This is a genomic window from Limnobacter sp. (assembly GCF_043511195.1).
Lineage (GTDB): Bacteria > Pseudomonadota > Gammaproteobacteria > Burkholderiales > Burkholderiaceae_B > Limnobacter.
The window spans coordinates 515,876-573,546 of the sequence record NZ_CP121330.1; the positions used below are offsets into that span (position 1 = coordinate 515,876).

Below are 57,671 nucleotides of genomic sequence, written 5' to 3' on the forward strand. Positions count from 1 at the left end.
ACAAATCCCTTTGGCGACGCATTTCTTGAATTTTTGATGCTTAGTTACGCCATGCAAGTGGATATCAAACAACTGATGTCTCAAGTACTTGAAACGCAGGTGGAGCTGGGAATAAGCGCCGCAGAAGAGCGCTTGAAAGGTGCCACCGTACAGTTCGCATGCGCGATGTTGTCTGCAGTGATTACAGCTGGCTTGGGCGCGGCCAACGCCACCATTGCCAAAAACAGCAAAACTGGCCATGGCAATCAATGGGTAGGCCCAATCGGCGCCAGCCTGATCACGGCACCAATCAATGCAAGTGGCGAGTATGGCAACGCCAACTATCAATATGAAGGTGCAAAAGACGACATCAAGGCACAAGAAGCAAATGCGTTGTATCAGCAACTTGTCAGTTTGTACCAAACCACCACGGAAACAGAAAAAGAACAAACGCGTGGCACGTAAAAATTATTTTTAAAATTGAGAATCTTACTTCGGGAATGAAAAAATATGACAACCATTAGCCCAGGTTACCATGGTGAAGACGTGGCAGCAGCGGATGCTCCAGGCATCAATGAGCAGCCCGATGGTCAGTTCACTTACCGCATCAAAGACATCATCATTTCCGCTTCCTCCGAAGAAGAACTGCAAGAAATCCTGAACTTTCTGGCTTTAAAAAATAACAAGCCCGTCGAAGAACTGAAGGTTCGCGACATCACCCTAACCTTGGACTACGATTACTTTAACTACAAAAGAAATCTTGGCGAAGATGGAATCACCCACACCTTCACGCTAACAACAGAAGGGCAAGGTCTCGTTCAGAACTACAACGACACTGCCTTCTTCGGCGATGAAATTCCTTTCTTTCCAAGCGGCAGTGCAACTTACCTAAACTCCGGATTTAATACCGAGGCCACCGGCTCAGCCATGAGCGCACAACTGGGCGGCCTGATGGGTGCGGCGCAATACATTTACAACGCCAATTACTCTGCAGAGTCTGATCAGCTTGGTCCGATACAAGACAGCGATCTTGATCCGAACACCCTGACTCTGCTCGAGAACATGTTTGGACCCAACACGGAATTCAATCAGGGGCACTTGAACACACTGAAAATGATGGGGCTGCTTCAGGGAGACGCCAGCCAGGCGCCTGGCACCTGGACGCCCAACGAGAATGGCACCACGGTGGTGGAGGCGTTTGCCAACAATACTTTGGCGTTGATACCCAGCATGGGGCTGTTAACCATGACACAAACACTGATGAACACCGCCAGTGAAGTGCCTGGCTATTTCACTGCCACCGGGTACGCACCGAATTACGGTTCGGGGCAAGTAGAAAAAGATGCCAAGGCGATTCTTGAAGGCATGGCGGAAGTGCCGGATGAAACATTGCCACCGGGACTGGCGCCAGACGAAGAAACGCGCAAAATGCTGAATTTTTTATTTGGCCTGCCGGCAGACAATACCAACTTCACCACCAACCAGCTCAACACTGCAATTTCAATGGGACTTGTTTCTTACAACCCCGCCGAGAACACAATTGCCATGACAACAAATGGCGGTATTTATCTTGCAGACAAAAATGCTGCGGTGGCAGCAGCAGAAGCGGCAGCCGCAGAGGCCGAAGAAGTTGCCAAGCGCGATGCATTCAAGGCAATTATCACCACATTGTCCGATCCGAAAGCGGTTGACATGATGGATTACCTTGAATGGCGTTACAAGAACAGCGCCGCAGTCAAAGACAACGATCGATTCGGCACACAAGGCATGCGGCTTCTGTCAGAACTGAGCGAAACAGACCCTCTTTGGGACCAGATGGGTATACCACCTGAAAATCGGGCGGCCTTTATTGAAGCTGCAAAAGCTGCACTATCCAGTGAGAATCATTCAATGCTCCTCGAAATTTGCGGCGACGATCAAATCTTTGAAAAGAACGACATGTCGACTTGGCTAAACAGCAATTAATTTCTAAATTGGAGGAATGAAAAAACATGACGACCATCAGCCCAGGTTACCGTGGTGAAGACGTCGCAGCAGCGGATGCTCCAGGCATCAATGAGCAGCCCGATGGTCAGTTCACTTACCGCATCAAAGACATCATCATTTCCGCTTCCTCCGAAGAAGAACTGCAAGAAATCCTGAACTTTCTGGCTTTAAAAAATAACAAGCCCGTCGAAGAACTGAAGGTTCGCGACATCACCCTAACCTTGGACTACGATTACTTTAACTACAAAAGAAATCTTGGCGAAGATGGAATCACCCACACCTTCACGCTAACAACAGAAGGGCAAGGTCTCGTTCAGAACTACAACGACACTGCCTTCTTCGGCGATGAAATTCCTTTCTTTCCAAGCGGCAGTGCAACTTACCTAAACTCCGGATTTAATACCGAGGCCACCGGCTCAGCCATGAGCGCACAACTGGGCGGCCTGATGGGTGCGGCGCAATACATTTACAACGCCAATTACTCTGCAGAGTCTGATCAGCTTGGTCCGATACAAGACAGCGATCTTGATCCGAACACCCTGACTCTGCTCGAGAACATGTTTGGACCCAACACGGAATTCAATCAGGGGCACTTGAACACACTGAAAATGATGGGGCTGCTTCAGGGAGACGCCAGCCAGGCGCCTGGCACCTGGACGCCCAACGAGAATGGCACCACGGTGGTGGAGGCATTTGCCAACAATACTTTGGCGTTGATACCCAGCATGGGGCTGTTAACCATGACACAAACCCTGATGAACACCGCCAGTGAAGTGCCTGGCTATTTCACTGCCACCGGATACGCACCGAATTACGGTTCGGAGCAAGTAGAAAAAGATGCCAAGGCGATTCTTGAAGGCATGGCGGAAGTGCCGGAGGAAACATTGCCACCGGGACTGGCGCCAGACGAAGAAACGCGCAAAATGCTGAATTTTTTATTCGGCCTGCCGGCAGACAACACCAACTTCACCACCAACCAGCTCAACACTGCAATTTCAATGGGACTTGTTTCTTACAACCCCGCAGAGAACACAATTGCCATGACAACAAATGGCGGCATTTATCTTGCAGACAAAAATGCTGCGGTGGCAGCCGCAGAAGCCACTAACAACAAAGACCCAAATACCAACCCAAGAATAAAAGAACTGAATGACCTGATCTGGGCATTGAATATCATGGATGCAAACTGGGCAACATTTGATCAAGGGGCTGGCAAAGGTGGCTTGGACAACGTTGTATCGGTCGAAGACCTCGAAGGAATAATCCGACGATATGGGGCGGACAGTGACCAGGGCAAGGCAGCTCAAATTATTCTGAACGCAAGGAATTCAGGGAATATTGACTCTCTATTTCGTGGAAATGTAAACAAAACAGACAGCAAATTCAGTCGAGGTGATTTCGATCAGTTTCGGGCAGGTTTGAATGACATTAAAACAAATCTGTTGACCACAAACGAAGCTGCCGGCCAAGACGGGTACCCGCCTCTGAACACAACCCGTACAGAACAAGTTTTGAATGCTTTGAAGTTCTTGAAAAGCAACTGGGGAGAGTTTGAGTCTGCCAAGAATGGAGATCAAGACAATAAACTCTCCAGGGATGATCTGGAAGCAATCAGGAATTCCTCGAGCAGCACGCCCGCGATGAAAGAGACAGCTGAAGTCTTGCTCCGAGAATTGGATTCCGGCGGTAATGAATGGCTAAACGAATTGCTTTTTATTGGTGATGGTAAGAACAGCGGGGGTGACCTGGATGCCCTAATCAAGCTGATGGAGCATTACATTCCAAAATCCACCAACTAAGTCTAAGCGCAAGGGGTTGGTAAAAAAATCAATGACTGACTCCCTTATCCTGATCAGACGCCATTTCCATGACAGCCCGGAATACCTGGGCTGCAAGCTCCAGGTGTTCTTTCTGAATGTATTCATCTTCTTCGCAGTCCTGATATAGCATTCTGGCCAACTTCACATTCACGATAATCGGAATTCCGTTTTTCTTGGCAAACTCACGAATTCTTAATGCTTCGTCGTCTGTTCCCATGGCGAGAATGTAAGGCAAGTCGTGTTTGCCCGGTTCATAATCCAAAGCCACAGAAATATGCGTGGGATTGGCCACGACCGCCTTTGCGCCAGCAACCCGGGTAAGTGATGAATTGAGAATGCTACGGTGCTCTCTTTTCATTCGCTGCTTTAGTTGTGGATTTCCCATGGACTGCTTTCGTTCATCAGCAATATCTTGGTGGCTCATCCGTAGATTTTTGATGTGATGCATGTACTCCACAGACCAGTCGATCGCAGCGATGACCATAAAAATGATCAGCGACACAAAAATGATTGCCTTCAACACATGAACCAGCACGTCAAAAAACTGAGTCAACCCAGCGCGATAGCTGTAGATCATGTCTCCCATATTGTCTTTGAATACAAGATACCCAACCACAGACAAAATCAGTACTTTGACGATGGACAACAGCAACTGCACCAAAGATTTTTTCGAGAACATGTTCTTGATATTGGATACGGCATCGAACTTCTTGAATGAAGGCGTTAACGCTTCTGGCGAAACGAGAAATCCGATTTGAGCCCAGGTAATCAGGGTGGCGGCTATCGCACAAACAGCGACCAAGGGCACAGTGATTGCCACGAAAACATCAAAGAACATTGAAAAGATGCTTTCTGAGAAAGTCCACGGCTGCTTGAACCCGGCAGTCACGATCAAGTCAAGTAATTCAGAGAAACGTGCCGCATAGTCTTGCGAAAGCCAAAAGAAAAACATGTAAAACATCAGGAGTTTAAACAGTATCTGGGCGTCTTTGCTGACACTGACCTGCCCCTTCTTCCTGGCATCGTCTAATTTTTTCTGGGTGGGTTTTTCAGTTTTTTCGCCGCTCACTGAACATCTCCGAGAAGCAAATTCAAGCTTTCACTGTATTGCCAGAACATTGTCAGTATTTCCTGCTCCGCAAAGAACATGAGTGTGATGAGTGCGGCAATGCCAAACACGCTTCGGAGTCCGAACTCAAGGCTGTAAACTTGAAGTTGCTGGGTAAACGCCGATATGATTTCGACCACGAGTTCTACAGCCAAGATTGCGATTAATACCGGCCCACTCAACAAGACTGCAAAGGTGATGTGGTCGGCGGCCATGCGCAGCATGGTGGTCAGCCAACTGTCCAGACTAAGTAGGGTCAAGGTACCTGGTGGCATAATCAAATAACTGTTGAGTAAATGCACCGAGACTGCATGCAAACCCGGCCCGGCAAAAATCAGTGCTGCAAAAAGCAGACCAAACAATTGCTCAATGGGTAGCTCTTCCCCGCTATCACTACCTGTCGCCTGTGCGGCGAACGTTGCGCCTCTGTAAACATCGACTAAAGCGCCGAATGCTTTGAACGCGTAGTAGGGAAATGCAATGGTCAGCCCCAGTAGTGCACCCAAAACCACCTCACTGAGAAAGGTAATCAAGGTGAAAGTCGGTGGGTTCATTGACGAAAAATACAGGGTGGTTGACGCAAATGCCGGGTAGAGAACCAAAACAGAGCCGACCGACATCTTGATCAGACTGCTGGAAAGACCTTTCGAGAGCAAAGGGAAAAACACCATAAAACTGACAGTTCTGGGTAAATAATACGAGAGCACCGCAAGAAACTGCCGCAGTTGCTCGCCGGTGTCGGTCAGTGGCTCTACCATTTAGAACGATGCGGAACCGAGATTAAATCAAACATGGTTTGCGTAAACTGAACCAACATTTGAGATTGCCAGGAACCCAAGGCAAACAGGATAAGTACAACCCCCATTAACTTGATACCAAAAGGCAAGGCTTGATCCTGCAACTGAACAATAGCCTGCAGGAAACCAAGCAATAACCCCAAAACCATTGTGACAACCACCACAGGGGCGGCAACAAGCAATGAAATCCACAATGCCTGATTGACGTAATAAATCAGCATGATTTACACCAAGTAAGAATTGACCAGACCCTGGAGTACCTTTGCCCATCCCTCGACTGCGACGAACAAAACAATTTTTGCGGGAACGGTGAGTGACATGGGTGACACCATCATCATGCCCAAGGCCATCAGGGCGCTTGAAACGGCCAGATCAATGATCACGAAAGGCAGGTAAAGATACAATCCGATTCTGAAAGCCTCAGCAAGTTCGGAGGCAACAAAAGCCGGAAGCACAACAAACAGATCTGTTTTCTCGACTTCAGGTGCATCGTATTTTTTCTGGAATTTTTGTGCCGTTTCATGAAAGCTGTTGAGGTAACCCGGATTGACATTGGCCAACATGAACTTTTTAAAGGGCGGCACACTGGCATTAATCGACTCGAGCACTTCGGTTCCGCTGACCGGCATTTTGCCGTCTGGTGCGAAACGTTGGCCAGCCTCAGTCAATATAGAGCCCATCACCAACAGGGTCATCACCATGGAAATTCCGTACAGCACCATGTTTGACGGCACTTGCTGCACACCAATTGCATTGCACAATATGAGCAACACCGCCGATATTTTCAGGAATGAAGTGGCCGTTACCGCCACCAATGGCAATACGGATAGCGAGGCTATCGTGACAATCAGACCAATTGGATTGATGCTTTGATCCATGTTGAGATTCTCTTAGTCGAGTCTTTTTGTGACTTGAACCATCAATTGGTCCTGAAAGTGCACCAGCTCGCCCTCAAGTATTGGCGAACCCATTACACACAAGGTCACCATTGGCAAGGCATGCTCTCTTAATTCAATCAAGGTGCCTTCTTGGACGCTGCACAACTCATTAAAAAGAATCTTGGTTTTACCCGCATGAATCTCTAGTTCGATTTGCTCGTGTGGTGGAAGATTCTCTTCATCAAGACCTGATGTGTCAGAAAGATCGTCGCTACCAAAGTGGAGTCGTGTGTCGTCTTCGTTCATTTCGATGAATACCTCATAGTTTCTTTTTGAAAATTTATCGCCTTTAAATCGCAGTGAACCGCGTATTGATCGAGACGATGCATTGACCCTAAAATTTTGCAGTGCAACCAAATCACCCTGTTCAAGTTCTGCGAGTTCGGTACTCAACCACTTTCTTTTTGTTGGATACAAATAAACACTCAACTCGAAAAATACTTTCTTTCCCATGGACTCGTAGTCATTCCAGTAGCGCAGGCAATAGTTCCGTGCCTTTGCTTCAAGCAGCTTCAATGTTTGCTTGTCTGACAAAAGAATGAGTTTGTTTTGGCGCTTGTAATCCACGGCCAGGTAGTCGCTGGGGTTTGAGGTGGGCATTTGATGTGCCGGCAAAAAGTCCTCGACATGAAGCCCGAGAATTGACTCGAGTTCGTTCAGGACGGCACTGACGATATCAATTAGCGGAACGATGCCCTCACCACCCCAATCCACGGTTTGGGGTGTAATCAAACTGCCAGTTTGCTCAAAAATATAAGCTGAATCCAGACCAATCTGAATCTCGTTTCCCTCAGGGAAATTGGCACTGACCCAAATCAGGTCGCTGATCGTACTTTTGTGGGGTAATCCAGTTGTGCGCCGAATCACCAGATCAGAATGCCTGTCGGTATCAAAGTAATAAATGCGCTGAGACATTGATCTTGATCGGGCAAAAATTGTGAAACTGGTCGCGTCGTAACGCACTGTTCGAAGTCGATCCAGTGCCCAAACCTGCGCCACTTCTTGCTCATTGATGTGTTCAGCTATTTCCATAATTTCTGTAGAAGTACTTCTTCTATTCCCAATAATTTTTTCTCGGCCTGATTCACTTTCAAGCAACTTTCCTGGTACGCAAGCTGTGCTGACTCGTACTGTTGATGAGATTGATCGATGGACTGCTGGATGTTTTTTATTTTTTTGATGCCCTGTTGCTGAAGCTTTGTGAAGCTGAGCAGCTGATCCACTTTGACAAAGTTGCCATTGGTCAAACGTTGCAGGGTTTCTACTTCTATTTGAATGAGCCTTTGCTCCATTTGCTCAAAATGCGCCTGGGTACTTTCAATGGTTCGCGCGGCCTGATCTTGCTCAAGCGCTTTGAGTTTCTGTTTACGGCGCGATGAATCCACCCGTAGCTTCCGGATCGCCATGATTTGCTGGAGGTCTTTGGTGAAGGTGTTCACGCTTTCGCCTCTTGAACCAGTCGCTCAAACCCGACAATCAGCGTACCGAGACGCGACAATGCCACAGTAGGTGACTCGGGTTCAGACCGGGACTGTTTGCACCATTCATCGAGGCTGGCCTTGATGTTCACTACTTCATCAACCAATGGATCGGTACCTGGCTGGTATTCATTAAGCCGAATCAACAGCTCAACTTCCTGATAAAGCGAATAGGCGCGCCTGACCAGTGACGCCAGTTCCTGGGTTTTGGCGCTGCTGACTGAACCCATGACACGAGACAGACTTTTTAAGGGATCAATTGCGGGGAAATGACTTCGTTCGACCAGTTTGGTGCTGAGTACAATGTGCCCATCGAGAAGGCTTTTGGCCTCGCTGGCAATTGGATCATCTTCAATCCGCTCGCCTTCCATGAGTACTGTGAAAACGGCCGTAATATCCCCTTGTTCCGTTCGACCTGAACGTTCGATCAATTCAGGCAAAATTGAATACACAGAAGGCGTGAATCCCGCCTGTGTGGCAGGCTCCCCGGCCATCAACCCCAGTTCACGCTGCGCGCGGGCAAGACGCGTTAACGAATCCACAACCAACAAAACAGACTTTCCCTGGTCCCTTAGATATTCGGCAATGGATGTGGCGGTAAACGCAGCACGAACACGCTCGATTGCCGATCGGTCAGAAGTAGCGCACACAAAAAAACTTTTTTTGCGAATTTCATCCGTGATTTCTTTTTCGATGAACTCCCTCAACTCACGACCGCGTTCGCCCACAAGACCAAACACCACAGCATCCACATTCGCACCGCGAACAATTTGGGCCATCAAGGTGCTTTTGCCACAACCAGGGGGTGCAAAAATACCCACCCTTTGGCCAATACCAAGGGTAAGCAGTCCATCAATGACCCGCACTTTCGTGACGAGCGGCTCGCTAACGGGTGGTCTTTTACTGGCTGGAGGTGCCACCTGAATGACGGGTCGTGCATCGGAATCGACCGACAAGACGCCGGATCGACGGTCATACGGGTGATCCAGATTGCGGCCCATTCCATCGAGGAGCGATGAAAGCAAGTGATCTGACGCCTTAATGCTGTGCGCTCGGCCCAAGGGCAACACTCGGGAACCCAAAGCGACTCCGGCGACAGATTCAAGACACGAGATGGTGACAATATTTTCAGAGAACGCGATAACCTCGCCAAGGATTTTATGCCCGCCAGACGTTTCAATTTCACACAACTCACCTTGCACCACATCGGGCAAAATCGCCTTGACTGTAGAAACAATAATTTCACTGACATAACCAACACGTTTCACGGGGTTGATCTGCCCAATCCTGGCTTGAAGCTGATTGACGATTGCAGGTGCCAACAGAGCCGTGGCGCTGCGCATCAGAGGACAACCTCATAAACGGTTTCGCCCTGAAAAACTACTTTTCGGGAATCGACGCTGAGCAAATTAACACCTTGATACCGCCCGCCGACGTACAGCCTTGCCCCGTCTCGCAGGATAACGACAGGGCGACTACCAAGAACAACCTGCTCAATGGCGATTTCATCGATACGGCGTTGCTCTTCAGTCAACGCCAGGCGGGCACGGATATCCACTTTCTCACCGTAATCGATGACCAGGCGATTCAAGAGTTTTTCAAACCCGATGGACTGCGCCCTCGACAACTCCGCGTCGATATCCACACGGTCATCATCCACCTTTACCGAGAGCTGGTTCGTGGAGGCTCTGATTGCAAAATCATTGATCTCGTTTGCCACGTTCTCTGCCATGCGACTCTCAAGGGTAGAAAGCGGTTTCAATTTGTAGGTGTTGTTCAAGTTTGGTTTCTTGATAACGCTGGCCTCTGACTTGACAACACCCGCCGTGCCGAAGAACAAAACGACTGTGGTCAACAACAAGCCGATAATGAATAGTAAGGCGACGATTGCCCTGGCTCCTATGCCCCGTAAGAGTTGCACCAATTGATGGAGAGTTCTGGCGAACCCGTCATTCAATGACGACATCAGCCCACTGGTGCCGTTGACGATCTGCAACTCGATTTGTATGTGCTTGAAATCAAGCGTGAGCAGTTGCGAGGGGAAAAGCGTGTTGTCTACCTTTTTTTGATCAGGTGCGGTTAACCTGGCCTCTGAATGCAGGGTCTCGATGTTGAACCGACGCCCGCTTTTTCTGAGTGTGATCAAGGTATCCGGAATTTCAGGATCGCACAGGAATACATCTGACTGAGAGTTTGCGCCCAGGCTGACCAGCGAGTTGTCCAGTCGCCAGACCGCACCGGCATGCAATCCTGACTTGGCCTTAACCTGAATGTGGATCATGATGTGACTCCGTCAGCAAATGGATTATTTCTCGCTTGAAGATTTAGATTGATGTTGCCTAACACTTGAATTTCCATGTTTGAAGAAATTTCTTGATGAGAAAGAACCGGAATGATGAACAATGAGTCTTGAATAATTTGGCGGAAAAACACCCGACAATCCATTGAACACACAATGGCGGGCACATAGTTTCCAACCAGATGCGGCCTGCACTGCTCCTCGACAATTTCGATTAGTTCATTGAGGGAGCTGGAATCAATGTCAACAAATGATCCATTGCCGTCACTTCGACTCGACTCTCGTATCAACTGCTCAAATTCCACGCCCAACATGAAGACTTTAAGTTTTCGCTCGTGGGTATGTTGATGGCATATTTGCTCGAACAAGCCACGGCGTACCTGCTCGGCGATAACCATGGGGTCTCGCTCGCGTTGCCCCCATTCAATTAATGAATTCAAAATTGAACGCATGTTTTTGATTGAAACTGATTCGCCAAGCAAGCGTTGCAACACCTCCACCACTTTGGTAACGGGTAACACGCGCTCAAGTTCCTTGAGTTGTTCTGTGTACTTGTCACCCAGAGTGGTCATATGTCTTTGATATTCATTCAAGGTGAATAGCTGGTCGACCTTCTGGACCAACAACGCTTCAATTTGCGATACCAATCTTGTTTCGAATGTCAGGTATTCCAGCTTGTGCTGATCGAGAAGTGTTTTCTGAAGGGGGTCGCACAGCATGTCGTATTTACCGGTAACAACATCTTTCTCAATCACGAATTCAATACCGGGCACGGCCTGCACCAGTGACTGATCGCTGCGAATGCTGAGCCGCTTTTCGGAGATATGAATGGACATGGCCGGTACGCCGTACACATAGAACTCGACAAAACTCTCGGTGTGATTGGTGAACTCGAACAACGGAAACAGAATGCCCAAATGTTCTACTCGCCGGTTTCTCGCAATTCTGCAAATATTCTGAATTTGATTGGCTGCAGTGGGCTCGATGTCTAGAGGCAGCCGCACTTCAAGCGGTGCGAACGTGTTGGTGTGCAAGATGTCGTCCATCTTGACGCTTTTACCGCTGGCAGACAGCATGTCGCTGAACTGCGTGGACACATCGACGTCTGCGGCTTTGTCAGTTTTTCTCGAAATGAAGTACCAACCGCACAGCAGCGTTGCCGAAGTGGCGAGGAACACATAACTGGGCATGCCAGGAACGAATGCGAACAGAAAACAGAAAATGCCGCTGATTTGAAGTGCGTTTGAATTTCGGCTGAGGTCTTTCAACATGTCTTGCGCAGTGTTGGATCCGTCAGCCTCGCCTTTGGTAACACGCGTCACAATCAAACCGGCCGCGATGGAAACCATCAACGATGGAATGATGGCGACCAGTCCGTCGCCTACTGACAAAATGGTGTACACCGACCCCGCTTCAGAAAAGGTCATTCCCTTCTGAATCATGCCCACCGTTAAGCCACCCAGCAGGTTAACCACCGTGATAACGAGCCCGGCAATTGCATCATTTTTTACAAACTTGATCGCACCGTCCATTGCACCAAATAACTGCGACTCTTTTTCAAGGTCGGAACGGCGTTGTTTCGCAACTGTTTGAGTAATTAACCCGGCACGCAGATCGCTGTCGATGGACATTTGCTTTCCGGGCATGCCGTCGAGTGAGAAACGCGCAGCCACTTCAGCAACACGCTCGGAACCTTTGGGAAGCACCAGAAAATTAACAACAGAAATAATGAGGAAAATCGTTAAACCAACGGCCACATTGCCGCCCACGACGAACTCGCCGAAGGTTTGGACAATATGTCCGGCATCACCCTCTAGTAGAATTTGTCGTGTAGTGGAAATGGTGAGAGACAACCGAAACAAGGTTGTCATCAAAAGAAGCGCAGGAAATGAAGAAAATGCCAGCGGGGTTTCAATGAGTACGGCACTGATTACAAGCACGACCGACACAGAAATATTGATGGCCAGGAGTACATCGAGAATGCCCGGGCCCATGGGTATCACCATCATGACGATCATGAGGATGATGAGAGATGCACCAACCACCTCGGACCGTGCAGAAGCCAGCCTTGCAAACCTGTTTAACACTTCGATCATCGCGAGTCCTCAGCCAACAAACCTTGAATTCGGTTTTCTAGTGCTTACTAGGTGGCGTTCAAACTCAACAAAGTTCGTCTTTTCTGGACAAAAATTGCGATGAATCGATTTCGACTACACAGCGCCGGGTGGGGCGACGCTGTGGATGCTCGACATGTCAGGTCAGGTTGGTGCTCAATGCCCTTTTCAAATCTTCTTCACTTCGACCCGAGTACTCCAGCAGGGCTCTGAATTGATCTTGCCCAACCGTACCCACATTGAAGTAATCACTTTCGGGATTGGCGAAGTAGAAGCCTGAAACACTTGCAGCCGGGTTCATGGCCAGACTTTCCGTCAAGGTCATGCCGATTTCTTCACACTGCATTACTTCAAACATATTGCGCTTGATGGTGTGTTCCGGGCAGGCGGGGTAACCCGGTGCGGGGCGAATGCCTTGGTACTTCTCGGCAATCAGCTCTTCGTTGCTGAGTGTTTCATCGGCGACATACCCCCAAAGGTCTTTGCGCACACGGTGGTGCAGGCATTCGGCAAAGGCTTCGGCCAAGCGGTCGGCAATGGCCTTGAACATGATGGAGGAGTAGTCATCATGCTCGGCCTGGAATTGCGCTTCCTTTTTTTCCACACCCAAACCGGCTGTTACCGCGAACATGCCGATGTAGTCTTCGCCTGCGCCTTTCGGTGCAATGAAGTCGGCCAGTGATTTGTTGGGTATGCCTTCGCGCTTTTCGCCTTGCTGGCGCAAAGGGCTGTAGGTAAACAGCACTTGGCTGCGGCTTTCATCGGCATACACTTCAATGTGATCATCATCCACGGTGTTGGCGGGGTAGAAGGCGATTGCCGCATTGGCTTGCAACCAGCGGCCTTCGATGCATTTTTTCAGCATGGCCTGGCCGTCTTCAAACACTTTGCGGGCGGCTTCACCCACCAGGTCGTCTTGCAATACGCGGGGGTAACCGCCGTGCAAATCCCAGGTTTGGAAGAAAGGGGTCCAGTCGATGTACTGCGCAATGTCGGCCAGGTCGTAGTTCTTGAAGTAACGCTTGCCAATGAACTTGGGCTTGGGTGGTGTGTAGGCAGCCCAGTCAATTTTTTGTTTGTTGGCGCGTGCAGCTTCAATGCTGATCAGCGGTTGTGCCTTTTTGTTGGCGTGCTGTTCACGAACGCGTTCGTATTCAGTTTTTAAATCAGACTTGAATGTGTCGGCCGACTCATCGGACAACAAATTGGAGGCCACGCCCACAGAACGGCTCGCATCCGACACATACACTGTGGGGCCTTCATAATGCGGGGCAATTTTCACGGCGGTGTGCACGCGGCTGGTGGTGGCGCCACCGATCAACAAGGGAATACCACGGTCGCGGAAGTAGGGGTCGCGTTGCATTTCACTTGCCACGTAAGCCATTTCTTCAAGCGACGGCGTAATAAGACCCGACAAGCCAATGATGTCGGCATTGATTTCTTTGGCCTTGGCGAGAATTTGCTCAGCGGGCACCATCACGCCCATGTTTTCAACTTCAAAGTTGTTGCACTGAAGCACCACGGTGACAATGTTTTTGCCAATGTCGTGCACATCGCCTTTCACGGTGGCAATCAGGATTTTGCCTTTGGCTTTGGCATCGCCACCGGCAGCCACCAATTGCTTTTTCTCTTCTTCAATGTAGGGAATCAGGTGGGCCACCGCCTGCTTCATGACGCGGGCACTTTTTACCACTTGCGGCAGGAACATTTTGCCGGCACCGAACAGATCGCCGACCACGTTCATGCCGTCCATCAGGGGGCCTTCAATCACATTGATTGGACGCCCGCCATTGGCTGCAATTTCAGCCCGGCATTCTTCAGTGTCTTCAACAATGAAGTTGGTGATGCCGTGCACCAAGGCGTGGGCCAGGCGTTTCTGCACTGGCTGGTTGCGCCACTCCAGGTTTTCTTCCAGCTTTTTGCCACCGGCTTTCAAGGTGCCTGCGAATTCGATCATTCGCTCGGTGGCGGTTTTACCGAAATCGGGGTCGTTCTCGGCCAGCTTGGGTTGACGATTCAGCACAATGTCTTCCACGCGGGCTTTGAGTTCGGGCTCCAGGTCGTCGTACACGCCCATCATGCCGGCATTCACAATGCCCATGGTCATGCCATTCTTGATGGCGTGGTACAGGAACACGGTGTGAATGGCTTCGCGTGCGGGTTCGTTGCCACGGAAACTGAAGGACACGTTGGACACACCACCGGAAATTTTGGCGTGCGGCAGATTTTTCTTGATCCAGCCGGTGGCCTCGATGAAGTCGTTGCCGTAGTTGTCGTGTTCCTCGATGCCGGTGGCAATCGCGAAAATATTCGGGTCGAAAATAATGTCTTCAGCAGGGAAGCCGACTTCGTTCACGAGGATGTTGTAGGCACGTTCACAAATTTCAGTTTTGCGGGCGTAGGTGTCGGCCTGACCTTTTTCGTCAAAGGCCATGACGATAACGGCTGCGCCGTAGCGCTTGCACAATTTGGCCTGGCGTTTGAATTCGTCGACGCCTTCCTTCATGGAAATGGAGTTGACCACCGCCTTGCCTTGCACGCACTTCAGGCCAGCCTCAATCACTTCCCATTTGGAAGAATCGATCATCACCGGCACGCGTGAAATATCAGGTTCAGACGCCATCAGGTTCAGGAACTTCACCATGGCGGCTTTGGAGTCGAGCATGGCTTCGTCCATGTTCACGTCGACAATTTGTGCGCCGTTTTCAACTTGCTGACGGGCCACGCTGAGCGCTTCGTCGTACTGCTCGTTCAAAATCATGCGGGCAAACGCTTTGGAACCCGTTACGTTGGTGCGCTCGCCCACGTTGATGAACAGGCTGGAATCGTCAATGTTCAGTGGCTCAAGGCCGGACAAGCGGCACTTGGGTTCCACGGTGGGAATGGCACGCGGCTTCTGGTTCTCCAAAGCTTTGGCAATGGCGGCAATGTGATCGGGCGTGGTACCGCAGCAACCACCGGCCACGTTCAGGAAGCCAGCTTGCGCAAATTCTTTCACCAGGCTCGAGGTAATTTCCGGTGTTTCGTCAAAGCCGGTGTCGCTCATGGGGTTGGGCAAACCGGCGTTGGGGTACACGCAAATGGGAACGTCGCAAATTTTGCTGAGTTCGGCCACGTAGGGGCGCATGAGGGATGCACCCTGTGCACAGTTCAAACCAATGGTGATGGGCTTGGCGTGGCGAACCGAGTTCCAGAAGGCTTCCACGGTTTGACCTGACAACACGCGGCCAGAGGCATCGGTCACCGTGCCGGAAATCATGATGGGCAACTTGTTGCCGGAATCTTCGAAATACTGGTCGATCGCGAACAGCGCAGCTTTGGCGTTCAGCGTGTCGAATATGGTTTCGACCAACAACAAGTCAACACCGCCCTCGACCAGGCCCTTGGTTTGCTGGTAGTAGGTTTCAACAAGTTGGTCGAATGTGATGTTGCGCGCGCCGGGGTCGTTGACATCGGGGCTGATCGACGCGGTTTTGGGTGTGGGGCCCAGGGCACCCGCTGCAAAACGGGGTTTATCCGGTGTGGAATATTTCACACAGGCTGCTTTGCACAGGCGGGCGGCTTCGCGGTTCATTTCGTCCACGAGGTGTTCCATCTCGTAGTCGGCCTGCGCCACAGTGGTGGCTCCAAAGGTATTGGTTTCCAGAATGTCGGCACCGGCAGCCAGGTATTGCTCATGAATTTCGGTCATGATGGCGGGCTGGGTCAGCACCAACAACTCGTTGTTGCCCTTGATGTCGCGGTGAAAATCAGCGAAACGCTCGCCCCGGTACTGGGCTTCCGTGAGCTTGTACTGCTGGATCATGGTGCCGGTTGCACCGTCCAGAATCAGGATGCGTTTTTGGAGTAATTCACGGAGTTGGGCTTCGACTGCGGCGCCGTTGACAACAAGGCTGTTGTGCTCGGCAGGCGAAGAAGCGGGGCGCGTGTTCATCGCGGGGCCTCTATATGATGCAAGGGTTTGAAAACAGGCTGCATTTTAGCAGGGAAATGCTAAGAAGCGTTGCACTCTGGACATACGGTGAAGCCAGTGTGCTGCGCAATCTTGCCTAAGCAATGCTTCTGATTCCGGCTTGATGCTTCTGGCTTGGGGCATGCGAAACGCTTTGGCGTCTTCGCATCGGTTCCTGTCGGAACCGCCCCGCGCTGCGAATCCGCCGGGAAGCCTTGCAAAGCCGGCAAAACAGCACAGCACACTTGCTTCCCCCCGCATCCTTGAATTTCCCGCTTTTCCCCATTTCACGGCACCACGGTGGCCCCGCGCAAACGGTACAGACCATACAGGTTCGCCACCGTAATCACGATCATGGTCAGGCACAACTCCCAGGAATCAAACAGATAGCCATGCACTGCCCACAACGCATTGGTGGCCAATGTGGCTTTGCGCATGCCCACATTGCCCATCATGAACAAGGCCCAAGTGCCCAACAAGGTAGCAAAAAGAGGCAACGAGCTGGCCAGCCAGCCTTGCCAGGTGAATGCGGCAATGCCCACCGCCACACTGGAAAAGCCAACAACCAATGCCATGCGCAAGCGACGACTCATGACATTTGAATAGATGGTGACAGCCTGCCGCACCCCGGTCAGCAACATGATCAGAAAACCAGTGTGAACACCCAACAGATAATATTGAAATCCCCAGGCCATTGAAGAAATTGCGAACAACAGCTTGGTGCCACGTTCAGAGATCACGCAAAAACCCGCAATGCTCAGACCAAAGGCCAAAATACCAACTGCTCTGGTCAACAGATCCCAAGAGTCCAATTCGAAAGATTCCGCTCAGTGTTCAAGTTAGAGCGACATACTACCTTTGAATTGTTAACAGGCTCGTACAAAGCAGAAATCAAATTGAGTTGATTCAATCCCTTGATCTACAACATAAATTGATCCTGTTTAACGATTGAGCCTTGTCGTGTGGTGAGTTACAGTGACCCATCCACAATTTACATACATTCAGCTTCATGCTTAATTCCAATATTCGGGCAAGCTTCACCAGCCGCCTGATCGCAGGTAGCTTGATCGCCCTGTTCCTGCTGTCAATTCCTGTGGCCTTTACGGCCCACTGGATTTTGCGCAACAACACCATCAATCAGGCTGGCGTGAATGCCACGGCGCAAACCGAGCAAGTCGCTCAGTCTGTTGACCGCCACCTAAAGGCACACTTGCGCGACCTGGTCTACACCAGCCGGATCGAGCAGTCTTTCGGAAACTACTCGCCGGAGGAACAAACCAGGCTGCTGCAAATTATGCGTGACCACACGCCGGGATACTTGTGGATTGGTGTGGCTGCGCCAGATGGCACGGTATTGGCAGCGCTTGACAACCTGCTGGTTGGCAAAAGCGTGGCCGCACGCCCGTGGTTCAAGCGCGGTTTGACCGAACCCGCGATCATGGATGTGCATGAGGCTGCATTGTTGGCGGCCCTGTTGCCTGCCCGGGCCGAAGAGAAATACCAGTTTATTGATTTCACAACGCCACTGAGAAACCGGCAAGACGAAATTATTGGCGTGATCGGGATTCATCTGGACTGGAAATATTTCATTTCCGAAATTGAACAGGACGTATTCAACACCATTAACCCGTCTGCGCCCACTGTCATTCTGGCCAAAGACGGGACCTTAAGAATGGGTAACCGGCTGGATTTGGCTGACTTTCAAGACAGCACGGCCTGGACTGCCATGGCAGGTTTTCAAAAGGCAGTGGCCGGAGAAAGCAACTGGTCGATTGAAAAGCTGAGTGACGGGGAAAACTACCTGGTGGCCTTTGCGCCCAACAACAGCGCGGAAACCAGCGATTTGGGCTGGATTTCAGCCACAGTCACGTCTTTGGACACGGTTTCCTCGCCCATCTCGAAAGCGCTGATCGGTGCAATTCTGGCCCTGATTATCGGGACAGTCGCCACGCTCTTGCTGGTGTTGGCTTTGGGCCGCAGCTTGTCTGCCAAAGCAAGCGCCTATCTGGATCTTGTGCGCAAAAATGATCCGAAGGCACTCGAGGCTTCCATGAATGAGTTGCCCACCGAGTTGCAACCCATTTCCAGAGACATTCTGGACCTGACCCGTGGGCTGACTGCAAAAAGCCTGTCGCTTGAAAATGCGCTGAAATCAGCCAAAGAAAGTTATTGGGTTGTCGAGGCCCTGATTGTACAAGCGCCCGTTCCAATTGCGATGTTCGACACGGAGATGAACTATGTAGCGGCATCGGCGCGCTGGGTACAAACTTTTGCAACCGGGCACAATGGAAGCCTGGTGGGTAAAAATCACTACGATGTGGTACCCAACCTGCATGAACGCTGGCGCCAGGCGCACAAGGCTGGCCTGGCGGGTGAAAGCCTGTCGGCCACATCAGACCCCTGGACCAGCCCCGATGGCCAGACCATTTGGCTGGATTGGGCCATTGAGCCCTGGCTTCGACCCGACGGGCACCGCGGCGGCATCATTTTGATGTGCAAAGACGTAACCGAGGAACGCCTGATGCGCGACAGCCTCGCAGAAAGTGAAGAACGCTTCAAGCTGGCCATGGAGGGCTCTCACGATGGCCTGTGGGATTGGCAAGTGGGCACCGACAAAGTGTATTTTTCACCCAGCTGGAAGCGCTTGCTGGGTTACGAAGACCATGAACTAAGCAACGACTTTGGCACTTGGGAGCGCCTGACCGCACCGGACGACCTGGAAGTTGCCAAAAAAGCCCTGGCAGACGCCTTGGATGATCCGAAAAAAAACTCTTACGAGGCCGAGTTTTGCATGGCGCACAAAAATGGCCACTGGGTTCATATACTGGCCAGGGCCTTGATTGTGCGGGATCAAGATGGCAGACCGGCCCGAGTTGTGGGTACCCACCTGGACCGCACTGTGCAGCTTGAACTGGAGGGCCGGTTGCGTGAAACAGCCATTGCGGCCAAGGCTGAAAAAGACGCCAACGCGGAGAAGAGCCGCTTTTTGGCCACGATGAGTCATGAGATTCGCACCCCTTTGAATGGCATCATGGGTTTTGCTCGTCTGCTTGAAATGGACCTGCCACCGGGTGACCTGAAAGAGCAAGCGGGTTATCTCGTTCAGTCATCAGAAACCTTGTCTGCCATCTTGAATGACATTCTGGACTTCTCGAAACTGGAGTCAGGCATGGTGAAACTGATTGAGTCACCATTCTTGATGGACCAGTTACTCAAGGGCAGCACTGAGCTTCCTCGCCTGACTTGCGAATCCAAAGGTGTCAAATTCGAGCTTGAGAACAAGCTCGAGGATCATCAAATTTATTCAGGCGACATGGGTCGCTTGCGGCAAATACTTCAAAATTTGCTATCTAACGCCATCAAGTTTACTTCTCACGGCAAAGTTAGCCTAAAAGTAATCAATACGCCACTTAACGCCACGGAAGACTTGCTGACTTTCGCAGTCAGCGACACCGGACTCGGCATTCCAAAAGAAAAGCAATCGCAGTTGTTTAAACCGTTTTCACAGGTACACACCGACCGCGAGAACCGGTTTGGCGGCACAGGACTGGGCTTGTCGATTGTGAAAAGCCTGGTCAATGCCATGGGCGGAGAAATACAACTTGAGTCGGAGCCGGGCCTTGGCACTCAGGTCATGTTTTCAGTAACCCTGAAACGGGAATACCAGCTCAACGAACAAAGTCAGGAGCGCATCCTGCCGAGCCGACCTTTGCGGGTTTTGGTCGCAGACGACACGCCACTGAATATCAAACTGATTCAGACCTTTTTGCAAAAGGATGCTCACTCTGTGGATGTGGCCCGAGACGGCAAAGAAGCCTTGAATAAGGCCATGACCGAACCCTATGACTTTATTTTGCTCGACATTGACATGCCCAAACTGTCGGGTTATGAAGTGATTGAGAAAATACGGGAAAACGCTGGCCCCAATCAACACTGTGAGGCGGCCGCATTAACCGGGTATGCATTTGACAGCGACATTGAACGGGCAGTTGCTGCTGGATTTAACTATCACTTTGCAAAACCCATTCAGTTCAATTTGTTGTTAAATCGCTTGGCAATAAGCAGTCAGAATACGAAATGATCACCCACCATGCGAAATGTGGTGCAAAATAGCGGGCTGTTGAAATTGACTAAAAAACGGGGTGTTTTATGGAATTATTAATGGATCCAAACGTTTGGGTCGCATTTGCGATTTTGACGGCCTTGGAAATTGTGCTGGGTATCGACAACATTGTGTTCATCACAGTGTTGGTGTCGAAGCTACCCGCAGACATTCGTGACCGCGTGCGCCAATTTGGTTTGATGTTTGCGATGGCCACCCGCGTGGGCCTGCTGTTTTCGCTTTCCTGGATCATCGGTTTGACCGAACCGCTGTTTACCGTATTGGAGAAGGCCATTACTGGCCGAGACCTGGTGCTTTTCTTCGGTGGTCTGTTTCTGTTGTGGAAAGCCTCCAAAGAAATTTATCTGGAAGTGGAAGCCCCGCACCAGGTTCAAGAAGAACTCGAGGCCGGCGCCGCAATTCAGAAAACCGGTGCCAAACTGTTTTGGTACTCCATCATTCAGATCGGTATTCTGGACATCGTGTTCAGCCTGGATTCGGTCATTACTGCGGTGGGTATGGCAGATGACATCGAGGTAATGATCGCTGCGGTGATGGTGGCCGTGGGCGTCATGATGGTGTTTGCCAAGTCAATTGGCGAGTTCGTGGAAGCCCATACATCGGTTAAGGTGCTTGCCCTGGCCTTCCTGATGATGGTGGGCATGTTGCTGATCGCAGAAAGCTTTGGTCAACATGTACCGAAGGCTTACCTGTACAGCGCAATGGGCTTCTCTTTGCTGGTCGAATTGCTGAACCTGCGCTCACGCGCCAAGCGTGAAAAGCTGAAAGCAATGGCGCAAGCCGAAGTGTAAAAGCGCTGTAGTTTCCGAGACAAAAAGCCAGTGTAAACTGGCTTTTTGTTTTTCTGGTACCTGGTAGTTCAGGCAATGCCCATGCTTTCTCGTGTATTCAAAGTCCTTTTCATGTGGCTTCCTCTGGCTTTGCTTCCAGCCAAAACCGTTGCCAACAGTGAAAACGTCTGGGCGGTGTGGAAACAAGAAGGGGTGCACGCCATCATGCGACATGCCACGGCACCCGGCTTTGGTGACCCGGAACATTTCACGCTTGGCCGTTGCGACACACAACGTAATCTGAATGAAACAGGGCGACAGGAAGCCCGCGCACTGGGAGAAACCATTCGAAAACAAGGCATTGCGCTGAGTGCGGTTTATTCAAGCCAGTGGTGCCGCTGTTTGGACACCGCCAAAGAACTAAGACTTGGCAAAGTGCAGGAATTGCCCGCCTTGAATTCATTTTTTCGAGACCGAAGCCACAGTGAAAACCAAACCGCTGCCTTGAAAAAGCACATCGCTGCGCTTGGACCAACAGAAAAAATTCTCTATGTGACGCACCAGGTAAACACCACCGCTTTGACTGGTGTGTACCCGGCATCAGGCCAGGTCATTCTTTTCAAGCTTGGTCAGAATGGGGAAATTCAAGTGGTGGGCACAATCAATTCTGATTAGCTGACATTGCGGTGCGCCTGTGGTTTTGCCTGAACCTTTAACAACTTGTACACTCGAATTTCACAAACAGGCATGCCCTGAAGCAAACAATATTCAACAAGAAGGGGATTTACACTATGTTCACCAGTATTTTATTGGCCACCGATGCGTCTGAATGCTCCATGGCCGCTGCAGCCAAGGCCATAGAATTGGCTGCCAGCAGCAAGGCACAGCTCACCGTGGTGTACGTGTCTGCCCCTTATTTTTACCTGGACAAGGCTGAGAAAGCTGAATTCAACAAACGTTCGGAAGAAACAGCCAACAAGGCATTCGAGCAAATCAAGGCCATGGTGCCCAAACGCAAAATGTCTGCTGATTCCGTTCACACGGTGATCAAACAAGGCAAGCGCCCGTCGACGGCCATTCTGGACGTGGCCAAGGCAGCACACGCGGATTTGATCATCATGGGCTCGCACGGCCATTCCGGCTTGAACCGTTTGATGTTGGGCAGTGTTGCCAATGAAGTAGTGACCCAAGCCAAATGTGCCGTGTTGATCACCAAATAATACGATAAGGCATCCTTAACAAAACTTAACCCGCATGCTTTGAACTTACTGCCTTCAGTGACCTCGAACTGTTAACGATTCTGGCCTGCGAGCCATGACGTTTGGAAAATCTTGTAGCTTGAAATTCCAACTGGAGGTAGTAAACATGTTGAAATCAAAACTCACGACAGCAAGCCTGATCGGTTCCATTGCACTGTCAGCCGCCGCTTTTAGCCTGCCTGCCCACGCCGAAATCATGGTGGGCGGTGCACCCATGCTGCCAAGCAAAGACATTGTGGACAACGCCGTCAACTCAAAAGATCACACCACCTTGGTCACGGCAGTTAAAGCAGCCGGCTTGGTTGATACGTTGAAAAGCAAAGGTCCTTTCACTGTATTTGCCCCAACCAATGCTGCCTTTGCGGAATTGCCAAGCGGCACAGTGGATACGCTCTTGAAGCCAGAAAACAAGGCTGCGCTGCAGGGTGTGCTCACCTACCATGTGGTCCCCGGAAATATTACAGCGGCTGATTTGAGCAACAAGATTGTTCAGGCGGGTGGCATGGCCACGCTGAAAACAGCCTCGGGTGCCTCACTGGGCGCAAAGCTGCAGGGCGACAAAGTGATCTTGGTTGACGAAAAAGGCGGTACTGCTGAAGTAACCATTGCCAACGTCACCCAATCCAATGGCGTGATTCATGTGGTGAATAGCGTGTTGCTGCCCAACTCCTGATCTGTCGTCATCTTCGACCTAAAATTGCTGTTTTGGCGAGCCCTCGTGGTTCGCCTTTTTTTGCGCCCTTTCTAACGGGACCTGGTCACCAAAACAATGCCCAAAACCACTGGGACGATCCCGATGAAATCGATCCAGTTCAGGGGCTCGTCAAGTAGCCAGGCGCCCGCCAGCAAACCCAGGGGCGGTGTGAGGAAAAACCACACGCTGGCCGCGCTGGCACTGCCACGCTCGAGCAAGTTGAACCACAGTTGATACCCGGTAATGGACACCACCAGCACCAACCAGGCAAATGCGCCTGCAAACGATGGCGTCCAGGCAATTGCGGACCAGTCTTCCATGAAGACAGCAACGGGCAACAGCATGAGACCACTGAGAATGATCTGGAAACCGGTTCCGGTCACGATGTCGGTGCGCACTGGCCATTTTTTATACAGCACCGTGCCAAATGCCAAGGTCAGCAGTGCGGCCAGCACGAGCAAAAATCCCTCCAGGGTATCGGTGCTTGATCCAATCCGGTTTCGAACAATAAAGGCCACCCCCAGAAAGCCCAGAGCCAAACCCAGCACTTTTTGGCGCGTGAGGGGTTCACGCAACAAAAACGACGAAAGCACGGCCACAACAATAGGGTTTGCACTAATCAGGATCGTGGACAAACCCGAAGACAGGCTGCCCATACCTGTCCAGCTCAGACCCAGATAAAGTGCATGGTTCAACAAACCAAGGGCACTTAACACGCCCAACTCTTGAAAGGTCAACCTGCGAAGCGTACCGCGCCAGTGCGCCCATGCCAGCATCAAGGTGCCGGCCACCAAAAACCGCAAGGTTAGAAACAACAAGGGGGGACTGTCGATGAGACCGATTTTTGCAGCAGGAAACGCACTGGTCCAGATCAGGACAAAGGGAAACGCCAATGAAGCGTTTCTCAAAAGAGGGTATTGATTCATTCAATGAAATCCAGTAATTGTGAGACATTGTAATCAGCGAATCCGCTTAACCAAGCCGACGACCGGAGTTTTGAATGCTCGAGCAGTTCCGAATAATCGTCGTGGATGATGAAAAACCCCAACTTGAAGCACTGTGTTCACTGTTGCAGGACGCAGGCTTTAAGGTCATGGGGTTTGCTGAACCCGATTCAGCCCTTGATCTGCTGAAAACCCAAAGTTTTGATGTGCTGCTCACCGATCTGCGGCTGCCTGGCATGGACGGTATTGAACTGGTTCAGCGTGCACGCCAGCTGGATTCGGACTTGTGCGCGGTGTTGATGACCGGGCATGGCAGCATTAAAACGGCAGTGGATGCCATGAAGCTGGGGGTGCTGGACTACATCCTGAAACCATTCAAGGTCAGCGAGTTGATGCCTGTGGTGAACCGGGCCATTGAAGTGCGCAAACTGAAACGGCAAAACACCCGCCTGATTCAAGACCTTTCCACAAGCAATTCCCGCTTGCTGGAGATGAATCATGAACTGGATCATTTCGCGGGGCGTGTTGCGCACGACCTGAACTCGCTTTGCCACATTATCCAGGGATTCGCAGGCAGCCTGACGCGCCGTGCCCACAGCAAGCTGGATGAACAAGAGCAGAGATACCTGCTGCGCATCAATGAGACCAGCGCACGGGGCGGTCAACTGGTTTCTGACCTGCTGGCTTTTGCGCGACTGGGCTCGGGCGAACTGAAATTCAACCAGGTGGTGTTGAACGAGGTTGTGGAAAAAGCCAGGGCACAGGTGGAATCAGCCGAGGGTCTCAGGCAGGCGGACTGGAGCATTGCCAAATTGCCGGACATTGAAGGCGATGAGTCTTTGCTGGAACAAGTGTTCGTCAATTTATTGTCAAACGCCTTGAAATTCAGCCAGACTCGGGAACTGGCCACCATTGTAGTCGAGGCCAATATTCTGAATGAGATCGTGGAGATCAAGGTCATAGACAACGGCGCAGGCTTTGACCCCGACAGGGCCGATGGCTTGTTCAAGCCCTTTCACCGCCTGCACAATGCCCATGATTTCGAAGGTCACGGCATGGGTCTGGCCAATGTAAAACGCATCATTGAACGGCACGGCGGCCACATCACGGCTGAGTCCGCCCCTGACAAAGGGGCTGTGTTTACCTTGACCTTGCCAATACGCCAGGACCAGGAGCGCATAGCGCCCCCTGCACTGCCAGAACCGATGATGCCGATGCTGACCAAGCAACTGGACGAGCAAATTGATAGCCAGCGCATGGAATTGTTGGGGGCGTGCATAGAACGCCTGAATGACATCGTGATGATTACTGAGGCCACACCCATTGATGCGCCCGGCCCGCGCATTATTTATGTCAATTCCGCATTCGAGAAAGTGACTGGCTACAGCCGCGACGAAGTAATCGGCAAAAGCCCGCGACTATTGCAAGGTCCAGAGACCGACAAGGCTGAGTTGAGAAAGGTTAAACAAGCCTTGAGTCAGCGGGAGTCCGTGCATGTTGAATTGGTCAATTATGGCAAAAGCGGCAAACCGCACTGGCTTGAAATGGACATTGTGCCGGTGGTGGGATCGGAGGGCGAAGTGCCCTACTTTGCTTCGATTCAACGCGATGTCACCGAACGACGCCAATCCGAAGACAAATTTAAACGCAATGAGGCCCTGCAACGCATTGGTGGCAGACTCGCAAAACTGGGGGCCTGGGCGATTGAATTGGGCCCGGTACCATGGCTGTATTGGTCCGATGAGGTGTTCGACATTCTGGAACTTCCCAAAGGCCAACTACCCACCAGTTATAACGAGGCCTTGCGGCATTACCACGGCAAATGGAAAAAAATTCTGGAGGCGGCACTGCAACGCTGTTCAACTGAAGGACTGCCATTTGAGGTTGAAGCAGAAATGCGATCTGTGAACGGGCGACGCATTTGGGCACGTGTGGTGGGCGAGGCGGTGCGCAATGAGAAAGGCGAGATTGTGCGGGTTCAGGGTGCGTTTCAGGAAATCACCGACTCCAAGCTTGCTGTGTTGACCTTGATGCACATGAACCGCCTTCTGGAGGCACAACAACGCGTCAATGATATTACCAGCACCTTGGACAAACCGGAGAAGTTGCTGCAAGAGGTGTGCAGCGTGTTCTGTTCACTGGGCGGTCTTCCATTGGCCTGGGTTTGCGAATTTGGCAAAGACCTGAGTGACTTGAAAGTTACGGCAGCCGATGGTTCGCAGCAAGAATTTGTTTCAAAAATCATGAAGACCACCACCCTGCCGCGGGACCACGAACTGGTCGACCGATTGCGAGCCGGGAAAATGCACATTTGTCAAAATGTGGCGGAAGAGCCGCAAGCAAAAATGTGGCACAAACAAGCCATCGAAGAAGGTCTTGAATCGTTTGCGATTTTGCCCATTCATGCACAGGGCAAACTGCGCGCAAGCTTGGTTTTGTTCGGGGCGGGCATTCACTTTTTCACCAATGAAGTTCGCCAGTTGCTTAAAACTGTGGCCAAGAATTTGTCTTTCGCTTTTGAAAATTTGATTTTCGCTGCAGAGCGCACCAAAAGTGCGGAGCGGTTGAAGCTGCTTGAAACTTGCGTGGAACGGCTCAACGACATTGTGCTGATCACCGAGGCGGAACCGATCAGCGGTGAAGGTCCAAAAATTCTGTATGTGAATGATGCGTTCGTGCGCCGCACCGGATACACGCGCGAGGAAGCAATTGGAAAAACACCCCGGATATTGCAAGGCGAGCTGACCCAACGTGATGCATTGGACCGAATTCGCAAGGCACTGACAAACTGGCAGCCTGTGCGGGAGGAGTTGATCAATTACACCAAAACGGGCGAGCCGTTCTGGCTTGAGTTGGACATTGTTCCCGTGGCCGATGAAACAGGGTGGTACACCCACTGGGTTGCCATTGAGCGGGACATCACGGAAAGAAAGCAGGCTGAAGCTGCACTGAAGGAGGGATCTGAACGATTCCGTTTGCTCGCCAGTGCCTCCCGGGATTGCATCTGGGACTGGAACATTGTTTCAGACGAAATTTGGTGGAATGAGGGATTTGAGAAACTGTTCGGGTTTGATCGCAGCAAAATTGAGCCCAACAACGACTCATGGATCAACCGGATTCACCCAGAGGACCGGGAACGCGCTGTCAACAGTATTTCCGCAGCGATCAGTTCAAGCGTTGAAAACTGGCAAGAAGAATATCGCTTCGCGCATGCAGATGGCCATTGGCTGGATGTGCTGGACCGTGGTTATATTATTCGCGATGACCACGGAAAAGGCATTCGAATGATCGGCGGCATGACCGACATGAGCCACATTCGACAATCAGAACGCAGAAGCACCGCGCAATTGACGCGCATGAATTTGCTCAATGAAATTACCCGTGCCATTGGTAATCGACACGACCTGACCAGTATTTATCAGGTGGTCACCAACAGCATTGAAGTGGAACTGCCTGCTGATTTCTGTTTGACCGCATCTTATTCGGAGCAAGACAAAACCATTTCATTCCGGTCGTTTGGCAATGCCACAGAAGAGGCTGCCAACAAAATCGGATTTTTCCTGGACACAAGTATTCCTGCGCGAGGAGTGCACCTGGACCGTGCCTTGCTGGGCGAGTTTGTGTACCAACCCGATTTGGGCGGCAGCATGTGCCAAACCGGCGAGGGTATGCATGAACTGGCCGGGCTGGACAGCATGGTGATTACCCCCCTGATGAAAGACAAAAAAGTGCTGGGGATTATTACCACTGCCCGCAAAGGTTTGAACTCGTTTTCCGATGACGAACTGGACTTCCTGAGACAGCTTGCAGAACACGTGGCCCTGGCATTGGCACAAACCGAGTTGCTTCAGGAACTGAAAGAAGCCTACGAGAATTTGCAACGCACCCAACAGCTGGTGTTACAGCAAGAACGGCTGCGTGCGCTGGCAGAAATGGCTGGCGGTATTGCACACGACATCAACAATGCAATTTCACCAGTGGCTTTGTACACCGATGCCCTGCTGGGCTCCGAGACCAATTTGAGCGAACGCGGCGTGAAACAGCTAAGGACGATTCAATTGGCAATCGACGATGTTGCGAGAACAGTGGACCGGATGGGACAGTTTTCCAGGCGGCAAGAGGAAGGCACTGAACTGACCCGAGTCAATTTGAGGACTGTGTGCGAACAATCCATGGAATTGACCAGGGCGCGATGGCACGACATTCCGCTTCGCAACGGCATTTCAATCGCATTTACAGTTGAGCACGACGACAAGGTGCCAGAAATCGATGCGGCTGAATCCGAGTTGCGCGAGGCGCTGACCAATCTGATTTTCAATGCAGTAGATGCCATGCCCAATGGTGGATCTATTTTGTTGGCCACACGACTGGAGCGCAGGGACAACCACGATCAAGTTGTAATTGAAATTCGGGATTCCGGTGTGGGCATGGATGATGAAACCCGACGGCGATGCCTGGAGCCGTTCTACACCACCAAAGGTGAACGCGGCACTGGCCTGGGCCTGGCAATGGTCTATGGCATTGTGAAACGCATGCGTGGCTCAATTGAAATCGACAGTGCCGAGCAGCAGGGTACCGCTGTCCGGATATTGCTGCCGTCTGCATGTCGACAAAAGCGCACAGCGACCGAGGCGATGCCTGCGGAAACCCCTTCAAATAACTTTCATATTCTGTTGATCGACGACGACAGCAAGGTATTGAATGCGCTTCGGGATGGGTTAAGTGCCAGTGGGCATCGCGTTCAAGCAGCAAGTTCGGGATCGGCCGGTATTGAGCTTTTCTCAAAGGCAATGAATGACGGAATGCCGTTTGATGTGGTGATCACTGACTTGGGGATGCCCGGCATGGATGGGCGACAAGTGGCTGAGGCAATCAAGAACATCGACGACAAATGCCCGGTGAATCTTTTGACGGGTTGGGGCAATCAACTGGACACACTGACAGCGCCCATGGCAAATATTGATGCGGTGTTGGCCAAGCCACCAAAAATTTCTGATATTCAGGCCTTGCTGCACAATCAACTTAATTGAGTTCTTGAGGCACTGAATTTTTCAGCTTCAATTCATCTTGCTTTTCTACACTGGGAACACATTGAACCCACACAGGAGAAACAAAATGATGCGACGCCCCACCCCCACATTGTCAGCCCTTGCCTTGATTTTGCTGACTGCCACGCTGATGGCTTTTCCCAAGATTTCGCAAGCGGATGACGATCGATCAAACACAGCACGAGACAGCGAAATTGTTCAAGCCTTCGGCTTGATCAATGCAGAGCAAGCCCGTGAAATTGCATTGAAACAAGCCCCCGGTGTAGTGACAGAACTGGAGCTAGACGACCGTGACTACGCGAAGGGCTGGAAATGGGAAGTTGAAGTGGCCAATGCCGATGGCCGTGAAGTGGAAGTCGACATTGACGCAAAAACCGGCAAAGTACTGAAGGTAGACAAAGCGTGGTTTTAAACCAGCGCACCGGGCTTGAAGGTGACCCACACGTGCAGCCCGGTGTTGCCATTTTTAAACTCGAGTGTTGCACCATAGGTACTCGCAATGTCTTGCGCAATCGACAAACCCAAGCCACTGCCCGGCGTGTTTTCATCGGCACGAAAACCGCGTTGTGTTAACGCATTCAGATTCTCGGGAGAGCAACCCGGTCCATCGTCGGCAACAATCAGTGTGCTGCCTTGCAGTGAAATGCTGACCTGTGAGCTTGCCCATTTCGATGCGTTGTCGATTAAATTGCCAAACAGCTCGAAGAGGTCTTCGCGATCGCCCAATAGGCGGGTGTTCATGGGCACCTGCAAGGTGAATTGAATTGCCTTGTCGCGATACAAGGCTTTGCAGCTGTTGACCAAGGCGCTGAGAATTTCGTGCAGATCCACACGTTGACCTGGTCGCAAATCACCCACCACGCGAACACGCGCGGTTTCCCGGTCAATCAAACGTGCAACTTCTTGAGTCAAGGCCTGTACTTCAGTGGAAAAACCGCGTTGATCGGTGTCTGCGCTGAGCTGCGAAAGCCGGGCAAGCCGTGTTTTCAAGGCATGCGCCAAATTGCCCATGCCTTCGCGCGAGCGTTTCAAACGCTGATCAATGGCGATCAATAATCGGTTGAGTTCATCAACCAGTGGTTTGATTTCATCGGGCCCCTTGAATTCCAGTTGGGCGATTTCACCTTGCTGCAAGCGGGCCAAAGCGGCCTGTACCGTGTTCAACGGCTTCAATGTACCAATGACAATCCAGCGTTGAATCAACACCAAGGCCAACAGGAACAGGGCGGAGAAACCGGCATTGGCCAGCTGGTACTGCAACAGGTTGTTTTGCAATGTGGTGATGTCGCGTGCAATCGCAATCGTGAAGAGTTGATCGTCTTTTTGGTACAGGCGTGCATGCACCAACAATTGTTGCCCGTCGGGCCCGGGCTGGCGTGTAATTGTGGCGTTGCTGCCAGAAGCGGTGGGCATGATGAACGCGGCGTCCCACAGCGAACGGGAATAACGAATGTCCTGCTTGTATTGCAGGGCATAATACACACCCGAATAGGGCTGCTGATAAGCAGGCACCAAACGGTCGCTGTTCATGCTGAGTGCGCCAGCGGTATCGAGCTCGACCCCCGCCAGCAACGTTTCGCTGTCTTGTTGAAGTTGATCCTGCAATTGGGCCTGCAGCAAATTCTCAATCGCTCTGGATGACAACCACCATTGCGCCAGCAGCAGCACGAGCAAACTGAGGATCAAACCAAACGACAAACGATTGCGCAGTGAATTCATTCGATGGATTCGCCAAACACATAGCCCTGACCTTTTCGGGTTTGAATCCACTGTGGCCCGATTTTCTTGCGCAACCTGTTCACATACACCTCCATCACATTGCTGTCTTTGTCAGTGTCGTATTCATACACGTGGTCAGTCAAACGGGTTTTGCTCAAGGGCTGACCTGGATGCAGCATGAAGTAACGCAGCAAACGGAACTCGGTGGCGGTGAGTTGTTGGGGTGAGTCATCGTTCACCTGGACGGTTTGCAACGTTTCGTCGAGCAGCAGGCCCTTGGCTTTCAGTGACTCAGGCGCATTGCCCACTGCACGCTTGAGCACTGCGCCAATGCGAGCCAAGAGTTCCTCGGGCTGAAAAGGCTTGGGCACATAATCGTCTGCACCGGCATTAAAGCCTTCGACCTTTTCCTGCCAGGTGCCCCGTGCCGTCAACACAATCACGGGTAATTTCAAATGGTCTGTGCGCCAGTTCTTTAACACTTCCAGGCCTGACTTACCGGGCAGGCCCAAATCGAGAATCACCAAATCGTAGGGTTCAAGACGACCTTGAATTTCAGCTTCGACACCATCTTGAACCCAGTCTGCCGCGTAACCAGCCTTGCCCAACAGCTTGTGCAACTGGGCGCCCAATACAGGGTCGTCTTCTACCAACAAAAGTCGCATGGTGACTAGTCGTCCTGTTTCAGTTTCAGTAAGCTGCCTGTGCGGGCATCGAATTCCATTTCCCACACACGGCCGCCTGCATCAAGCACTTCTATTTCATAGATATAGCGGCCATCCTCTTTGTCCAGATCAACATCCACGATCCGCCCAGGCTTGACTGATCGGGCAGCCGCAAATATTGTTTCCAGCGAGAGGATCTCGCCGCTGCGCTGCAGTCGGCGAATGCGTCGATCGTCGTCCGCATGCGCAGCAGGAACGGCGAGCAACAAGATGGCAATGATCAATGAGTAGGCACAAGCTTTCATGGTGACTCGTAATTTAACCGATTCACCTGAATTAAAGCTTAAAAAATACGGTGACTCAGGATTTGTTGGGTGTACTGCTGCTTTCAACCAGACGGGGTTGTTCGTCCCGTGGCCATTCAAAGCTGTAAAAACCCTGTTGACCGTTAATGGTGTAGTCAAACTGACCGCTGATCGCGCGCGGTTTCATTTCAAGATTGAATACGCACTGGTTGGGTGCTTCGCAACCGTGTTTGTTCACCAGTTCGCTCACTTCAGGATCAATCAACGGTGCGGTGTGCAATCCCTGCGGTGTCATGAAATACACACCGGCATTGTTGCCACAATGGTTTTCGATCAGGGTGTGGCCCACGCCTTCAAAGCGAAACTCACAGTTGTTTTTCGATGCATACGACAACACTTGTTGCGCAGCCGCTTTTTCCTGACAGGAGGACACACCGAACAAGGTGAGTGCGGTGGCGACCATCAGGCCGAACAACACAAAAAGAAATTTACTGGCTTTGCCCAGAAATGAACCCTGTCGTCGGTGTGAATCGAACGACAGGGAGCGCGACCTGCTGCGTTGGTTAAACATGGCTGGTGACCTTCTATGAGTGAAGTTGGGGTGTTGGCATTAAAGCTGCACCTTTCTCAACGTCACAGGTCGGTCTGGGTTTACACAGCACCCACCCAATTCAGCCAGATTTTCGGGTTTGTCCACGCCGAATCAACAGAAACACAGCAGGAATCACGAACATCGACAACAGGGGTGCACTGACCATACCACCTACCATGGGTGCGGCAATGCGTTGCATGACCTCACTTCCTGTACCGGTACCCCACATAATGGGTATAAGACCGGCAAGAATGGTCAATACCGTCATGGCTTTGGGTCGAACGCGCAACACGGCCCCTTCACGAATTGCATCCAGCAAATCATCATCCTCGATGACTCCTCGCTTTACCCGGTTGGCCCAGCTTTGATTCAGGTACAGCAGCATGATGATGCCGAACTCGGCCGCCACACCGGCCAAGGCAATGAAGCCCACGGCACCTGCCACTGACAAGTTGAAATCAAGCAGCCATAACAACCATGTGCCGCCAATTAGCGCGAAGGGCAGGGTGGCCATGATCAGCAAAGCCTCATCCACTTGCTTGAACGTCATGTACAGCAAGACAAAAATGATCAGCAAGGTGAACGGCACCACCAACTTTAATTTCTCGGTTGCGCGTTCCAGATACTCGAACTGACCCGACCATGAAATGGAATAGCCTGCGGGCAAATTGACCTGTTCAGCCACCACCTGCTGCATGTCCAGCACCGCAGAACGCAAATCTCGCCCACGAATATCGATGTACACATACCCGGCCAGGCGCGAGTTTTCACTACGCAACATGGGTGGGCCATCGGTGATCTGAATGGTTGCTACATCTGACAGCACAATACGCTGACCCGTGTCGGTGTATACGGGCAAGGCGCGAAGTCGGGTGAGTGAATCACGCAGTTCACGCGGGTAACGTACATTGATTGGAAAACGCTCCAGCCCCTCGACGGTTTCGCCAATGTTCATACCGCCCACCGCGCTTGAGATAATCGACTGAATATCGGAGATATTCATGCCGTAACGTGCGGCTTTGTCTCGATTAATATCGACATCAATGTAGCGCCCACCCGTGAGTCGCTCAGCAAATGCGCTGCTCACGCCTTCAATGTTCTTCACCGCCTTCTCGACCTTCACCGAGATTTGATTGATGGTGTTTAAGTCAGGGCCCGTTACCTTGACACCCACCGGGCTTTTTATACCGGTGGCCAACATGTCGATCCGGTTGCGAATGGGTGGCACCCAAATATTCGTCAAACCCGGTACCCGGACAATTTGGTCCAGCTCCTCGACCAGTTTGTCGGCGGTCATGCCCTCTCGCCATTCGTCTTTGGGCTTGAATTGAATGGTTGTTTCAAACATTTCCAAAGGCGCGGGGTCTGTGGCTGTTTCCGCGCGCCCCGCCTTGCCATACACACTTTCAACTTCCGGCAGGGTTTTGATCAAGCGATCCGTTTGCTGCAGCAATTCGGCCGCCTTGCCCACCGACAAACCGGGTAAGGCCGTGGGCATGTACAGCAAATCGCCTTCGTCTAGCGGGGGCATGAATTCAGTGCCCAGCTTGGTGAGCGGATAAAAGCTGATGCCCAGCAACACCAGCGCCACAAGCACGGTGGTTTTGGGAAACTTCAACACGGCATCCAAGGCGGGCCGATAGGCCGCGATCAAGGCACGGTTAATTGGATTTGAATTTTCCGAGGGGATTTTTCCGCGAATCAGATAGCCCATCAACACGGGGATCAGCGTAACTGCCAAACCGGCGGAAGCCGCCATGGCATAGGTTTTGGTGTACGCCAGGGGCGAGAACAAACGCCCCTCTTGTGCTTCCAGAGTAAACACCGGAATAAAGCTGAGCGTGATGACCAACAGGGAAGAAAACAGGGCGGGCCCTACCTCCACGGCAGCATCACCAATCACGCGCCAGCGCTCGGCACCCGCCAGTTCCTGACCCGGATTGTCGTGTGCCCACTGTTCAAGATGCTTGTGTGCGTTTTCAATCATGACCAGTGCAGCATCCACCATGGCGCCAATGGCAATGGCAATACCCCCCAGGGACATCACATTTGCATTCACCCCTTGCTGCTGCATCACGATGAATGAAATCAACACACCCAACGGCAGGGAAACAATCGCCACAAAAGCGGACCTGAAGTGCAACAAAAATACAAAGCACACCAGCGCCACCACAATGAATTCCTCAAGCAATTTGAAGCTGAGGTTATCGATTGCATTGTTGATCAGTGTGGACCGGTCGTACACCGCCACCACCTCTACGCCTTGCGGCAAACCGGCTTTCAGGCTTTCAAGCTTGGCCTTCACTGCATCAATGGTTTGCAAGGCATTTTTTCCAGACCGCATAACGACGATACCGCCCACCGACTCTCCATTGCCGTTCAGTTCACCAATGCCTCGGCGTATTTCGGGACCAATCTGTATGCGGGCCACATCGCCGAGCTGCACCGGAATACCGGCGAGGCTGGCCTTTAACGGTACAGACCGGAAATCCTCCAGATTCTCCAGATACCCCGTGGCCCGCACCATGTACTCGGCTTCGCCCAGTTCAATGACCGATCCACCCGCTTCCTGATTGCCATCATTAATCGCCTGGATCACCTGATCCAGGGTGATGCCATAGCCCGCCAGCTTTTGCGGATCCAGTTCAACCTGGTACTGCTTCACAAAGCCGCCCACCGAGGCCACCTCGGCCACATCTTCGACTGTTTTCAGTTCATACCGCAAAAACCAGTCTTGCAAAGCCCGCAGTTGCGACACATCCATGTTGCCCGTGGTGTCGCGCAGGGCGTATTGATAAATCCAGCCCACGCCTGTGGCATCGGGACCCAATACGCTTTTTGCCGAAGCCGGCAGCTGGTTTTGGGCCTGATTCAGGTACTCCAGCACCCGCGAGCGGGCCCAGTACAAATCCACACCATCTTCAAAAATAATGTAGACAAAACTGTCACCGAAAAAGGAAAAACCACGCACGTCTTTTGCACCTGGCACCGACAGCATGGTGGTGGTGAGCGGGTAGGTCACCTGGTTCTCAACAATTTGCGGCGCCTGCCCCGGAAAACTGGTGCGCACAATCACTTGAACATCGGACAAATCGGGCAGGGCATCCAGCGGCGTTTTGTACACCGACACCACGCCCCAGGCACTGATCATTACCGTGGCGATCAGCACCAGCAGTCGATTGGCGATCGACCAGCGAATCAGCATCGCAATCATCGTTGACCTCCACTGGGGCTGACGCCCAACATCAAGGGAAGATCATCCTCCTGTAGCTGAAACTCCATGTTGATTCGGTCACCCACTTTCAGGCTTTCACGCGGCAGTTGATCGGGCGCAGGCAGCATGAAGTCCATCGTCATTTCCGGCCAGCCAAGGCTTGGAATGGGCGCGTGGGTGACCGTGACCGAATCATCGTGCAAGGCCTCGACCACGGCCGAGGTGGTGTATTTTGCAGATTCGCCCGGCTCATTCAAGCGCGCTTCAAGCCCACGCAAGCTGGCTTCAGAATCAATCAGGAACTGGCCAGACAGCACCACTTCCTGACCCGCCTCCAGGCCTGCGAGCACCTCGGTTTGTCCACCAAACTCAATGCCTGTCTTAATTTCGACTGGCGAGAAGCGGCCATCCTCACCGGCCAGCATCACCACAGCACGGCGACCGGTCTGAATGACAGCCTCGGAGGGCACGATCAGGGATTGCGGCCTGCTGGTGTCCATGAACCGGGTTTGTACAAACATGCCGGGCAGCAACTTGTTACCCGGATTCTTCAGCACCAGGCGAGCCAGTACCGTGCGTGAATTGGCATTCACTTGTGGCAACACTGTTTGCACCTGGCCTTCAAACACCTGCCCTGGCATGGCTTGCGCGATTGCATTCACAGTGACACCAGGCTGCACGTAACTGGCCTGGCTTTCAGGCACTTCGGCCTGCACCCACACCGTGGAAAGTCCATTGATCTCCATCAAGGTGGTTCCCGGTTGCACGGTCATACCCTCACGCACCATCAACTCCGTGACCACGCCGCTACGGGGTGCCGCAATGGCGACGCGCGGCTGAACTTGCCCGCTTTGTTCCACCTGCCGTATTTGCGCTGTGCTCATACCCACTTGCAACATGCGTTGGCGGGCTGCATCTACCAATGGCTGCAAGTTATCGCCCTTCATTTTTCGCAAGGACAAAAATTCCTCTTGTGCCGCAATCCAGGCGGGCACGTACACGGTCAGCAAAGTTTGCCCCTGCTTCACCGGATCAAGCGTGGCAGTCACATTGAGTTTTTCCACATAACCCATGGCACGGGACTGCACCACCACCCGGTCACGTTCATTCCACTGCACGGCACCGCTGGCAGTAATTTCCGGTGCCAGCATGCCCATGCCCACCACCGCAGTGCGTATACCCAAGTTTTGCTGAATACGCGGGCTGACTTTGATACTGCTGGTGTCAGCAGTATCGGCACCCGAGTAGGCGGGTACCAGCATCATGTCCATGAAAGGGCTTTTACCCGGTGAATCGAATTTGCGGCCCGGCACCATGGGGTCGTGGTAATACTGCACAGTCAAGCCTGTTTCAGGATCGACATCACCCGCCTTGATCCCGTTTTCCATGTGTCTACGGGTGGCTGCCTCGCCCTGGGGAATATTCCAGGTGGACGGATCTTGCCCGTTGCCACCGGCCCCGGCAGGAGCACCAATGGGTGCCGACATCATTTCCATGCCTTGGCTCATGCCCAGTGCCCCCAAGCCATAACCCCCACCAGCCAGCGCCGCCACTGCGAACACGCCGATCGCGATATGCGTCTTTTTCATTGTTGTACCTCTTCGGGAATCAGGTATTCCAGTTGCGCCCAAAGCCGGGCTGTGTCCATTTGAATACGAAGTTTTTCAATGCGCATGTCCAGTTCCATGCGGCGCGCCGCCAACACCTCGCTCAGGGTGCCGGTGTTGCCGCGATAGGCGTCCAGCGCGGCTTGCGTGCGTTGTTGGGTCAAGGGGATCAGGCTTTGATCAAAGTCGCTCAGCCGCTTCAAATTGCTTTGCCAGGTTTGTTGCCAGCGCTTGGTTTGTGCCAGGTGGCTGCGGTACAACTCGACTCGCTCTGAACGCGCTTTGGCCGCCATGGAATTGGCAGCGGCCACCGCTTGGTCTTGCCTTGAAGTTTGATCAACAAACAGAGGCCGGGAGGCACCCAGTGTGAGCATTTCAGAAAACTCCGGACCACGGCCTGCGTACATCACCGACAAAGTCCAATCTGCTGATTTTTCCTGCAGCTTGACTTCGGCATTGGCCAGCGCTGCATCTTCTGCTTTTTGCAGGGCGATGAGTTCCGGGTGTTTGTTCAGGCTTTCAGCCAAATCCACTTCACCCAGGCTGGAGCGCTTCAAATCAACATCGCTGCTCAACTCACTGCCTGCTGCATCGCCAACCCAACGGTGCAAATCGGCCTGTGCGTTATCCAACATGGCCTGGGTGTCTTGAACTCGCAAGTTCAGCAAGCCGAGTTCGGTACGTGCTGTGAATACATCGGTTTGTGGCGCTTTGCCAGCGCGGAACAGCGCATCGGCCGCATCAATTTGCAGTTGCAATTCGGTGTGCTGGCTTCGCAGCAATTCAAGCATTTGTTGCAGGTACACCCGGTCCAGATACGCCTGCGCCGTGCCGGTGCGCAATTGACTCAAAGCCAATAGCTCGCTGGCTTGCGCAACCTCGGCATTTTTTGAAAACACATTGGCCTGGGCTTTGCGTTTGTCTTGCCGGGTGAAGGTTTGAGAAATACCCACCCCCCGCATGGTCATAAAGTCTGCGGCCAGGCTGAACTGATCAGGCCCGTTGGCTGGAATGTTGCTCACCTCCAGATTCAGCATGGGGTCGGGCAACTCGCCCGCGGCCACAGCCTCGCTTTGCGCAGCCTGCGCAGCAGCCTTTTGGGCGCGTACCGATTCTGAACGCTGTTCAGCAAGCTCAAGCGCAAGGCTCAGGCTGAGCGGCCCGGTCGAATGGCGCGTTTCAGGGGCAGCCAGTGCTTGCTCAAGCGTGTACTGTTGCTCGGCATGCACCCCGCCAAAATTCAACAACACAAACAGCGCAAAACCAATCAGCGCAATTCTCAAAATGACATGTTTACCCTGCATGGGCTTCTCCTGCATGGCGTATCAGCCATGAGAAACGAACACACAATCAGGCTGACCAGGGTCAGCCCAACGCTTAACTCAAATTGGTGTGATCAGGCCCGGGGCGGGCGTTCGGGAGAGCTTTGCTGAAAGGAAATTTGAAGCACCTGCTCTACAGTGGCATACACTGGTGAGGGGCTTTGGGGCGAGATGACTGCCGCTACATACGGCAAAGAGGGCACGGCACAACACAAGGGAGAACCCGCGAAACAGCCCTCGTCAAGGTGAACCGCTGAATCCATGGCGTGCTGCGTGTCTTGCATTTCGGCGCAACACGGCATTGCGTGGGCCATGCTTTGAAACATGAGCGCACACAGCAACAACACATGAACACCAATTCGACGCATCATTGGATGAAATCAACAAACTGCAGTAGATAAAGTGTAACACAGCCCATTTATGCCTCTGCAAGCGATGATGAGTCGCCCTTCTTCAATGAAAACCCGATGCGTACCCAGTCGCCATCGCACTGCGCAAAAGGTTCGCCCCCATGCAAACGGGCGATTGCGGCCACAATGGCCAAGCCCAAACCGTGGTTGTGGCCACTTTCATTGCGCGATTGATCCACCCGGTAAAAGGGTTCGAACAAATGCGGCACGCTGGCTGCGGGAATACACACACCCTTGTTGCTCACTGTGAAAAGAACCTGGCCCGCCACAGTGCTGTTGTCAATGTGAATGTGAATGGTGCTGCCCTCCTCGGCATAGCGAATGGCATTGGACACCAGGTTGGACAGCGCCCGCTTGATCAATTCAGAATCAACCCGAGCAGACGCATCACCGTGCAATTCAAATTGCAGATTTTTTTCTTCCAGCATGGCCTCCATGTAATCCATCACAGTCATGACAGGTTCACTGAGCTTGGCCACTACCCGAAAATCGTTGTACTGGCCCTGGCTGGCATGCGACAAAAACAACATGCTTTGAATGATGCGGTTCATGCGCTGCAGCTCTTCGAGGTGGCTGTGCAGTGCCTCCTTCAAATGCTCGGGATCGGGATTTTTTTCACGCAGCAGCAATTCATGGCTAACGGTAAGGCTGGAAAGCGGCGTGTTCAATTCATGCGCCACATTGGAATTGAATGAACGCAGTTGGTCGTGGTATTGCCCTACTTTTCCGATTAATTTATTGAACTGCTCAATGACCGGGTACAGCTCTTCGGGTTCATGCTCGGTCTTGATTCGTGCAGTCAGATCCGACGGATCAAAACTGGCGATTTTGCGCCCGAATTTATTCAATGGCTTTAATTCAAAGCGCGCCAAAGTGCCGCTTAGCAGCATAATGAACAAGCCCCAAACCACTGCCGCCACCGCAAACACGGCACCAATAAAGTTCAGGAATTTTTTGTCCTCTGACACATCCATGGCCAGCTCAAGATCGCGCATTGGCATAGTGCCGCCCAAGCCCACCAAAGAATGCATGTAAGTTTTTTTGTGCTTGACCTTGCTTAGCAACACCTGTGGCCCGTACAACACCTGATCATTTTCGCCGTGCACTTTGGCGCGCACATTGCCCAGGTTCAGCAGCAGTTCGTCTACACGGCCCCACATTTCTGTGGGCATCAATTCACTGTTGCGGGCCAGCACCTGCTCCACCGCATTTGCGGCACGTTCAAGCGTTTCCTGGTGTCGCACTTCTTGCCACATCCACACACAGTGATAGCCAAACACAGCGATCAATCCAACACCCACAATACTGAGGATCGACATTTGAAAAGAAGATCGCCTGGCTATTGAGCGCCTCATGGCTGGCTCTCCCCAGCGCGCAACTCCAGCACATAGCCCATGCCACGCACAGTGTGCAGAAGGGGCAAATTAAAGGGCTCGTCCATTTTGCTGCGCAAACGGCGCACGGCCACATCCACAACATTCGTTTCACTGTCAAAGTGCATGTCCCACACCAGCTCAGCCAATTCGGTGCGTGACAACACCTCGCCCTTTCTGCGCAACAGCAGCCACAACAAGCTGAACTCTTTCGCGGTCAAGCGCAGGTCTTGCCCAGCGCGTTTGGCCTGCCGCTTGACAGCATCCAGCTCCAGGTCAGCAAGACCCAAATGGCTGCTGTCAACGGTGGCATTTTGCTGCTGCCCCTGGGCACGGCGTGCCAGTGCATGCACGCGGGCCACCAATTCTGAAAATGCAAAAGGTTTGGTCAGGTAATCGTCGGCACCCGCCTGCAGGCCTTTGACCCGGTCTTCGACCATGGAACGGGCCGTGAGCATGAGCACCGGGATGTTCATGGTTTGGCGCAATGCGGCCAGCACGCCCAGTCCGTCCAGGTCGGGCAACATGCCATCGAGAATGATGAGTTCGTAATGGCCTTCAGTGGCCAGGTGCAAACCATCAATACCGTTGTGGGCTACATCCACCACAAAGCCTTCGGAGTTCAGCCCCTTTTGAAGGTAACTGGCCAACTTCTTCTCGTCTTCAATTACCAAAATTTTCATGGGCGCAACGTCGCTGTGCGTGAACAAACATGCCTTGAAGTATAGAAGGCACAAGTACTTTTTAAAATTACAAATTTGTAATGTGCGTGTGGGGCCTTGGTAATTCGACCCTGCGTAAAGTACGACTCATGCCAACGCAACAAAGCAACGGCAAAACTTTATGAAGTACCCCAAAAGGAGATTTACCATGAACGCACGTCAATTGATCGCTACTTCCGTATTGGCCATTTCAGCAACTGTACCAGCCGTGGTCATGGCCAACTCAGCAACCCAGCAGGGCGATGCCACCAGCCACGTGATCGCAGTAGAAAGCCAGCGCGACCAAGCCAGTCGCAATGCCGTACTGAATGCATACCAGAAAGCAGTACAAACTGGCGAATTCAGCCCAGTGGCCGGTGATGCAAGCAACCTGACCCACACCTCGAACTCTACAGCCACACGTGCTGAAGTATTGAGCAAAATCAAAGGCGTGAACCTGACCGAAGGTGATGCCAGCTAATCCATAAAACCAGTCATCTTGATGGTTTTCAAAGGGCGCCTGTGATTCCCCGCACAGGCGCCTTTTGTTTTAAGATGAGGGTCAACTTTGCACCCAAGCAGTCCTCATGTCGTCTAGCCAAAAACCCCCACGCAACAAAAACAGCAATGAATCGGCAGTGCCCTCGGGGCGGTTTGCGCGCTTAAGCCGTTTCGGTGCCTTGGCAACGACTGTAGCAGGTTCTGTTGTTAAAAATGGCACCAAGCAATTGGCCCAAGGCAAACGGCCCCAACTGAGCAAGCTGTTACTGACACCAAAAAATGCACTGCGTGTTGCGGATCAACTGGCGCAACTGCGCGGTGCCGCCATGAAGCTGGGGCAATTGGTGTCTATGGACGCCGGCGACATGCTGCCGCCACAACTCGCCGAGATCATGGCCAAGCTGCGGCAAGACGCCAAACACATGCCGCGCAAACAGTTGTTGGCTGTTCTTGAAAAAGAATGGGGTGAAAACTGGGATCAACGCGTTCGTGAATTCAATTTAACGCCAATCGCCGCTGCATCCATCGGCCAAGTGCATGAGGCCATTTCACTGACCGGTGAAAAACTGGCCATTAAAATTCAATACCCCGGTGTGCGCGACAGCATTGACAGCGACATTGACAACGTGGCGACCATTTTGCGTTTCACGGGCCTGGTGCCCAAAACATTCGACCTGGCTGCGCTGTTGACCGAAGCCAAAAAGCAGTTGCACGAAGAGGCCGATTACCTGCGTGAAGCCGAATGCATTGTGAAATACACCAAGGCACTGGGTGAGGATGAACGGTTTGAAATTCCCACCGTGGATTCAAGCCTGACCACACGCGGTATTTTGGCCATGCGCTATGTAGAAGGCGTGCCCATTGAACAAATGGCCCATGCCACACAGCCAACACGCGACAAAATTGCCACCACCATGTTTGAATTGTTGTTCAAGGAATTGCTGGGCATGCAGCTGATGCAAACCGACCCGAATTTTGCAAACTACCGCTACAACCCCAAAACCGGCAAAGTGGTGTTGCTGGATTTCGGTGCCACCCGCAGCTTTGAGAAAGAATTGGTAGACGGGTATGTCGACGTGATGAATGCGGCGCAGGCCGCAAGCCGCAGTTTGATGGAAAAAGCAGCCACCCGGATTGGTTACTTTGACTCGACCACACAAGCCCACCACCGCGATTTGGTACTGGACCTGATGGAACTGGCTTGCGAGCCCTTTTGTACCCCAGGTGAATTCGACTTTGGCAACACAGACCTTGCCGCAAGAATTCGCGACAAGGGATTCGCGCTGGGTGAAGACCGAAAATTCTGGCATGCCCCACCCATTGATTGCCTGTTCATACACCGCAAACTGGGAGGCCTGTTTTTACTGATCACCCGCCTGAAAGCACGGGTGCATGTTTCACAGTGCGTTTAAATCACGACCAGACTCCTTGTCGGATTGATCGCACAACTGTTCCGAATCCTTCTGGCCAAACATCCAGAACAAGGCGGGCGTTAAATAGGTATCCAGCAAGGTAGAACTGATCAAGCCACCAAATATCACCACCGCCACCGGGTGAAGTATTTCGGTACCCGGCCGCTGCGCCTCGAACAACAAGGGCGCAACTGCAAACGCGGTGACCAATGCCGTCATCAACACCGGGCTTAAACGCTCTTGCGAACCACGAACAATCATGCTGTGGTTAAACGTTTCGCCCTCAAAACGCATCAGGTTGATGTAGTGGCTCACTTTTAAAATGCCGTTGCGCACCGAGATCCCCGCCAGCGTAATAAAGCCAATCAGCGCTGCCACCGACAGGGGCTGCCCCGACAACCACAAGCCCAACACGGCACCCACCAAGGCCAGCGGAATATTGCCCATGATAATCAAGGACAAACGCATGGACTGGTAACGGCTGTACAGCACGGCGAACATGAGTGTCAGTGAGACCAGCGACAGCAAACCCACCAAGCGCGTGGCTTGCCTTTGAGCTTCAAACTGACCACCCAGGGTAATGAAATACCCTTGCGGTAAATTAAAACTGGCTGTGGTGACCCGAATATCCTCGACCACTTGCGACAAGGCTCGCCCCTGCGCATTGCCCGAAATCACGATTCGCCGCTTGCCATCGTCGCGGCTGATCTGGTTGGGACCATCACTGTCTTCAATCGTGGCCAGTACCCGCAAGGGCACAGCACCATTGGGTGTTTGTATCAGCAGTTGCCCAAGTTGCTCAAGGCTGCGGTTTTCCTCGGCCAACTTAAGCACCAAAGCAAATCGCCGGTTGCCTTCAACCACCTGTGCAATTTTTTCGCCTTCCACCAAAGCCTGCAAACTGTGCAATATCTCCGAAACGGGCACCCCGTACTGCGACGCGGCATCGTAATTCACACGCACCTTGATTTCAGGGGCCAACACCTGTTTTTCCACTTCAAGGTCGACCAAACCATCGATGCGTGAAAGCTGCGCACGCAGTTGCTCGGCCGTGCCGCGCAGCGTGTCCAGGTCTTCGCCAAACACCTTGATGGCAATTTGAGAACGCACGCCAGAAAGCATGTGATCCAGGCGGTGCGAGATGGGCTGCCCCACCGCAATGGCCGCCGGCAAATTTTGAAGCCGTGAACGAATATCGGCATTGATCTCATCCATGGAGCGGGTCATTTCCGAAGCTGGAATCAAGCCAATGTCCAGCTCGGACGCATGCACCCCTTCCGCATGCTCATCCAGTTCGGCCCGGCCACTTCGGCGACCAATGTGGGTAATTTCCGGAACGCCCTTCAAAAGCTGTTCCGCTTGTGAGGCCAGTCTTGAAGACTCCTCCAGCGTGACACCCGGATTCAAGCGAAGCCCCATCACCAAACTGCCTTCATTGAAAGGCGGCAAAAATGTTTTGGCAAAGAAAGGCACGGAAAACCCCGCCACCAGCACAGCACCTAATGCCAAGGTGATTGCAGGTTTGGGATTGTTCAGCACACGCTGCAAGCTGTGTTGGTAATGGTGCTTTAACCACGCCAGCACCTTGGTGTCGCCATGGTCCAAATTCTTGATACGCGGCAACAGGTAGTACGACAACACGGGCGTGACTGTGACGGACACAATGAGCGAGGCCAGCGTGGACACGATGAATGCAATGCCTAGGGGCACAAACAACTTGCCTTCAATGCCGGGCAACGCAAACAATGGAATGAACACCAACACAATGATTGCGGTGGCGTACACAATGCCGGTTCGCACTTCCAGGCTGGCTTGTCGCACCAACCCCACCAAATCAAAAGGCACGCCAGGGTGTTTTGCGCGTTGCTCTTTCAGGCGGCGCAAAATGTTTTCGACATCCACCACCGCATCGTCTACCAAACCACCAATGGCAATGGCCAAACCACCCAAGGTCATGGTGTTGATCGACAAACCAAAGTACTTGAACACCAGCGCGGTGATAAAAATTGAAACGGGAATGGCCGTGAGCGCAATGACGGTTGGGCGTAGCGTGCCCAAAAAGAAGAACAGCACCGCTGCCACAAACACCGAGGCACCGATCAACTTGCCTTGCAAGGTAGTAATGGAGGCCTCGATGAAACTGGCTTGCCGGAAGGTCACCCGTGGTTCTTCCATGCCCGCAGGCAAAGCGCCTTTCATGGCGTTCAACGCGTTTTCAATTTGCTGGGTCAGCTCAATGGTGTCTGCATCGGGCTGTTTTTGAATACCCAGAATGACCGCTGGCTTGCCTTCATAGCCAGCATCACCCCGCTTCACCGCAGCAGCAAATTCCACCTGGGCCACCTGCTTAAGCAACACGGTTTGACCGTTGCGCGAATCCACTGCAAGGTTTCGCAAGTCCTCCAGCGACGACGTTCTTCCCAAATGCCGAATCAGGTACTCCCGACCATTGAGCGACAAGAAACCACCCGATGTGTTGGACGCAAAGCCACTCAAGGCACGCTGCAAATCATCAATCGAAATACCCGATTCAACCATGCGCTGCAAATTGGGTTGCACCTGAAACTGGCGCACCTCGCCCCCAATCGGAATCACCTGCGCCACGCCTTGAATGGACAACAAACGCGGCCTTAACACCCAGTCTGCATATTCCCGCACATCCATGGGTGAGGTTTTCGCCACATCGATGGGAATGGCAATTTGCATGATTTCGCCCATGATGGAACTGACAGGCCCCATGGTGGGCGCAAGCCCGGCGGGAATGGATTCTTCCATGCTGCCAAGCCGCTCGGACACCATTTGGCGCGCACGGTAAATTTCAACATCCCAATTGAAAGTGATGTAGAGAAAAGAGAGCCCGGCACTGGACACCGAACGGATCACTTCCACGCCCGGCAAACCGTTCAGTGCCGCCTCCAGCGGAAAGGTAATCAGTTGTTCCACTTCTTCCGGGGCCATGCCACCGGCCTCAGTAATAACCGTGACCGTGGGCTTGTTCAAATCGGGAAACACATCCACGGGCGTTTGGGTCAGCGTGAATGCGCCATACAGCGTAAGAATCAGCGCACCGAGCAACACCAGCAGGCGGTTTTTCAGGCTGTTCTCGAGTAATAGTTGAAACATGCTGCCGCCCCTTACCGAATCTGGTTGATCAGGGTTGCACCCTGAACCACCAACCGGTCAAACGGCTTTAATCCGCTGACAACCAACACCCGTTGGCCATCCAGCGGCTCGGTCAATACCACACGGGGCTCGAAAGTTTCCGGTTCCGCTTTCACCCACACAATGGTTTGATTGGCTGCGTTTTTCATCAAGGCACCACTGGATACCGCAATGCCTTCAAATTTGCTGGCCTGCTCGGCATACACCTTCACGAGTTGCCCTGTCGCGAATCGGGCCTTGTCCAGCTTCCGATTCTCAAAGGCCAGTGTGAGCGATTGATCACGCACCGCACCCGCTGCCCCCAAATAATTCAATGCAATTGTTTCATTGCCAGACATTACTTTTGCGCCGCTAAACACAGGGGGCGTTACACCCTCGAACCAGCTTGCATCAATGCGAACCACGCCGGGATTGCTGACTTCAAACACCAAGGCACCCGTTTCAAATATCTTGCCAGACAAGGCATTGCTGCTGGCAACCACGCCGCTTGTGGGCGCTCGCAGTGCTTCCTTCGCACCCACGCCGCCAGCCAAAGCTGCGACCTGTCCCTTCAGGCTTTGCACTTCAGCCTGAGCTGCTTGCTGCTCCTTTTTTGGAATGGTGTCTTGCAGTTGCTGCACACGTTGCAAGCGGCTTTCAGCCAGGCTGAGTTGTGCCCTTAATTGAGCCAGTTCGGCCTGTTGGCTTGCCCTGTCCAAAGGTGCCTGAGTGGCCACCACATAACCCAGAACCTCGCCTTTTTTCACCACTTGCCCAAGCCGTGGCACACCGTTTGAAGGGGCCTCAAACCGCCCACCTGTGCTGGTTTGCACCAAGCCGCCACTTTGTGGGTCGATCACCACCTTGCCATTGAGTTCAATCACCCTGGCATGTTGTTCCAACAAGGCAGGCAGCGTTCGTACATTCAACTGGCGTTGGGCTGGTTTGGGCAGGAACACTTCGCCGGTGGGCAAACGGCGCGGGCCGTCACCTGGCACTACAGCGGCGGCCTCATCGCCATGGTCATGGCCTGGGCCTGACCATGCACTGAATGGGCTCAACAAGGCGCATACAAAAAAAGACACTGCGAAGGAACGGGGAATAAAACGCTTGCTCATGATCAGTTCACTCCCTTGTTGCGGCGTTTAAAAAACAGCGCAATCAACACCAAGGCAAGCAAAGCCGCCCCGGCCATGGCCATGTATTCCAGCAAGTGCTCGTGTTCTTCATCGGCGTGATCATGGTCGTGATCATCCAACACCAGTTGGCCGGTTAACACATCGCTTTGATCCCCCACCGTGACACGCATTGCCAAATCAATATTCTTGCCGACCATTGAATTGGGCAGCACGGCATCGAATTCGCCCACATTGTGCAATTCAAGCGGCACCGATTCGCCATTCAAAAGAATGGCCAGTTCAGCATTCTCGACCGGTGCATTGGTGGCAGCATGGTCAACAAAAATTTCAAACGTTTGGCCTTTTAAAATGGCCACAGCCTCGAATAAATCGGACTCCATCACCACGCGTGGCGACGCTTCTGATTCAACAAGGGGTGCTTCATCACCGTGGTCATGCCCGGGGCTTGCCGCAGTCATTGCACTAAACGCGACAAGGTAAATTGCAAGAAGTAGTTTTTTCATGGTGCCTGCTCGGGTAACAAACCAAGTGCCTGCCGCAAGGCCGACACTTTGCTTGAATATTCAACAATTGATTTTTTGGCCATGCGCTCGGCCTCGAAGGCTTGCTGTTCAAAGCGCAGCAAAGTGGGCAAGTCTGTTTCGCCCAATGAGAAAGACTGCTGGTACATGGCATACACCTGCTGTGCCAATTGCGCCTGTTCCTGCGCATTGGCTTGCAGTTTTTCAAACCACTGCACATTCGACAAAGCCGCACTGGCCTGTGCTTTCAAGGTGGTTTCTGCGCGCTTCAGTTTTTCTTGTGCCTCTGTTTCATCGGCACGTGCAGCCAACAAACGACTTTCATGTGCAGCACTGGCCCCCAATGGAATTCGTGTTGAAACCATCAGCGATTTTTCATTGGGTGCGGCAAATGCAGCCCGGTCATTCACCACCGCCAAACCCAACTCCGGGTTCTCGCGGGTTTGAATTGCAACCAAATCGACCTGGCTTTGCAATGCCTGCGCTTCAGTCTGCAAAGCGGCATACGCCGGGTGGGTTTGAATGTCCGCCTGTAAGTTGTCCGGCATCGCCTCGCGGCTGATTGCATTGTTTCCGGTGTTCAGCATGCTGACTGGCAGCCCGGTGACTGCGGTGAACTCGGCGCCCACGGTTGATAAACTGGACAAGGCACGGGTGAACTCGGTCTGTGCCTGCACATGCAAGGCGCTGGCCTGCAGGAAATCTGCTTTGGCCAGGTCGCCCGCATTCACGCGGCGCTCCACGTCGTCCATCAGCTTTTTTGAGCCAAGCAAACGCGCCTGGGCAATGTCAACATCCAGTTGCGCAGCCAGGGTATTCCAAACCACTTGCCGAACCTGACCGGCCAGCTCCAGCTGCTGTTGTCGTTGTCGGCTTTCACCAGCCTGTAATTGCGCATCTCTTAAACGCTGGGTGTTGCTCCGCTCATTCCAAAGCCAAAGGGGAGCACTGATGCCAATCTCGGTTTCCCGCAAACCCTGGTTCTCAAAACTTCGATCGCTGCGATACGAACCTTCCAGTATCAAAGGGCCAGCGCCAAGGCGATTGGCGTCGCGTCTTGCAGCCTCAAGCGAATCCATGCGCTGGGGCTGGGCACGCACCAACGGGCTGTTGTTCAGGGCCGACTGATAAATTTGTGCAATCGACACACTGGCTTCTTGTGCATGTGCCACTGGGGTTGTGCCCGCGAGAAGGCATGCCCAAAGCACCACGCGCAGTGGTGAATTCATGGTGAAAAACTCCGTGAACAAGTGAAATTCCCCCAGATCAAATGGGGGCACAGGTCAATGCGGGGTCAACACCAATTGGGGCGTTCTATGCGGGTATTGGGGGAGGACGTGTTCAGGGTGGGCTCAAGCGAGTACTCGGCATACTTCAACTGGGGCTCAACACTGTTTAACTGGCTGGAAGGCATGACCGTGCAATGGCCCGGGCAGTGGTGGTGGTGATCGGATTCACTTGAATCCGAGTCGCCGTGGCTGTGGTGTGCATCGCCGTGGCCATGTGAATGGCTGTGTTCATGGCCTGTCTCCAACGCATGAAAGAATTGCCCCTCCGCCATCAAGCTTTGAAGCGGCAACATCAAAATCATGAAGAAAATACACAGCTTTTTCATGAAAGTGAGAGTAACACAGCTTTCAATTCTTGCCCGAATTCTGCGCGAAAGGCGCTGTTTCCCGCAAGCGACCCAGCAGCCGGAGAAGCTGGTCAGGATCGGGTTCGATGCTGCCGGAGAAAACAACCTGCCCGTCGGCCGTTTCCACATGCAAGGTCGGAAACGATTCAATATCGACCCTGTCTTCCCATTCCGGAAAGTCTTCGATGTCGACCCAATGCGCCTGGACGAAGCTCAGCCTTTGGATGGCTTCATTGAATGGCATTTCAAATGCGCGGCAAACACCGCACCATTCTGCGCACAGCAAATACACGTGATGGCGAGTCGACATCGAATCAATCATTAATCCAGTTTATCTGTAAAACCTGCCGCCTTGAATTTCTAGAATCAATTGTGCGCACGAACCACGGTTGAGTTTATTTCAGAACGCGCCTGCCGGATCACGGTGACCGACGATGACAAACCCAGTGACGCCATCAAGGCGGCAACCAGCAGGTCGGGCCAGGCTGCTTGCGTAACGCCGACCAACACAGCAGCACCTAACACAGCGAGATTGCCGATTGCATCGTTTCTGCTGCACAGCCACACCGAGCGCATATTGGAATCGCCATTGCGGTAGCGGTATTGAATGGCAGCCACCCCCACGTTCACGGCCAAGGCCAGTACCGCAACCACACCCATGGTGGCATACGCTGGCACATTACCCTGAAACGCCGCATACCCCGCGAAAGCCAGCACACCTGTGCCGTACAGTCCCATTGAAATGCCTTTCAGAAGCGCGGCCTTTGCGCGAGTTTGAAGCGCCATGCCCAACACAAACAACGACAAGGCATAGTTGGCAGCATCACCACCAAAATCGAGCGAATCTGCAAGCAGCGACACCGAGCCTGCTGACCAACTGGCGCCCACTTCTATGAAGAACATGGTTGCGTTGGCAATCAGCGCAATCCACAACACTTTGCGAAAACCGGCATCAACTGCGGTGGATTTGGCGGCCTCGTCAGCGGGGCAGTGGTTACAACCGGGCATGAAATTTCCTTGCTTGGTACGTAAAAATTAGCGGAATATAACCACTGTATTAGAAACCCTGACAGGGTGGCAAGGTCAAGCGATTCGTCACTTGTCAATGCATCAACAATCGGACAACTGGTGGCCTCATTCAGAGAAATCAATATGAAACCAATCATGGCAAGTGCATTCACGGCGACGGTGATCGCACAATGAATAATGTGGTGCTTGAATCGATTTTGACCTGCCCGCGCTGCAAAACACGCACGCCGTGCTTAATGCCCACAGACGCATGCCAGTTTTTTTTCCAGTGTGCACACTGCGGTGTTTTGCTCAAGCCCAAGCCGGGCGATTGCTGTGTATTTTGCTCGTATGGGTCCGTGAAATGTCCGCCCATTCAGCAGAATAAATCGTGTTGTTAGGGCACAAGTCCGGGCCCGAAAGGGCCCGAAGCTTTTACCGCTTTATGCGCAAAGTGGGCATACGGCCATGGCCACACCCACGAGGCCAAACACACCAACGGCAGCAGTAAACAATTTAACTTTCATCAAAAAATCTCCTTTAAAAGCAAGTGGGAACGTCCCCAATTTGCATGGTGAACATTCCAGCCACTGGAAGGTCAAGCCCTATTTTTCTCGTTTGTCAGTTGCCGGCAAAATATAGTCTGCAATTAAAAACTCACCTTCAGGCTCACTGGGCTCACCGGCCAGCCTGGCTGCAATTACAGTATTGTTTTCCCGAATGTCGATCAACTTTTTTTCCAGATCAAGAAGACTTTTTTTCAATTGCCGAACTTCAGCCAGTTTTCGCTCAATCAACTCGTCAACCTTGTTTCTTGAACCACAACCGCAGGCAGGGCCTTGGTCGTAATAATCCAGCACCGACTGAATTTCCTTGATTGAAAAATCCAGCTCGCGCGCCTTTTTGACGAAATCAAGCCGGGACAAGTCTTCTTGCCCAAACACACGGTTCTTGCCCGCAGAAAACCACGATTCCGAATCGGCCCGCTTCGGGGCAATCAAACCCTGATCTTCATAGAATCGAATGGTCTTGGGGTTCAAACCAAGCTGTTTGGCAACATCGCTGATTTTCATGGCGTTCAAACTTCGGGCGCGTAAAAGTTATTGATACCCCAAAAACAATCGATGAGCAAATCAGGCCGATTGCGTACACAAGGCATTGCGGACTGCCCACAAACGGTCTTGCCCCCACACCACCTGGTTTCCCAGCTTGAAAGAAGGGACACCCCACAGGCCAGCGGCAAACAATTCTTCCCGGTTGGCCGCTGCACGCTCACGCCAGGCCTCATGTTGCAAAGCCACCGGTACGCCTTCCCAACGCAAACCAGCCCGTTCCACGATTTTGCGCAAGCCCTTGTCACTGCCAGCGTCAATGCCCTCGGCCCAAACACCTTGCATGAAGGACAACACAAACTCTTGCCCCTTGCTGTGTTGCTCGGCAAAGGGAATCAAAGCCAAACCCCGTTCAATCGGCTTGCCCACAGGGTCGTTCAAACGGCCAAACGGCACGCCGCGCACGTGCGCCTCACGGGCTGTGTCGTACACAATGTATTCGCGCTTGACCTTGGGCACAGGCAGCCCCCGCATCACCATGGGCAACACAAAGCGTAAATTTACTTTCGCACCAGTGCGTTGGCCCAATTCAAAAATGCGCGAAGCCACAATGGCGGAATAGGGGCTGCGGAAAGAAAAGAAAAAATCAATCTCGGGTGGGTTGTCCAGCGGCTTGGCAGTAGCCAGACCATCGTCTGCAGGAAACAGCAAACCAAACACGCCACTGCGCTGCGCACCCAATTCCTGAAGGCGTTGCTCCAGGTGGTACAGGCGATCAATGCCCCAGTACCATTCGCCCTCGTAATACAACATACCGCCCAGGTAATGGCCCAGTTTTTCTCGCAAGTCATCAGATTGCGTAATGTGGTTTTGCACATCCTGGCTGGACACTGGTTTCAATGCATTGATCTGTTCCGGTGGAATTTGAGTTTCATCCCAAGCCCACAGCCATTGCCCCACCAAGGCGGCATATTCAGCAAATTGCCCCATTCCGATGGCCCCCACCAGTGTGTGCGTTGCCTGCTGAACCCGATCAGCCTCGGGTTGTTTGCCCGGGTCGGTGAAATTCAAACCATGGTGCTTTGCCAGCAAGGCAGCATCAACACGGCTGTAGGCCACCAGCTTGTCCCGCTCAGGCGCTGCGGAATCGGGCGGGGGGCTGACCACGTGGGGTAATAATTCAATGTTGTAACGCGCCAGGAAACGCGGCAGGGCCTGCGCCACCAAATGGCTGTAAGGGTCGTCAATTTGGTGAAAGTAGTGAAGCTGGTGCGGGCGGCCAGATGCCAACCTGAGTTTTTCAGCCTTGGCACGCTTGGCCAGCAGCGTGCTGCGTGCAAAGCGCTGTTGAGTAATCATGGGCATCAGCAGGGTTTTTAAACTCATGGTGCCACCTTTAAAATTTTACATACTGTCAATATTAAGCTGATTTCACAGGTTTTCCATACAAGGCCTGCTCAATAAAGTTTTTTTGCACGCTGGGGCGCGGCACTTTTTGATCGAACCAGCTGCGCACGTTTTGATCCAGACCAATGCCGTGCATGTAGTTGTACAAGGCGCGGTTCAAACCTTCGCCCAAAGCAGCATGGTCAACACCCGTGGGGTCGACAAAGCCAATGTCGTTCTTCGCAAATGTGCCGGGCGGCATGGGCAATAGCTTGATGCCATATTCTTCCGGGTTTTTGCCCACAGGCGAATGCACCGTGCAGGCAAAGCGGTGAAAGTAGCCCGATTGAATGCAGCCCTCAGCGAACAGTTGCCGCACGTACTCCAAAGCATCCACCGTGTCTTGCACGGTTTGGGTGGGGAAGCCGTACATTAAGTAGGCATGCACCAGCACACCTGCGTCGGTAAAGCCTTTGGTAACACGGGCCACTTGCTCGACTGAAACCCCCTTCTTCATCAAATTCAAAAGGCGGTCGGACGCCACTTCCAGCCCGCCGCTAATCGCAATGCAACCGCTATCGGCCAGTAACTGGCACAACTCGGGCGAGAAAGATTTTTCAAAACGAATATTGCCCCACCAGGAAATGGACACATTCCGTGCAATCAACTCCTCTGCCAAAGCTTTCAGGGCTTTGGGTGGGGCTGCTTCGTCCACAAAATGAAAACCGGTTTGCCCGGTTTCAGCCACAATCGCTTCAATTCGGTTCACCAGCTCAGTGGCTGTGGCGTTTTCGTAGCGCGAAATATAGTCGAGCGACACATCACAAAAGCTGCATTTTTTCCAGTAACAGCCATGCGCCACGGTCAGCTTGTTCCAGCGCCCGTCGCTCCACAGGCGGTGCATGGGGTTCAGCATGTCGAGCAGGCTTAAGTAGCTGTGCAGTGGCAAACCATCCCAAGTGGGGGTGCCCACATCGCCAAACGGCACATCGGGTTCAGCCCAGTTGGTGTACTGCACCAAACCCTGCGCATTGCGGGTGAAAGTGCGCACCAAACGCTGTGGCCCGCGTTTGCCTTGCAGGTGTTCGATCAGGCAAAGCAGGGGGCGTTCACCCGAATCAAGGGTTACAAAATCAACAAAATCGAACAGGCGGGGCTCGGCCAGCTCACGCAGCTCGGTGTTCACATAGCCACCGCCCAAAGCAATTTTTACGTTGGGGTTTTCAGCCTTGATGGCTTGCGCCATGCGCAAAGCCGCGTACACAGCGCCTGGAAATGGCACGGAAAGCAACACCAGTTGCGGCTGCTGGCGCTTGAATTCTTCAAGCGTAAGCTGCACCAAAATTTCATCAATCAAGGTGAAGGGTTGTTGCAACGCACCGGCCAAGGGATCAAAACTGGCTTGGCTGCCCGCCAGCGATTCCGCGTAGCGCACAAACTCGAAACGTTCATCCACCGCATCGGCAATGACATCGGCGAGATCGTTCAGGTACAGGGTTGCCAGGTGGCGGGCTTTGTCTTGCGCCCCCAGGGCACCAAAGGCCCACGCCAGCGGGTCGCCGCCTTCTTCGTCCACGTACACGTCCAGCGCCTCAAACCGTGGGCCTTCGGGCAAGAAGGCACGGCTGTTGATGCGGTGCGCCAAGGTGGAATCGCCACCCTGTAAAAAACGAATGGTGGGGGCAATGGTGGCGCGGTAGCGGCTGAACTGGTCCATAAACAGGGCCACGCGTTCGGTCACTTCCTCGTACTGCTCAATTTCTTCGGCAATGCGGTCTAGCCCTTGCGGCGAGAACAACCTGAGCACCAAGCCCAGCGCAATATCCGACTGCACAGCATCAATGCCCTGCTTGCGTAAAAAGCCGGTAATGTAGGCGGTGGATGGATAAGGCGTGTTGAGCTGCGTCATCGGCGGGATGAACGACAACACACGGAAAGCTGTAGACACGATAAGACCTCGGGCGGAACGTGGCTAGATTCTACACCGGGTGGAAAATGTGGGCTTGCATAAGCAGCTGGTAATACAATGGGCAAAAACCTGTCATTGAAAAAAACATGATCCAGAAACTGACCGTATTTTCCAAAGCACTTACACCAGAAGAATTTGATCGCCCCCGGCCCGACCGGCTTGAAAAGGGCAACCCCTTGCGCACCACCAGGAATCATTATGAAAAAAACGGTGTCAGTGCGGGCCTGTGGGCTTGCGAGACAGGCGCGTGGCGTATCGCATTTGCGCCGGGCAAAGACGAGTTTTTTCATGTGATTGAAGGGCGCATTCAGATTACCAATGCAGCCGGGCAGGCCGAACAGTTTGGCCCGGGCGATGCCGGTGTAATACCTGCTGAATTCACTGGCGTGTTTGAAGTACTTGAGCCTGTGCGCAAACATTACGTGATCGTTGATCGCGCGGCGGTGCAGTAATATGGCGACCCTTAACCCCGGCGAATTCAGCCAGAACATTCAATTGGGCATTGAAGTGGTGGCCACACTGGCTTTTGCGCTCAGCGGCATTCTGGAAGGTGCGCGCAAACGGCTCGATGCCGTGGGCGTGTGTGTGGTGGCGTTTCTGGCCGCATTTGGCGGCGGTACGCTGCGCGATTTACTGCTCGATGTACGGCCCTTTTTCTGGGTGAAGTACATTGAATTGCTGTGGGCCGTGTTCGTGTTGTGCATCATCGCCATGCTGTTTATGCGGCAACGGCATTTCAGGTTCACGGAAAAAGCCATTCTATGGCCCGACACTTTGGGGCTTGGCCTGTTTACCGCAGCGGGTGTATTTGCATCCATTCAAGCGGGCATGCCCAGTTTGGTGGCCGTGTTCATGGGTGTAATCACCGGTGTGTTCGGCGGTGTGCTGCGCGACATTGTGTGCAATGAAATTCCGCAAGCCTTTAAAGACCACCGCCCCTACGCCATTTGCGCCTTCTTCGGCGGTTGGGCTTACATTGGCCTGCGTGAACTGGGCAACCCTGCTTATGTAAACCTGCTTGGCTGCGTGCTGGTTACTTTGGGCTTGCGAGCATTTGCCGTGTGGAAGGATGTGCGGATTCCGGCGTGGAGAAACTAGACTTTAGAAGAGTCCCATCGCCAGGCCACTTGCAAAGGCCGCGCCCAAATCGCGGCAACGTTGCAAATCAGCAGGGTTAATGGTTTTGGGCGCAAGAATTTCATCTTTCGTTTGCGCATGCGTGCACACAATTGCCGACGGTGCCATTTCAGTTAAACGCCAACCCGTGGCAATGCGCTGAATTTGCTTCACTGCGCCTTGGCCATCGCTGCCCGCGCACACAAGCGCAGTGTAAGGGCGACCATTGATTTGGTCCAGCGCCGCATAATAAGTTCGGTCGAAAAAGTCCTTCATCAACCCTGCCACGCTGCCCAAAGTTTCAGGCGCGATGAACACATAGCCATCTGCTTGTAAAACATGATCTGCATTCGCTTCACTGGCGTGAAGAAGCAGGGCGCTTGTTTCTGCTTCAGTCGCAGCACCTTCAGCCACAGCCTGGGCCATGGATTTGGAGCCGCCTGTGATGGAGTGGTAAATGATGAGCAGGGTTTTCATGGTCAAGACATGGCCTTTAGTTTTTGTGCAGCTTGCTCCAGACCACCCAACACAGTATTTGCCACATGCCTGGAAAAGCCATCGGGCAGCTGCCGTTTAACCTGCTCTATAACGGAGGGTGTACGTGCCAGCACATCTTCAATCAAAGACTCCATATTCTCCTCAAAGCCCAATTGTTGCGCTGTGCTATTAAAGTGCCGCCGAGCAATTGAATGCATGGTGTAACGGCGATTTTTTCCAAGCAATGCCATGGATAACCTGACCTGCTGCGGCGACCACTGATTCGGACCTTTGCCCAACACCGGGTAAGCAGACATGACATCGTAAAGCGGGGCGAAGCGGAATCGCCCACGTGGCAACAATTGAATACTGAAATTCTTTGCGTGCCCATCGGGTGCACACAGCATCCAGAACAACACCTGGCTGGCCATCAAGGTGCGAAGATCGGCCGCCGAGTTCTCGGATCGCCGAAGGGTATCGAACAATACTTTTAATCCAGGGCCGCCATCACTTTCGTATTTAAGCATTGGAGGAACACCGGTCACTTGGCAAAAGTCCTCTTGGGGCAGGCGCATGATCCAGTCACCATTCGGTGCAACTTTTCGATCAAATCGCTCCACGGATAAAACACGCTGGGCACCGAATGTTTCTATCGCCACATTTGCAACAGGCAAACCATAGGCCTTCAATAAGGTCATGCAAAGCCATTCATTGTCTACCGAGGTAGTGAAATCAGCCCGCCGCCCCCCCACCAAGCCCAATGGCAATTTAAGTATGTGCGTGGTGGGGGTTGATCCTTGCGGCACGCACCACTTGCCCTTCCAACGCAACAAGGCGGTTTTCTCTTGGGCACCGGCGATCGAAATACGCAAGTCTGCATGCGCATTGACGTTTTTGCCAAAGCCGCCAGGCGATACCGTGTCAATCAAAAGACGTTCAATGTCTTTCTTCGTCACCGGCTTGCCTTGCACGGTCTCAATGTTCTCGCGCTCCTCATGCTCACCCAGCAGTTGAACAGCCCCCACGCAATCGCGACCAATCGCCTTCAGCAAATCAAAAGTATCCGTTGATCCGGTTTTGAATCGTTCAGCAACCC

At 52.6% G+C, this 57,671-nt stretch carries 49 protein-coding genes (2 of these 49 running past the window's edge); 15 read left to right on the forward strand and 34 right to left on the reverse strand.

The features are described from left to right. The 3 genes in view from P0D43_RS02525 to P0D43_RS02535 are tightly spaced (at most 45 nt apart) and all read left to right on the forward strand, a layout consistent with a single transcriptional unit that may run on beyond the window. Positions 1-444, forward strand: partial view of a hypothetical protein gene (locus P0D43_RS02525; RefSeq protein WP_341237350.1) — the 3' portion only. It extends 297 nt beyond the left edge of the window; the window shows 444 of its 741 coding nt (coding positions 298-741); its start codon lies off the left edge, out of view; it ends in the stop codon at positions 442-444. A 45-nt stretch (positions 445-489) separates the two neighbouring features. Continuing rightward, positions 490-1,944 (forward strand): hypothetical protein, encoded by a 1,455-nt coding sequence (locus P0D43_RS02530; RefSeq protein WP_159569202.1) that lies wholly within the window; start codon positions 490-492, stop codon positions 1,942-1,944. 26 nt (positions 1,945-1,970) lie between these two features. Next, positions 1,971-3,764, forward strand: a complete 1,794-nt coding sequence (locus P0D43_RS02535) for a hypothetical protein (protein WP_394673143.1) — start codon at positions 1,971-1,973, stop codon at positions 3,762-3,764. Positions 3,765-3,792: 28 nt separating this feature from the next. Here P0D43_RS02535 and P0D43_RS02540 read toward each other — a convergent pair whose 3' ends face one another. The 11 genes from P0D43_RS02540 to P0D43_RS02590 all read right to left on the reverse strand — a co-directional run bounded on the left by P0D43_RS02540 (position 3,793) and on the right by P0D43_RS02590 (position 17,265). Next, complete coding sequence (locus P0D43_RS02540; RefSeq protein WP_394673144.1) at positions 3,793-4,854, reverse strand: flagellar biosynthesis protein FlhB; 1,062 nt, start codon at positions 4,852-4,854, stop codon at positions 3,793-3,795. Continuing rightward, positions 4,851-5,651 (reverse strand): flagellar biosynthetic protein FliR, encoded by an 801-nt coding sequence (locus tag P0D43_RS02545; protein ID WP_159569205.1) that lies wholly within the window; start codon positions 5,649-5,651, stop codon positions 4,851-4,853. The genes P0D43_RS02540 and P0D43_RS02545 overlap by 4 nt, the downstream gene beginning before the upstream one ends. Continuing rightward, positions 5,645-5,911, reverse strand: coding sequence for a type III secretion system export apparatus subunit SctS (sctS, locus tag P0D43_RS02550; protein ID WP_394673145.1), 267 nt, complete (start codon positions 5,909-5,911; stop codon positions 5,645-5,647). Before sctS ends, P0D43_RS02545 begins: the two co-directional genes overlap by 7 nt. A 3-nt stretch (positions 5,912-5,914) precedes the next feature. Further along, a complete protein-coding gene (sctR, locus tag P0D43_RS02555) occupies positions 5,915-6,568 on the reverse strand; it encodes a type III secretion system export apparatus subunit SctR (protein ID WP_394673146.1) in 654 nt (217 codons plus the stop codon). Positions 6,569-6,580: 12 nt separating this feature from the next. Continuing rightward, entirely contained in the window at positions 6,581-7,660 is a 1,080-nt protein-coding gene (locus tag P0D43_RS02560) for a FliM/FliN family flagellar motor switch protein (RefSeq protein ID WP_394673147.1), read from the reverse strand. Then, on the reverse strand, positions 7,651-8,067 hold the full coding sequence (locus tag P0D43_RS02565; RefSeq protein WP_159569207.1) for a hypothetical protein: 417 nt from the start codon (positions 8,065-8,067) through the stop codon (positions 7,651-7,653). The genes P0D43_RS02560 and P0D43_RS02565 overlap by 10 nt, the downstream gene beginning before the upstream one ends. Next, entirely contained in the window at positions 8,064-9,449 is a 1,386-nt protein-coding gene (locus tag P0D43_RS02570; protein WP_341237346.1) for a FliI/YscN family ATPase, read from the reverse strand. Before P0D43_RS02570 ends, P0D43_RS02565 begins: the two co-directional genes overlap by 4 nt. Beyond that, positions 9,449-10,387 (reverse strand): hypothetical protein, encoded by a 939-nt coding sequence (locus P0D43_RS02575; protein WP_394673148.1) that lies wholly within the window; start codon positions 10,385-10,387, stop codon positions 9,449-9,451. Before P0D43_RS02575 ends, P0D43_RS02570 begins: the two co-directional genes overlap by 1 nt. Next, positions 10,384-12,501, reverse strand: coding sequence for an FHIPEP family type III secretion protein (locus tag P0D43_RS02580; protein ID WP_394673149.1), 2,118 nt, complete (start codon positions 12,499-12,501; stop codon positions 10,384-10,386). Before P0D43_RS02580 ends, P0D43_RS02575 begins: the two co-directional genes overlap by 4 nt. A 157-nt stretch (positions 12,502-12,658) precedes the next feature. Then, positions 12,659-16,453 (reverse strand): methionine synthase, encoded by a 3,795-nt coding sequence (gene metH, locus P0D43_RS02585; RefSeq protein WP_394673150.1) that lies wholly within the window; start codon positions 16,451-16,453, stop codon positions 12,659-12,661. Between the two features lie 305 nt (positions 16,454-16,758). Further along, positions 16,759-17,265, reverse strand: a complete 507-nt coding sequence (locus P0D43_RS02590; RefSeq protein WP_159569212.1) for a YgjV family protein — start codon at positions 17,263-17,265, stop codon at positions 16,759-16,761. 215 nt (positions 17,266-17,480) lie between these two features. Between P0D43_RS02590 and P0D43_RS02595 the strand changes: the two genes are divergently transcribed. From P0D43_RS02595 to P0D43_RS02615, 5 genes are all read left to right on the forward strand, one after another. Beyond that, on the forward strand, positions 17,481-20,552 hold the full coding sequence (locus P0D43_RS02595; RefSeq protein ID WP_394673151.1) for an ATP-binding protein: 3,072 nt from the start codon (positions 17,481-17,483) through the stop codon (positions 20,550-20,552). Positions 20,553-20,632: 80 nt separating this feature from the next. Then, a complete protein-coding gene (locus tag P0D43_RS02600; protein ID WP_159569214.1) occupies positions 20,633-21,385 on the forward strand; it encodes a TerC family protein in 753 nt (250 codons plus the stop codon). A gap of 81 nt (positions 21,386-21,466) precedes the next feature. Continuing rightward, positions 21,467-22,039: a histidine phosphatase family protein gene (locus tag P0D43_RS02605; protein ID WP_394673152.1), complete on the forward strand. Its 573-nt coding sequence runs from the start codon at positions 21,467-21,469 to the stop codon at positions 22,037-22,039. Between the two features lie 116 nt (positions 22,040-22,155). After that, a complete protein-coding gene (locus tag P0D43_RS02610; protein ID WP_394673153.1) occupies positions 22,156-22,584 on the forward strand; it encodes a universal stress protein in 429 nt (142 codons plus the stop codon). A gap of 145 nt (positions 22,585-22,729) precedes the next feature. Continuing rightward, complete coding sequence (locus tag P0D43_RS02615; RefSeq protein ID WP_341237338.1) at positions 22,730-23,296, forward strand: fasciclin domain-containing protein; 567 nt, start codon at positions 22,730-22,732, stop codon at positions 23,294-23,296. Between the two features lie 71 nt (positions 23,297-23,367). Here P0D43_RS02615 and P0D43_RS02620 read toward each other — a convergent pair whose 3' ends face one another. Continuing rightward, positions 23,368-24,243, reverse strand: coding sequence for a DMT family transporter (locus P0D43_RS02620; protein WP_394673154.1), 876 nt, complete (start codon positions 24,241-24,243; stop codon positions 23,368-23,370). 74 nt (positions 24,244-24,317) lie between these two features. Between P0D43_RS02620 and P0D43_RS02625 the strand changes: the two genes are divergently transcribed. Next, a complete protein-coding gene (locus tag P0D43_RS02625; protein WP_394673155.1) occupies positions 24,318-29,291 on the forward strand; it encodes a PAS domain S-box protein in 4,974 nt (1,657 codons plus the stop codon). 85 nt (positions 29,292-29,376) lie between these two features. Beyond that, positions 29,377-29,721 carry a PepSY domain-containing protein gene (locus P0D43_RS02630; RefSeq protein ID WP_341237335.1) on the forward strand — a complete coding sequence of 115 codons (345 nt, stop codon included), beginning with the start codon at positions 29,377-29,379 and terminating at the stop codon, positions 29,719-29,721. Here P0D43_RS02630 and P0D43_RS02635 read toward each other — a convergent pair. From P0D43_RS02635 to P0D43_RS02680, 10 genes are all read right to left on the reverse strand, one after another. Further along, the gene (locus P0D43_RS02635) at positions 29,718-31,028 is read right to left on the reverse strand and encodes an ATP-binding protein (RefSeq protein ID WP_394673156.1); all 1,311 of its coding nucleotides are present in this window, start codon (positions 31,026-31,028) and stop codon (positions 29,718-29,720) included. The genes P0D43_RS02630 and P0D43_RS02635 overlap by 4 nt on opposite strands. Then, positions 31,025-31,693, reverse strand: a complete 669-nt coding sequence (locus tag P0D43_RS02640; RefSeq protein ID WP_394673157.1) for a response regulator transcription factor — start codon at positions 31,691-31,693, stop codon at positions 31,025-31,027. The genes P0D43_RS02635 and P0D43_RS02640 overlap by 4 nt, the downstream gene beginning before the upstream one ends. 5 nt (positions 31,694-31,698) lie before the next feature. Then, positions 31,699-31,998 (reverse strand): PepSY domain-containing protein, encoded by a 300-nt coding sequence (locus P0D43_RS02645; protein WP_394673158.1) that lies wholly within the window; start codon positions 31,996-31,998, stop codon positions 31,699-31,701. A gap of 55 nt (positions 31,999-32,053) precedes the next feature. Next, a complete protein-coding gene (locus tag P0D43_RS02650) occupies positions 32,054-32,569 on the reverse strand; it encodes a hypothetical protein (RefSeq protein WP_341237332.1) in 516 nt (171 codons plus the stop codon). 100 nt (positions 32,570-32,669) lie between these two features. Then, entirely contained in the window at positions 32,670-35,804 is a 3,135-nt protein-coding gene (locus tag P0D43_RS02655; RefSeq protein ID WP_394673159.1) for an efflux RND transporter permease subunit, read from the reverse strand. Next, the gene (locus tag P0D43_RS02660; protein WP_394673160.1) at positions 35,801-37,393 is read right to left on the reverse strand and encodes an efflux RND transporter periplasmic adaptor subunit; all 1,593 of its coding nucleotides are present in this window, start codon (positions 37,391-37,393) and stop codon (positions 35,801-35,803) included. Before P0D43_RS02660 ends, P0D43_RS02655 begins: the two co-directional genes overlap by 4 nt. Next, on the reverse strand, positions 37,390-38,715 hold the full coding sequence (locus tag P0D43_RS02665) for a TolC family protein (protein WP_394673161.1): 1,326 nt from the start codon (positions 38,713-38,715) through the stop codon (positions 37,390-37,392). Before P0D43_RS02665 ends, P0D43_RS02660 begins: the two co-directional genes overlap by 4 nt. Before the next feature lie 92 nt (positions 38,716-38,807). After that, positions 38,808-39,104 (reverse strand): hypothetical protein, encoded by a 297-nt coding sequence (locus P0D43_RS02670; RefSeq protein WP_159569228.1) that lies wholly within the window; start codon positions 39,102-39,104, stop codon positions 38,808-38,810. Between the two features lie 47 nt (positions 39,105-39,151). Next, the gene (locus tag P0D43_RS02675) at positions 39,152-40,462 is read right to left on the reverse strand and encodes an ATP-binding protein (protein ID WP_236550822.1); all 1,311 of its coding nucleotides are present in this window, start codon (positions 40,460-40,462) and stop codon (positions 39,152-39,154) included. 32 nt (positions 40,463-40,494) lie between these two features. After that, complete coding sequence (locus P0D43_RS02680) at positions 40,495-41,199, reverse strand: heavy metal response regulator transcription factor (RefSeq protein WP_159569230.1); 705 nt, start codon at positions 41,197-41,199, stop codon at positions 40,495-40,497. A gap of 187 nt (positions 41,200-41,386) precedes the next feature. On the opposite strand from P0D43_RS02680, the gene P0D43_RS02685 reads away from it, so the two are divergent. After that, a complete protein-coding gene (locus P0D43_RS02685; protein ID WP_159569231.1) occupies positions 41,387-41,698 on the forward strand; it encodes a hypothetical protein in 312 nt (103 codons plus the stop codon). Between the two features lie 106 nt (positions 41,699-41,804). After that, the gene (locus tag P0D43_RS02690; RefSeq protein WP_394673162.1) at positions 41,805-43,130 is read left to right on the forward strand and encodes an ABC1 kinase family protein; all 1,326 of its coding nucleotides are present in this window, start codon (positions 41,805-41,807) and stop codon (positions 43,128-43,130) included. Here P0D43_RS02690 and P0D43_RS02695 read toward each other — a convergent pair. The 7 genes from P0D43_RS02695 to P0D43_RS02725 all read right to left on the reverse strand — a co-directional run bounded on the left by P0D43_RS02695 (position 43,116) and on the right by P0D43_RS02725 (position 50,575). Then, on the reverse strand, positions 43,116-46,253 hold the full coding sequence (locus P0D43_RS02695; protein ID WP_394673163.1) for an efflux RND transporter permease subunit: 3,138 nt from the start codon (positions 46,251-46,253) through the stop codon (positions 43,116-43,118). The two genes, P0D43_RS02690 and P0D43_RS02695, sit on opposite strands and share 15 nt — an antisense overlap. Before the next feature lie 11 nt (positions 46,254-46,264). Next, positions 46,265-47,389: an efflux RND transporter periplasmic adaptor subunit gene (locus tag P0D43_RS02700; protein ID WP_394673164.1), complete on the reverse strand. Its 1,125-nt coding sequence runs from the start codon at positions 47,387-47,389 to the stop codon at positions 46,265-46,267. Between the two features lie 2 nt (positions 47,390-47,391). After that, a complete protein-coding gene (locus P0D43_RS02705; protein ID WP_341238147.1) occupies positions 47,392-47,913 on the reverse strand; it encodes a hypothetical protein in 522 nt (173 codons plus the stop codon). Further along, a complete protein-coding gene (locus tag P0D43_RS02710; protein WP_394673165.1) occupies positions 47,910-49,160 on the reverse strand; it encodes a TolC family protein in 1,251 nt (416 codons plus the stop codon). The genes P0D43_RS02705 and P0D43_RS02710 overlap by 4 nt, the downstream gene beginning before the upstream one ends. 65 nt (positions 49,161-49,225) lie before the next feature. After that, positions 49,226-49,546: a hypothetical protein gene (locus P0D43_RS02715; protein WP_341238149.1), complete on the reverse strand. Its 321-nt coding sequence runs from the start codon at positions 49,544-49,546 to the stop codon at positions 49,226-49,228. A gap of 22 nt (positions 49,547-49,568) precedes the next feature. Further along, on the reverse strand, positions 49,569-49,889 hold the full coding sequence (locus tag P0D43_RS02720) for a thioredoxin family protein (RefSeq protein ID WP_341238150.1): 321 nt from the start codon (positions 49,887-49,889) through the stop codon (positions 49,569-49,571). Positions 49,890-49,933: 44 nt separating this feature from the next. After that, entirely contained in the window at positions 49,934-50,575 is a 642-nt protein-coding gene (locus P0D43_RS02725; protein ID WP_394673166.1) for a cation transporter, read from the reverse strand. Positions 50,576-50,766: 191 nt separating this feature from the next. Here P0D43_RS02725 and P0D43_RS02730 point away from each other — a divergent pair, with 191 nt between their 5' ends. Continuing rightward, the gene (locus P0D43_RS02730; RefSeq protein ID WP_341238152.1) at positions 50,767-50,976 is read left to right on the forward strand and encodes a GDCCVxC domain-containing (seleno)protein; all 210 of its coding nucleotides are present in this window, start codon (positions 50,767-50,769) and stop codon (positions 50,974-50,976) included. A 204-nt stretch (positions 50,977-51,180) separates the two neighbouring features. Here P0D43_RS02730 and P0D43_RS02735 read toward each other — a convergent pair whose 3' ends face one another. From P0D43_RS02735 to P0D43_RS02745, 3 genes are read right to left on the reverse strand one after another with little or no spacing between them, the layout of a single operon-like run. Next, entirely contained in the window at positions 51,181-51,648 is a 468-nt protein-coding gene (locus P0D43_RS02735) for a MerR family transcriptional regulator (RefSeq protein WP_394673167.1), read from the reverse strand. Between the two features lie 60 nt (positions 51,649-51,708). After that, on the reverse strand, positions 51,709-53,013 hold the full coding sequence (locus tag P0D43_RS02740) for a DsbA family protein (protein WP_394673168.1): 1,305 nt from the start codon (positions 53,011-53,013) through the stop codon (positions 51,709-51,711). A gap of 34 nt (positions 53,014-53,047) precedes the next feature. After that, positions 53,048-54,922, reverse strand: coding sequence for a B12-binding domain-containing radical SAM protein (locus P0D43_RS02745; RefSeq protein ID WP_394673693.1), 1,875 nt, complete (start codon positions 54,920-54,922; stop codon positions 53,048-53,050). A gap of 146 nt (positions 54,923-55,068) precedes the next feature. On the opposite strand from P0D43_RS02745, the gene P0D43_RS02750 reads away from it, so the two are divergent. Beyond that, positions 55,069-55,434, forward strand: a complete 366-nt coding sequence (locus P0D43_RS02750; protein ID WP_341237612.1) for a cupin domain-containing protein — start codon at positions 55,069-55,071, stop codon at positions 55,432-55,434. A 1-nt stretch (position 55,435) separates the two neighbouring features. Then, positions 55,436-56,080, forward strand: a complete 645-nt coding sequence (locus P0D43_RS02755) for a trimeric intracellular cation channel family protein (RefSeq protein WP_394673169.1) — start codon at positions 55,436-55,438, stop codon at positions 56,078-56,080. A 3-nt stretch (positions 56,081-56,083) separates the two neighbouring features. Here P0D43_RS02755 and P0D43_RS02760 read toward each other — a convergent pair whose 3' ends face one another. Continuing rightward, entirely contained in the window at positions 56,084-56,575 is a 492-nt protein-coding gene (locus tag P0D43_RS02760; RefSeq protein ID WP_394673170.1) for a flavodoxin family protein, read from the reverse strand. 2 nt (positions 56,576-56,577) lie between these two features. Continuing rightward, positions 56,578-57,671 carry the 3' portion of a type II toxin-antitoxin system HipA family toxin gene (locus P0D43_RS02765; protein WP_394673171.1) on the reverse strand. The gene runs 244 nt beyond the window's last position, so the window shows 1,094 of its 1,338 coding nt (coding positions 245-1,338); the start codon falls outside the window, past its right edge — the gene reads right to left on this strand; it ends in the stop codon at positions 56,578-56,580.

What these genes read in the sequence shown, in the direction of transcription:
- P0D43_RS02560 (WP_394673147.1), bottom strand. Translation starts at nt 7,660, where the DNA reads ATGGAAATAGCTGAACACATCAATGAGCAAGAAGTGGCGCAGGTTTGG.
- P0D43_RS02595 (WP_394673151.1), top strand. Translation starts at nt 17,481, where the DNA reads ATGCTTAATTCCAATATTCGGGCAAGCTTCACCAGCCGCCTGATCGCA.
- P0D43_RS02745 (WP_394673693.1), bottom strand. Translation starts at nt 54,922, where the DNA reads ATGACGCAGCTCAACACGCCTTATCCATCCACCGCCTACATTACCGGC.
- P0D43_RS02615 (WP_341237338.1), top strand. Translation starts at nt 22,730, where the DNA reads ATGTTGAAATCAAAACTCACGACAGCAAGCCTGATCGGTTCCATTGCA.
- P0D43_RS02720 (WP_341238150.1), bottom strand. Translation starts at nt 49,889, where the DNA reads ATGATTGATTCGATGTCGACTCGCCATCACGTGTATTTGCTGTGCGCA.
- P0D43_RS02600 (WP_159569214.1), top strand. Translation starts at nt 20,633, where the DNA reads ATGGATCCAAACGTTTGGGTCGCATTTGCGATTTTGACGGCCTTGGAA.
- P0D43_RS02625 (WP_394673155.1), top strand. Translation starts at nt 24,318, where the DNA reads ATGCTCGAGCAGTTCCGAATAATCGTCGTGGATGATGAAAAACCCCAA.
- P0D43_RS02755 (WP_394673169.1), top strand. Translation starts at nt 55,436, where the DNA reads ATGGCGACCCTTAACCCCGGCGAATTCAGCCAGAACATTCAATTGGGC.
- P0D43_RS02535 (WP_394673143.1), top strand. Translation starts at nt 1,971, where the DNA reads ATGACGACCATCAGCCCAGGTTACCGTGGTGAAGACGTCGCAGCAGCG.
- P0D43_RS02730 (WP_341238152.1), top strand. Translation starts at nt 50,767, where the DNA reads ATGAATAATGTGGTGCTTGAATCGATTTTGACCTGCCCGCGCTGCAAA.
- P0D43_RS02670 (WP_159569228.1), bottom strand. Translation starts at nt 39,104, where the DNA reads ATGATGCGTCGAATTGGTGTTCATGTGTTGTTGCTGTGTGCGCTCATG.
- P0D43_RS02635 (WP_394673156.1), bottom strand. Translation starts at nt 31,028, where the DNA reads ATGAATTCACTGCGCAATCGTTTGTCGTTTGGTTTGATCCTCAGTTTG.
- sctR (WP_394673146.1), bottom strand. Translation starts at nt 6,568, where the DNA reads ATGGATCAAAGCATCAATCCAATTGGTCTGATTGTCACGATAGCCTCG.
- P0D43_RS02735 (WP_394673167.1), bottom strand. Translation starts at nt 51,648, where the DNA reads ATGAAAATCAGCGATGTTGCCAAACAGCTTGGTTTGAACCCCAAGACC.
- P0D43_RS02715 (WP_341238149.1), bottom strand. Translation starts at nt 49,546, where the DNA reads ATGAAAAAGCTGTGTATTTTCTTCATGATTTTGATGTTGCCGCTTCAA.
- metH (WP_394673150.1), bottom strand. Translation starts at nt 16,453, where the DNA reads ATGAACACGCGCCCCGCTTCTTCGCCTGCCGAGCACAACAGCCTTGTT.
- P0D43_RS02760 (WP_394673170.1), bottom strand. Translation starts at nt 56,575, where the DNA reads ATGAAAACCCTGCTCATCATTTACCACTCCATCACAGGCGGCTCCAAA.
- sctS (WP_394673145.1), bottom strand. Translation starts at nt 5,911, where the DNA reads ATGCTGATTTATTACGTCAATCAGGCATTGTGGATTTCATTGCTTGTT.
- P0D43_RS02575 (WP_394673148.1), bottom strand. Translation starts at nt 10,387, where the DNA reads ATGATCCACATTCAGGTTAAGGCCAAGTCAGGATTGCATGCCGGTGCG.
- P0D43_RS02580 (WP_394673149.1), bottom strand. Translation starts at nt 12,501, where the DNA reads ATGATCGAAGTGTTAAACAGGTTTGCAAGGCTGGCTTCTGCACGGTCC.
- P0D43_RS02655 (WP_394673159.1), bottom strand. Translation starts at nt 35,804, where the DNA reads ATGATTGCGATGCTGATTCGCTGGTCGATCGCCAATCGACTGCTGGTG.
- P0D43_RS02545 (WP_159569205.1), bottom strand. Translation starts at nt 5,651, where the DNA reads ATGGTAGAGCCACTGACCGACACCGGCGAGCAACTGCGGCAGTTTCTT.
- P0D43_RS02705 (WP_341238147.1), bottom strand. Translation starts at nt 47,913, where the DNA reads ATGAAAAAACTACTTCTTGCAATTTACCTTGTCGCGTTTAGTGCAATG.
- P0D43_RS02750 (WP_341237612.1), top strand. Translation starts at nt 55,069, where the DNA reads ATGATCCAGAAACTGACCGTATTTTCCAAAGCACTTACACCAGAAGAA.
- P0D43_RS02650 (WP_341237332.1), bottom strand. Translation starts at nt 32,569, where the DNA reads ATGTTTAACCAACGCAGCAGGTCGCGCTCCCTGTCGTTCGATTCACAC.
- P0D43_RS02710 (WP_394673165.1), bottom strand. Translation starts at nt 49,160, where the DNA reads ATGAATTCACCACTGCGCGTGGTGCTTTGGGCATGCCTTCTCGCGGGC.
- P0D43_RS02675 (WP_236550822.1), bottom strand. Translation starts at nt 40,462, where the DNA reads ATGTCGATCCTCAGTATTGTGGGTGTTGGATTGATCGCTGTGTTTGGC.
- P0D43_RS02605 (WP_394673152.1), top strand. Translation starts at nt 21,467, where the DNA reads ATGCTTTCTCGTGTATTCAAAGTCCTTTTCATGTGGCTTCCTCTGGCT.
- P0D43_RS02690 (WP_394673162.1), top strand. Translation starts at nt 41,805, where the DNA reads ATGTCGTCTAGCCAAAAACCCCCACGCAACAAAAACAGCAATGAATCG.
- P0D43_RS02530 (WP_159569202.1), top strand. Translation starts at nt 490, where the DNA reads ATGACAACCATTAGCCCAGGTTACCATGGTGAAGACGTGGCAGCAGCG.
- P0D43_RS02680 (WP_159569230.1), bottom strand. Translation starts at nt 41,199, where the DNA reads ATGAAAATTTTGGTAATTGAAGACGAGAAGAAGTTGGCCAGTTACCTT.
- P0D43_RS02740 (WP_394673168.1), bottom strand. Translation starts at nt 53,013, where the DNA reads ATGAGTTTAAAAACCCTGCTGATGCCCATGATTACTCAACAGCGCTTT.
- P0D43_RS02660 (WP_394673160.1), bottom strand. Translation starts at nt 37,393, where the DNA reads ATGAAAAAGACGCATATCGCGATCGGCGTGTTCGCAGTGGCGGCGCTG.
- P0D43_RS02665 (WP_394673161.1), bottom strand. Translation starts at nt 38,715, where the DNA reads ATGCAGGGTAAACATGTCATTTTGAGAATTGCGCTGATTGGTTTTGCG.
- P0D43_RS02610 (WP_394673153.1), top strand. Translation starts at nt 22,156, where the DNA reads ATGTTCACCAGTATTTTATTGGCCACCGATGCGTCTGAATGCTCCATG.
- P0D43_RS02620 (WP_394673154.1), bottom strand. Translation starts at nt 24,243, where the DNA reads ATGAATCAATACCCTCTTTTGAGAAACGCTTCATTGGCGTTTCCCTTT.
- P0D43_RS02570 (WP_341237346.1), bottom strand. Translation starts at nt 9,449, where the DNA reads ATGCGCAGCGCCACGGCTCTGTTGGCACCTGCAATCGTCAATCAGCTT.
- P0D43_RS02695 (WP_394673163.1), bottom strand. Translation starts at nt 46,253, where the DNA reads ATGTTTCAACTATTACTCGAGAACAGCCTGAAAAACCGCCTGCTGGTG.
- P0D43_RS02700 (WP_394673164.1), bottom strand. Translation starts at nt 47,389, where the DNA reads ATGAGCAAGCGTTTTATTCCCCGTTCCTTCGCAGTGTCTTTTTTTGTA.
- P0D43_RS02630 (WP_341237335.1), top strand. Translation starts at nt 29,377, where the DNA reads ATGATGCGACGCCCCACCCCCACATTGTCAGCCCTTGCCTTGATTTTG.
- P0D43_RS02725 (WP_394673166.1), bottom strand. Translation starts at nt 50,575, where the DNA reads ATGCCCGGTTGTAACCACTGCCCCGCTGACGAGGCCGCCAAATCCACC.
- P0D43_RS02685 (WP_159569231.1), top strand. Translation starts at nt 41,387, where the DNA reads ATGAACGCACGTCAATTGATCGCTACTTCCGTATTGGCCATTTCAGCA.
- P0D43_RS02640 (WP_394673157.1), bottom strand. Translation starts at nt 31,693, where the DNA reads ATGCGACTTTTGTTGGTAGAAGACGACCCTGTATTGGGCGCCCAGTTG.
- P0D43_RS02645 (WP_394673158.1), bottom strand. Translation starts at nt 31,998, where the DNA reads ATGAAAGCTTGTGCCTACTCATTGATCATTGCCATCTTGTTGCTCGCC.